Annotated in this window: 34 protein-coding genes; 19 read left to right on the forward strand and 15 right to left on the reverse strand. The window is 65.6% G+C overall.

The window, feature by feature from the left end; translation table 11 throughout:
• Positions 1-199: 199 nt before the first annotated feature.
• Positions 200-646: a CBS domain-containing protein gene (locus tag GCN74_RS24010; RefSeq protein ID WP_092709205.1), complete on the reverse strand. Its 447-nt coding sequence runs from the start codon at positions 644-646 to the stop codon at positions 200-202.
• 224 nt (positions 647-870) lie between these two features.
• Positions 871-1494 carry a 2OG-Fe(II) oxygenase gene (locus GCN74_RS24015; protein WP_152258998.1) on the reverse strand — a complete coding sequence of 208 codons (624 nt, stop codon included), beginning with the start codon at positions 1492-1494 and terminating at the stop codon, positions 871-873.
• A gap of 283 nt (positions 1495-1777) precedes the next feature.
• Between GCN74_RS24015 and GCN74_RS24020 the strand changes: the two genes are divergently transcribed.
• Genes GCN74_RS24020 through GCN74_RS24035 form a run of 4 tightly spaced genes read left to right on the forward strand, consistent with a single transcriptional unit; the run spans position 1778 to position 7346 of the window.
• A complete protein-coding gene (locus GCN74_RS24020) occupies positions 1778-3088 on the forward strand; it encodes an O-acetylhomoserine aminocarboxypropyltransferase (RefSeq protein WP_152258999.1) in 1311 nt (436 codons plus the stop codon).
• A 1-nt stretch (position 3089) separates the two neighbouring features.
• The gene (locus GCN74_RS24025) at positions 3090-3902 is read left to right on the forward strand and encodes an alpha/beta fold hydrolase (protein WP_152259000.1); all 813 of its coding nucleotides are present in this window, start codon (positions 3090-3092) and stop codon (positions 3900-3902) included.
• A 33-nt stretch (positions 3903-3935) separates the two neighbouring features.
• Positions 3936-5327 carry a PoNe immunity protein domain-containing protein gene (locus GCN74_RS24030; protein WP_152259001.1) on the forward strand — a complete coding sequence of 464 codons (1392 nt, stop codon included), beginning with the start codon at positions 3936-3938 and terminating at the stop codon, positions 5325-5327.
• 27 nt (positions 5328-5354) lie between these two features.
• Complete coding sequence (locus GCN74_RS24035) at positions 5355-7346, forward strand: WG repeat-containing protein (RefSeq protein WP_152259002.1); 1992 nt, start codon at positions 5355-5357, stop codon at positions 7344-7346.
• A 51-nt stretch (positions 7347-7397) separates the two neighbouring features.
• Here GCN74_RS24035 and GCN74_RS24040 read toward each other — a convergent pair whose 3' ends face one another.
• Positions 7398-8774 (reverse strand): YihY family inner membrane protein, encoded by a 1377-nt coding sequence (locus GCN74_RS24040; RefSeq protein WP_152259003.1) that lies wholly within the window; start codon positions 8772-8774, stop codon positions 7398-7400.
• 67 nt (positions 8775-8841) lie between these two features.
• Between GCN74_RS24040 and wrbA the strand changes: the two genes are divergently transcribed.
• The 9 genes from wrbA to GCN74_RS24085 are packed head-to-tail and all read left to right on the forward strand — an operon-like array spanning position 8842 to position 19066.
• Positions 8842-9450 (forward strand): NAD(P)H:quinone oxidoreductase, encoded by a 609-nt coding sequence (gene wrbA / locus GCN74_RS24045; protein ID WP_152259028.1) that lies wholly within the window; start codon positions 8842-8844, stop codon positions 9448-9450.
• Positions 9450-9860: a DUF2069 domain-containing protein gene (locus GCN74_RS24050; protein ID WP_152259004.1), complete on the forward strand. Its 411-nt coding sequence runs from the start codon at positions 9450-9452 to the stop codon at positions 9858-9860. Before wrbA ends, GCN74_RS24050 begins: the two co-directional genes overlap by 1 nt.
• A 12-nt stretch (positions 9861-9872) precedes the next feature.
• Entirely contained in the window at positions 9873-11288 is a 1416-nt protein-coding gene (locus tag GCN74_RS24055; protein ID WP_152259005.1) for an FAD-binding oxidoreductase, read from the forward strand.
• Positions 11285-11713: a DUF4124 domain-containing protein gene (locus GCN74_RS24060; RefSeq protein WP_152259006.1), complete on the forward strand. Its 429-nt coding sequence runs from the start codon at positions 11285-11287 to the stop codon at positions 11711-11713. Before GCN74_RS24055 ends, GCN74_RS24060 begins: the two co-directional genes overlap by 4 nt.
• A complete protein-coding gene (locus tag GCN74_RS24065) occupies positions 11701-14298 on the forward strand; it encodes an FtsX-like permease family protein (RefSeq protein ID WP_152259007.1) in 2598 nt (865 codons plus the stop codon). The genes GCN74_RS24060 and GCN74_RS24065 overlap by 13 nt, the downstream gene beginning before the upstream one ends.
• Positions 14298-15374 carry a lipocalin-like domain-containing protein gene (locus GCN74_RS24070; protein ID WP_152259008.1) on the forward strand — a complete coding sequence of 359 codons (1077 nt, stop codon included), beginning with the start codon at positions 14298-14300 and terminating at the stop codon, positions 15372-15374. Before GCN74_RS24065 ends, GCN74_RS24070 begins: the two co-directional genes overlap by 1 nt.
• Positions 15375-15410: 36 nt before the next feature.
• Positions 15411-17282, forward strand: a complete 1872-nt coding sequence (locus GCN74_RS24075) for an ABC transporter transmembrane domain-containing protein (protein ID WP_152259009.1) — start codon at positions 15411-15413, stop codon at positions 17280-17282.
• On the forward strand, positions 17279-17953 hold the full coding sequence (gene leuE, locus GCN74_RS24080) for a leucine efflux protein LeuE (RefSeq protein ID WP_152259010.1): 675 nt from the start codon (positions 17279-17281) through the stop codon (positions 17951-17953). Before GCN74_RS24075 ends, leuE begins: the two co-directional genes overlap by 4 nt.
• 12 nt (positions 17954-17965) lie before the next feature.
• Positions 17966-19066: a threonine aldolase family protein gene (locus tag GCN74_RS24085; protein WP_152259011.1), complete on the forward strand. Its 1101-nt coding sequence runs from the start codon at positions 17966-17968 to the stop codon at positions 19064-19066.
• 16 nt (positions 19067-19082) lie between these two features.
• Here the strand turns inward: GCN74_RS24085 and GCN74_RS24090 are convergent, their stop codons facing one another.
• The 4 genes from GCN74_RS24090 to GCN74_RS24105 form a co-directional block, all read right to left on the reverse strand.
• A complete protein-coding gene (locus tag GCN74_RS24090; RefSeq protein ID WP_152259012.1) occupies positions 19083-19703 on the reverse strand; it encodes a glycoside hydrolase family 25 protein in 621 nt (206 codons plus the stop codon).
• A gap of 40 nt (positions 19704-19743) precedes the next feature.
• On the reverse strand, positions 19744-20136 hold the full coding sequence (locus GCN74_RS24095) for a phage tail protein (protein WP_152259013.1): 393 nt from the start codon (positions 20134-20136) through the stop codon (positions 19744-19746).
• 285 nt (positions 20137-20421) lie between these two features.
• Positions 20422-21864 carry an OmpP1/FadL family transporter gene (locus tag GCN74_RS24100; protein WP_152259014.1) on the reverse strand — a complete coding sequence of 481 codons (1443 nt, stop codon included), beginning with the start codon at positions 21862-21864 and terminating at the stop codon, positions 20422-20424.
• Between the two features lie 158 nt (positions 21865-22022).
• Positions 22023-24812 carry an EAL domain-containing protein gene (locus GCN74_RS24105; protein ID WP_226939193.1) on the reverse strand — a complete coding sequence of 930 codons (2790 nt, stop codon included), beginning with the start codon at positions 24810-24812 and terminating at the stop codon, positions 22023-22025.
• A 157-nt stretch (positions 24813-24969) separates the two neighbouring features.
• On the opposite strand from GCN74_RS24105, the gene GCN74_RS24110 reads away from it, so the two are divergent.
• Together GCN74_RS24110 and GCN74_RS24115 are read left to right on the forward strand one after the other, a co-directional pair.
• Entirely contained in the window at positions 24970-25944 is a 975-nt protein-coding gene (locus GCN74_RS24110; RefSeq protein ID WP_152259015.1) for a thymidylate synthase, read from the forward strand.
• Positions 25944-26984, forward strand: a complete 1041-nt coding sequence (locus GCN74_RS24115; protein ID WP_152259016.1) for an SMI1/KNR4 family protein — start codon at positions 25944-25946, stop codon at positions 26982-26984. Before GCN74_RS24110 ends, GCN74_RS24115 begins: the two co-directional genes overlap by 1 nt.
• 15 nt (positions 26985-26999) lie before the next feature.
• Here the strand turns inward: GCN74_RS24115 and GCN74_RS24120 are convergent, their stop codons facing one another.
• The 4 genes from GCN74_RS24120 to GCN74_RS24135 form a co-directional block, all read right to left on the reverse strand.
• The gene (locus tag GCN74_RS24120; RefSeq protein ID WP_152259017.1) at positions 27000-29282 is read right to left on the reverse strand and encodes an outer membrane beta-barrel family protein; all 2283 of its coding nucleotides are present in this window, start codon (positions 29280-29282) and stop codon (positions 27000-27002) included.
• 185 nt (positions 29283-29467) lie between these two features.
• Positions 29468-30811 carry a VWA domain-containing protein gene (locus GCN74_RS24125; protein WP_152259018.1) on the reverse strand — a complete coding sequence of 448 codons (1344 nt, stop codon included), beginning with the start codon at positions 30809-30811 and terminating at the stop codon, positions 29468-29470.
• A 41-nt stretch (positions 30812-30852) separates the two neighbouring features.
• Complete coding sequence (locus GCN74_RS24130) at positions 30853-32100, reverse strand: TerD family protein (protein ID WP_152259019.1); 1248 nt, start codon at positions 32098-32100, stop codon at positions 30853-30855.
• 244 nt (positions 32101-32344) lie between these two features.
• Positions 32345-32920, reverse strand: a complete 576-nt coding sequence (locus GCN74_RS24135; protein ID WP_152259020.1) for a TerD family protein — start codon at positions 32918-32920, stop codon at positions 32345-32347.
• Positions 32921-33096: 176 nt separating this feature from the next.
• Between GCN74_RS24135 and GCN74_RS24140 the strand changes: the two genes are divergently transcribed.
• The 4 genes from GCN74_RS24140 to GCN74_RS24155 all read left to right on the forward strand — a co-directional run bounded on the left by GCN74_RS24140 (position 33097) and on the right by GCN74_RS24155 (position 38581).
• Complete coding sequence (locus GCN74_RS24140; protein ID WP_226939194.1) at positions 33097-33921, forward strand: alpha/beta fold hydrolase; 825 nt, start codon at positions 33097-33099, stop codon at positions 33919-33921.
• Positions 33918-34403 (forward strand): dihydrofolate reductase, encoded by a 486-nt coding sequence (locus GCN74_RS24145; protein ID WP_152259021.1) that lies wholly within the window; start codon positions 33918-33920, stop codon positions 34401-34403. Before GCN74_RS24140 ends, GCN74_RS24145 begins: the two co-directional genes overlap by 4 nt.
• 238 nt (positions 34404-34641) lie before the next feature.
• A complete protein-coding gene (locus GCN74_RS24150; RefSeq protein ID WP_152259022.1) occupies positions 34642-36894 on the forward strand; it encodes an arginine/lysine/ornithine decarboxylase in 2253 nt (750 codons plus the stop codon).
• Positions 36895-37165: 271 nt separating this feature from the next.
• Positions 37166-38581, forward strand: coding sequence for a sigma-54-dependent transcriptional regulator (locus GCN74_RS24155; RefSeq protein ID WP_226939195.1), 1416 nt, complete (start codon positions 37166-37168; stop codon positions 38579-38581).
• Positions 38582-38587: 6 nt separating this feature from the next.
• On the opposite strand, the gene GCN74_RS24160 is transcribed toward GCN74_RS24155, so the two are convergent.
• The 4 genes from GCN74_RS24160 to GCN74_RS24175 form a co-directional block, all read right to left on the reverse strand.
• Complete coding sequence (locus tag GCN74_RS24160) at positions 38588-39322, reverse strand: amidohydrolase family protein (RefSeq protein WP_152259024.1); 735 nt, start codon at positions 39320-39322, stop codon at positions 38588-38590.
• An 18-nt stretch (positions 39323-39340) separates the two neighbouring features.
• Positions 39341-39991, reverse strand: a complete 651-nt coding sequence (locus GCN74_RS24165) for a hypothetical protein (protein WP_152259025.1) — start codon at positions 39989-39991, stop codon at positions 39341-39343.
• Between the two features lie 46 nt (positions 39992-40037).
• Positions 40038-40910 carry a hypothetical protein gene (locus GCN74_RS24170; protein ID WP_152259026.1) on the reverse strand — a complete coding sequence of 291 codons (873 nt, stop codon included), beginning with the start codon at positions 40908-40910 and terminating at the stop codon, positions 40038-40040.
• A partial coding sequence (locus tag GCN74_RS24175) for a hypothetical protein (protein WP_226939196.1) occupies positions 40894-41113 on the reverse strand: 220 nt, incomplete at its 5' end. The genes GCN74_RS24170 and GCN74_RS24175, both read right to left, overlap by 17 nt.

A 41113-nucleotide genomic window follows, 5' to 3' on the forward strand; every position in this document is an offset into this window, starting at 1 on the left:
TGCCCACATGCTCAAGGAATGGAATCATCACTACAACTGGCACCGGCCGCATCAGGGCATTGCTGGCAAGGCCCCGATGTCACGGCTCGGATCTAGTCCGAATAACCTCTTGCAACTTCACACCTAGGCGGCACCGATTGCCCTGCGCCATGCAAAACGCCGGCATCTGCCGGCGTTGTTTTTACTGCATGATTGCAAATTAGTCCGCCGTTTCGGCCGGCCAGTCGCGGATGTAGGCCTTGAGCATCTGGTTTTCAAAGCTTTGCGCTTCGAGCACGGCGCGTGCCACGTCGTAGAAGGAAATCACGCCCAGCAAGGTCTTGGCATTCATGACGGGCAGGTAGCGCGCGTGCTTTTCCAGCATGATGCGGCGCACCTCATTGACTTCCGTATCGGGCGTGACGGTGATCGGATGGTCATCCATGTGCTTGCGCACGGTGCCGCCGCCGATCTGGCCCGCGTTCTCATGCAGCGCGTTCAGCACTTCGCGGAAGGTCAGCATGCCGACCAGGTCGCCAAATTCCATGACCACCAGCGAACCGATGTCTTTTTCAGCCATGGTATTGGCCGCGTCAAGCAGGGGCTGGTCAGGCGTGACCGTGTAGAGGATATTGCCCTTGACTTGGAGAATTTCAGATACTTTCATATTGGCCGTCCTGTCCGCGTGATTGGTATTTTAGTTATTCTAGCCCTTACAGCGACTGTAGCCTATGCCTGCGGAAAAATCCAGCCTTGCGCGCAATCAAATCGAGGGGGATTGTCGGGCCAGAAAAACGTAGCGAGCGGATGCGCGGCGCGGCCGAGAAGCGCAGCGGTACGCGAGTACCGTGAGCATCGCCGGCCGTGCCCCGCGACGCGCAGTCGTTTTTCTCAGGCGCGGCGGCGGAACCAGCCTGCTATCGACAGGCGCTCACGCGCCGTCGGCAGCACCTCGTGCAGCATCTCGCCCGACATGAACATGGCCATGCGGCCCGCTTGCGGCGCGACGTCCACGTGACCGCCGTCCTGCGGGTGCAGGCGCAGCGCGCCGCCGTGTTCGGGCAGCCAGTCCTCGTTCAGGTACAGCACGACGGAGACGGTGCGCTTGTCGTCGTCGCGGAAGCGGTCCAGATGGGCCCGGTAAAAGGCGCCCGGCGCGTACAGGGCGAAATGGCTTTCGTACTCGTCCAGTCCCAGGAACAGCTCGCGGTTGAGCATGCAGCGCAGCGCTTCCATGTGTTCCAGGTAGCGGTCGCAGGCGCTTGACCGGCCCGTTTCCAGCCATTCGATATGGTCGCCGCGGATGTCCGGCTGCAGCAGCGGTGCATGGCCGCTGCCCACGCCCGCGCCCTTCATCCTGCCGCTGAGCATGGATTGCACGCATTCGGCGGCCAGTTGGCGGCTGAGTTCAGGAGAAATAAACTGCTCCTGCGTGAGCCAGCCTGCGCGGCACAGGCCGTCGACGATGGAGGGTCCGGGAACGGCAAGGGCGCCGTCGAACGATATTGCGGGCATAAAATCTTTCCTGGTGGACATGCGATGAGAGTTCGCCTGAAGCCCAGGATTTCGCTGGCACGTGGCAGTCTTCCCTGCGGCGCGGCGCACGCGCACAGGTCAACAGCCCGAATATCGCTGATACGGTATCGTACCACCGCCGCGCCGCGCCGGTCACTTTTTTTACACTACAGGTTACACGCGGGGCCCGCCGGCACGGCGCCATGCGCCCTGCACACGAGCCCTTTTGCTCAGATGCAAATCAGGTTACGATCTTGCCACTATAAAACTTGGCGGAGACACCATGAGCGGCCCGAAATACCCCGGTTTCGATACTTTATCCCTGCATGCGGGCGCGGCGCCCGACCCGGCCACGGGCGCGCGCGCCACGCCCATCCATTTCACGTCCTCGTTTGCCTTCAAGAGTTCGGAACACGCGGCGTCGCTGTTCAACATGGAGCGGGCCGGCCACGTGTACTCGCGCATCTCGAATCCCACCAACGCCGTGCTGGAAGAGCGCATCGCCGCGCTGGAAGGCGGCGTGGCCGGCATCGCCACGGCCAGCGGCCAGGCCGCCATGCACCTGGGCCTGACCACCATCGCGGGCGCCGGTTCGCACATCGTCGCCTCGCGCGCCCTGTACGGCGGCTCGCACAACCTGCTGGCCTATACCCTGAAACGCTTCGGCATCGCCACCACCTTCGTCGACCCGCGCGACGCGGACGCCTGGCGCGCCGCCATCCGCCCCGAAACGAAGGTGCTGTTCGCGGAAACCCTGGGCAATCCCGGCCTCGACGTGCTGGACATCCCGACGATTGCCGCCCTCGCGCATGAACACCAGCTGCCGCTGATGCTCGATTCGACGTTTACCACGCCCTACCTGCTGCGCCCTTTCGAGCATGGCGCCGACCTGGTATTCCACTCGGCCACCAAGTTCCTGTGCGGGCACGGCACGGCCATCGGCGGCCTGCTCGTCGACGGCGGCACCTTCGACTGGCAAGCGGCGTACGACAGGACGGGGCGCTACGCCGAACTGTGCGAACCGTATGACGGCTTTCACGGCATGGTCTTCGCCGAGGAATCGACGGTGGCGCCGTTCGCCCTGCGCGCGCGGCGCGAAGGCTTGCGCGATTTCGGCGCCGTCATGAGTCCGCACAACGCCTTCGCCATCCTGCAAGGCGTCGAAACCCTGGGCCTGCGCATGGACCGCCACGTGGCCAATACGCGCCGCATCATCGACTTTTTGCTGGCCAATCCCGCCGTCGAATCCGTGTCCTATCCCGAGCTGCCATCGCATCCCGACTACGAACTGGCGAAAACCCTGCTGCCGAAAGGCGCGGGCGGCGTGTTCACCTTCCGGCTGCGCGGCGACCGCGCGGCCGGCCAGCGCTTCGTCGACAGCCTGAAGATCTTCTCGCACCTGGCCAACGTGGGCGACGCCAAGTCGCTCGTCATCCACCCCGCCTCCACCACGCATTTCCGCGTGCCCGACGATCAGCTGGAACAGGCGGGCATCACGCAGGGCACGATGCGCTTGTCGGTGGGCCTGGAAGACGCGGACGATTTGATCGAAGACCTGGCCCGTGGCCTGAAACTGTCGCAGAAAGGCGCCTGAGATGCTGCTCACCATCGAGAACTCCACGGCCTACTGCTACACGGGCGGCAAACCGTTCAACCCGGGCCTGCCCACGGCCGTCTTCATCCACGGCGCGCAGAACGACCATAGCGTGTGGGCGCTGCAGACGCGCTATTTCGCCCACCATGGCTGGAACGTGCTGGCCGTCGACCTGCCCGGCCACGGGCGCAGCGGCGGCGCGGCAAAAACCCAGGTCGAAGAGCTGGCGCGCTGGATACTGGCCGTGCTGGACGCTGCCGGCGCGCCCAAGGCCATGCTGATCGGCCACAGCATGGGCTCATTGATCGCGCTGGAAGCGGCATTCCTGGCGCCGGAGCGGGTCAGCCACCTGGCCATGCTGGGTTCCACCTATCCGATGAAGGTGTCGCCCGCCCTGCTGGAAACGTCGCTCAACGATGAACAGGCGGCCATCGACATGGTCAATATCTGGTCGCATTCGTCGATCGCGCAAAAGCCGTCGTTCCCCGGCCCCGGCTTCTATGCCATGGGCGGCGCGCGGCGCCTGAAGCAGCGCATCGCCGCCCGCAACCCCGATCACGTGTTTCATACGGATTTTTTCACCTGCAATGCCTATGCGAACGGCGAAATCGCCGCCGCTTCGGTACACTGCCCCACTTTATTCATTTTCGGCGCGCGCGACATGATGACGCCGCCCAAGTCGACCAGGCTGCTGACCGCGGCAATCGCCCATGGCACGGTGGTGCAGGTCGACAGCGGGCACGAATTGATGGCCGAGCAGCCCGATGCCGTGCTCGATGCGCTGTTTGCGTTTGCGCAAGGCACGCCGGCATGACGCCACGCCCGCTTTTTTTAGGATAGATGCACCATGTTGTTGAATACCCTGCTCGATGAATTGTCCGGCCGCGGCAGCGGCACGGAAGCGGCGCGGCAAGAACGCTATAACTGGCTGGAGCAGCTGCGCTGCACCAACCCGCAGGCGGCCGAGGGCGGCCCCATGGCCGGCATCCCCGGCCATCACTGGTACCGGCTGCCGCAGGCGCTGGGCGTGGCGGGCCAGCACACGGACCTCTTGGTCGGCACCCTGAACGCCCAGTACCTGGTGTTCGCCGGCCGCCACGCGGCCGCGTTTGCAGCGGAACTGGGATTGCAGTACGACGCCAACAACCGCATCGACCGCCCCGGCGGCCTCGACGAACTGCTCGACGCCTATGAAGAGCAGGCGCACGGCAGCTGGACCACCGTGCCGGCGGGCCAGGCGGCGCCGCCGCTGGCCGGCTGGGACGACGTGTACTTCCGCGTGCGCGACCTCAGCGACGGCAAGGCCATCCAGAGCGTGACCACCATCGCCTACGAGAGCAGCCGCTTCCCTGGCTACACCCTGCTGGGCACGACCCTGGTGGGCGCGGGCGCCATCGCGCACGACGACGAGACGGCGCAGTATCTGCAGCAGATCTTCGCCGACTGGGCCATCCAGCGCGACTGCGCCGCCACCTGCCCGGTTTCGTCCACGCCCTGGCCCCACGCGCCGCGCCAGGCGCCACCAGCCCCGTTCGACTTTGGCCGCAACCTCGTCTACCTCGACGCCCTGCTGGCCGCCTACGGGCGGGCACAGGCGCAAGCTGAACGCGACGGCGGCGATGACGCCTACTGGGCGTGCGCGGCCGCCAGCACGGCGTACCAGGTCTTTTCGCTGCGCTACACGGCGGGCTTGCCCTTGCCTGACGTGGAACCGGCGCTGGAAACGGCCATCGCCGCCTGCGAAACGGCGCGCGCGGCGCTGGCCGCGGCCTACGATGACGAGAGCTTGCCCGCCTTCGATTTCGAACAGTTGACGGACTATGCGCGCACCCTGCAGCTGCTGGGTGCAAGCCTGCTGTTCGGCCGCCACGACCTGGCGGCCCGCCTGGCCGCCCTGCAGACGGCCTTCGACGGTGAAGACGGCGTGTATGAAGCACTGTTGTCCGCCATCGCCCCCCAGCGTCCCGCCGTCGACGAATGGTATTTCGCCGAACCCTATACCGCCCTGTACGACTGCCTGGATGAAGGAGAGCCCGCGCAGCAGCTGGAACACCTGCAACGCTACCTGGCCGGCTGGCACACGGCGCTGGTGCGCGAAGACTGGTTCAACGGCCATTTGCGCGCGCAGGGCCTGGGCGGCTACTACGGCCTGTGGGCGTTCGAGGCGGCCGCCGTGGCCAAGCGCCTGGGCTTGAAAAGCGGCGACCTGGCCCACTGGGTCATGCCGCCCGCGCCCTGAACACCCGTACACTACAAATAGACATCAATGATCAATACCGCAGCCCTGTTCAGCACCGCCTTTTTACCCGGCCAGGCCGGTTTCGACACCGGGACGATCACGGGCCTGGCCGAATGGCGGTGCGCTATGCCCATGCTGTTCAAGCTGCTCATCGGCGCCGGCACGCAAGCCGCCGCCTGGCCCATCTACGGCGATGGCGAGGACTGCCCCTGCGTGCTGGCCGCGCCGATGGCGCAGGCGCAGGCCAGCTGGCACGCCTTGTCCGCGCTGATGGACAGGCCCCGCGATGCGGCGTCCCTCGCCGCGCGCAGCGCCATCAGCGCCCTGCTGGCGGGCGGCCAGTCGTGGCTGGTGTTTGACTGCGTGCAGCTGCTCCCGCACGATATCGGCACGCCGGACTACGCTGCCGCGCTCGACGCCGTGCGCGCCGAGGCGCAAGCACTCCACTCTGCCCTGCAGCGCGGCGACAAGGCAGCGCTGGCCCCCCTGCTGGCAGCAGGTGCCGCATCGCCCGCCACCGGCTACTGGTCCGAGTCAGCCGCCGCACAGCTGGCCGATGTCGGGGAACTCGCTGCCGAAGACCTGCCCTTCCTGCAAGGCCTGGAAGTGGTGGGCTGGGAGGAGGACGCGCTGTGCTATGAAGTGAGCACCGCCGGCGAACCGGACGTCACCGGCCTGGTCACGCCCTATGGCCGCTGGATCGTGCCGCTGTCGCAGCGCTATGCCGGCCTGGGCACGTGCTATGCGGACGATGGCTGGATCACCTTTGCCACGGCCGACGCCCCCGGTGCGCACGGCGTCATGGACCTCAACGGCACGGTGGTGCTGCCGCCCGCCCCCGGCGCCCTGTATGTGATCAGCCCCCATCTGCTGCAGCAGATCGATCCGGACGGCGCCAGCCGCCTGCTGCGCCTGCCCGATGGCGCGCTGCTCATCGACAGGGTGGACAATATATGCCTGCGCAACGATGGCTTGATCGATATCGAGCGCCAGACGGGTGATGCTGACGAGCGCAATGTCTGCGGCGTGATCGACAAGACGGGCAAGGTCGTGGTGCCGCCCGCCTACAGCTCCGTGCAGGATTTCGGCACGAAAAAGAAGATCGCCATCGTCAGCCAGCGCATGGCCGGGCGCTTCCTGTTTGGCCTGGTCAATAGCCAGGGCGAGCTGCTGGCGCCGTGCCAGTACGAAGCCATCGATTGCGCCACCACCTCGTCGCCGCCCAAGCTGCGCAGGAACCTGATCTTCGCCATCGATGCGCAGGGCCTGGCCTGCATGCTGACCCTGGATGGCAGGCAGGCGTTTGCTCCTGCCTACCCGCCCGCCCACCATCTGCGCGGCGTGGCCGTGCAAAGCGACTTTTTATATGTCGTCAACGATGGCATGGCCTGGAGCATGGATTTCACGGGCCAGCTGCTGGAACAGTTCGACACCGTGGACAACTTCAAGGCGGCCATCACGGCCCAGCTGAGCGAATCCCTCGGCTTGACGAAGAAGAAAGCGGCGCCCCGCCGCAGCTTCACGCCAGCACAGATCCTGGCGAAGGCCGACCGCGCGCAGCTGCACGCCATGGCCGCCCTGCTCTTGCTGGGCGACGCGGACCTGGCCGCGCGCTGCGTGGACATCACATTAGAAGAATTGGCAGAAGACGATCCGGAAGAGGAATACGAAGGCGATACGCCCGCAGCGGCGTGTTTCTTCCTGCTGTGGTCCACGGCCGCCCACACGCAGGGCCATGGCACCACGCTGGACTGGAAAGCCGTCGATGAAGTGCCGCGCATAGGCCGGCATATCGGCCTGCCCGCGCTGCGCGATTTTGCCTGGGCGCAGCGCGGGGATGGCGACGCCATGGCCGAAGGCCTGGCCGCCATCGCTGCCCACCTGGCGCCCCATCAGCTGCGCCTCGTCAACCTGCACGGCGGCGAAGACACGTATTACCTGGGCGTGGTGCGCGCGCACGACACGGCGGCGTTCAGCAAGGTGGCGCTGCAGGCAGCCCTGCGGCCCGTGGTGTACTGACACCGGTCAAGGCCTGCTGCGCGTCGGTTTTGTCAGGTGTTGCAAGACCGCTCAGCCACATTTGACGGCGCCGAAATGCTGCGCCAGCGTCAGGCCCAGTCCCTGCTCCACGGCGTTTTCCACCTGCGCCGCCAGCGCGGCCGCGTCCTCGGCCGCCTTGATGTCGCGCTCATTGGTGGAACCGGCCGGGTAGCCGGAATTGACGCGCATGCCGCCGAAGACGAACAGGCGGTAGACGTCGGCCAGGCTGATGCGGTTGACATTGCCCAGCAAGACCCAGTGGTCGGAACTGTCGGCCACGCGCTTGCCCCACTGCACGCGCACGGCGCCCTCCACGTTCACCCGTCCCACCCAGCCCTGCTGCACCATCTTGTCGAGCAGGGTTTCCATCTCTTCGAAGCCCAGGCGCGTGCTGCGGCGGATCTCGGCCGCGCCCACCAGGGCCGAATCGGCGCCGTGGCAAGCCTGGTGCAGCACTTTCAGGATGGCGACGGCGTCGACGAATTCGCTGCCCGGCGCCGCCTCGTACCACCAGCGCTCGTATTTCACGACGGGCAAGGCCGCCACCAGCAAGGCGCCCACCAGGGTGATCATCCAGCTCAGGTATATCCACACGAGGAACAGCGGCAAGGCGGCCAGCGCGCCGTAGATGCGCGAATACGTGGGGAACTCCTGGATGAATTCACCGAAGCCCCGCTTGGCCACCTCGAATGCCAGCGCCGCCAGCAAGCCGCCCCAGGCCGCGTCGCGCCAGTCCACGTCGCGGTTCGGCACGGCGATGTACAGCAGGGTGAACGCCAGCATGGTCAGGCCGATCGACACCAGGGTATAAAACACGGTGCCCAGGAAGGGCACGGCGCCCACCACGCCGCTGGTGGCCATGAAGAGGCGCGACGTCACCGTCAGCGACACGCCCACCAGCAGCGGGCCCAGGGTGACAATGGCCCAGTAGACGAGCAGCCGCTTGGTCCAGCGGCGCTCCTGGCGCACGCGCCAGATGCGGTTGAAGACGCGTTCGATCAAGCCCATCATGCCCACCGAGGTGACGATCAGGGCGCCGGCGCCGATGGCCGACAGGCGCGTGGCCTTCGAGGCAAACGTGGTCAGGTAGTCGAGGATGGTGTTCGATATCCCCTTGGGCATCACGCTTTGCACGAAATAGTCTTCCAGCGCGTGGCGGAAGGTATTAAACAGGGGGAAGGTGGTGAAGATGGCCAGGGCCAGGGTGAGCAGCGGCACCAGCGCGAACACGGTGGCGAACGTCAGGCTGCCCGCCACCTGCGGCAGGCTTTCCTCGCGCACGCGGCGGCGCGCAAACTGCAGCAGGTCGCGCGTTTCGGACCACGTCAGGCCGCGCACGACGGCCAGCCCGATGCGCAGGGCGCGCCACAGGTATTGAAAGAAGGGGAATATATATTTTGAAAACATGTGCAAAATCAGAACGGCGCCATGACAGCAGTCGTATCAGGCTGTAAAGCGCCCTATAATACCAATGATGAAGCCAACCAATCTGATTATTCTCGTATTGTTTTATTCACGCCATGGCGCCACGCGCCAGTTGGCCGAGCTGATAGCCCAGGGAGTGGAAAGCGTGCCTGGCTGCGACGCCCGCCTGCGCACCGTGCCCGCCGTCTCCACCGTCGCCGAAGCGACGGCGCCCGAAGTGCCGCCTGACGGCGCTCCTTATGTGGAACTGGAAGACTTGCAGGAATGCGCGGGCCTGGCCCTGGGTTCGCCCACGCGCTTCGGCAACATGGCCGCCGCCATGAAGTACTTCTGGGATGGCACGGCCAGCGACTGGCTGGCCGGCAGCCTGTCCGGCAAGCCCGCCTGCGTGTTCACGTCCACGGGCAGCCTGCACGGCGGCCAGGAATCGACCCTGCTGTCGATGATGATCCCCCTCTTCCACCACGGCATGCTGGTCATGGGCCTGCCCTACACGCACCCGGAACTGATGACGACGTCCACGGGCGGCTCGCCGTATGGCGCCACGCACTGGTCGGGCATAGACGGCGACAAGGCATTGAGCGACGATGAAAAGTGCCTGGCCATCGCCCTGGGCCGGCGCCTGGCGGAAAACGCCGCGAAACTGGCAGGCGCGTGATGCACGGCGCGCTGCACAAGTATTTTCACTGGGGCGCCATCGCCAGCCTCGCCACCCTGATCGTCTGGTGCGTGCTGTGGGAAACCGTCGTCGCGCCGCTGCAGCCGGGCGGTTCCTGGGTCGTCCTGAAGGCGGCGCCCCTGCTCATTCCCCTGTATGGCGTCATCAAGCGCGACGTGTACACCCTGCAATGGTCGTCGATGGTGATCCTGCTGTACTTCACCGAGGGCGTGGTGCGCGGCTACAGCGACACGAACCGCGCCTCGGCCCTGATGGCCTGGGGCGAGGCGGCCATCGTCTGCATCTATTTTGTCTGCGCCGTGCTGTACCTGCGCCCGTATAAAAAGGCTGCCAAGCGCATGGCCAAAGAGCTGCTGGAAAAAGTGAACAAAGTAAGCATCAAGAAATGAGCGACCAAGACCATGAGTGACCAAGCCGATTTCCTCGCCGCCTGCCGCGACCTGCTGGGCGACGCCTGCGTACTCACCGAGGACGCCGACACGGCGCCCTTCCTCACCGACTGGCGCGACCGGTTTACCGGCAAGGCGCTGGCCGTGCTGCGCCCCGCCACGGTGGAACAGGTGGCGGCAATCCTGCGCGCCTGCGCGCAATGGCAAGTTCCCGTCGTGCCGCAAGGCGGCAATACGGGCCTGGTCCTGGGCAGCATCCCCGACGCCGCCGGCACGGCCGTCGTGCTGTCGCTGGCGCGCCTGAACAGCATCCGCGCGCTCGACCCCGTCAACCGCACCATCACGGTGGACGCGGGCTGCATCCTGCAAACCATCCAGGAGGCGGCCAGCGCCGCCGGCTGCCTGTTCCCCCTGTCCCTGGCGGCCGAGGGCAGCTGCACCATCGGCGGCAACCTGGCCACGAATGCGGGCGGCACGGCCGTGCTGCGCTACGGCAATACGCGCGAACTGTGCCTGGGCCTGGAAGTGGTCACGCCGCAGGGCGAAATCTGGAGCGGCTTGCGCGGCCTGCGCAAGGACAATACGGGCTACGACTTGCGCGACCTGTACATCGGCGCCGAAGGCACCCTGGGAATTATCACCGGCGCCGTCATGAAACTGTATCCGCAGCCGAAAGCCTGCATCACGGCGCTGGCCGCCATGCCCTCGCCCGTCCATGCCCTGCGCCTGCTCTCGCTGATGCAGGACCATTGCGGCGCCAGCCTGACGGGGTTCGAGCTGATGTCGCAATATTGTCTGCAGCTGGTGGCGGAACAGTTCCCGCAGCTGCCGCGGCCTTTCGCCGAAGCGCACGGCCAGTACGTGCTGCTTGAATTATCCAGCAGCCAGTCCGAGGCGCATGCCGTGGAATTGCTGGAAGCGAGCATCGGCGCGGCGCTGGAAGAGGCGTTGATCGAAGACGCCGTCGTCGCCAGTTCCGTGGCGCAGTCCGAGGGCCTGTGGCAGCTGCGCGAGCACATCCCGCTGGCGCAGGCGCAGGCGGGCAAGAACATCAAGCACGATATCTCGCTGCCCATCTCCTGCATCGCCGACTTCATCGCCGTCACGGATGCGGCCCTGGAGTCGGCCTTCCCCGGCTGCCAGCTCGTGTGCTTCGGCCACCTGGGCGACGGCAACCTGCACTACAACGTGGCGCCGCCGCCCGGCATGACGGACCGCGACTTCCTCGCCAACCAGGATGCCATCAACCGCATCGTGCACGACCAGGTACACGGCTTCGGCGGCTCCATTTCGGCCGAACACGGCATCGGCGCGCTGAAGAAGGACGACCTGGCGCGCTACAAGTCGCCGCTGGAACTGCAGCTGATGCGCGCCGTGAAGCAGGCGCTGGACCCGCAGAACATCATGAATCCGGGGAAGATCCTGTGAGAGCGCCATCCATCCTGCTGTGCGCGATGGCCTTGCTGGCCGGTTCCGCCAGCGCGCAGGACGTCTACAAATGCGTAAAGGATGGCCAGACCAGCTACAGCGCCACGCCATGTTCGGCCGGCCAGCTGCAGATCCTGGAAATCCCCCCGCCGCCGCCCGCCGTCGACAAGGGCGCGGCCACGCGCCAGGAACGGGTGGCCAGCCAGATGGAAGCGGCGCGCAAGCAGCGCGAACGCCTGGAAGACCAGGCGCGCGCACGGGCCGCCAAGCAGCTCGAGGCGCGCGACAAGCATTGCGCCCAGCTGCGCCTGGAACAGAAATGGGCGGCGCAGGACGCCGTCGGCGCCGGCGACAAGAACCGCGACGCGGCGCAACTGAAGGCGCGGCGCGCGGGCGAGCGCCTGGCCGTCGAATGTCTGCATTGAGTGCGCCGCTGGCCGGCCCGGCGGCGACGCGCCTGCTGTCGCGCTGGCTGCTGCTGGGCGAATGGCGCGCCCATCCCGTGCGCGCCTGCGTCGCCGTCCTCGCCATCGCCATCGGCGTGTCGCTGGGCTTTGCCATCCATCTGATCAACGCGGCCGCCTTCAATGAATTTTCCACGGCCGTCAAAAGCCTGTCCGGCCAGGCCGACGTGCAGGTGGCCGGGCGCGAAGCGCTGTTCGACGAAGCCATCTACCCATGGCTGGCGCAGCGCGACGGCGTGGCCGTGGCCTCGCCCGTGCTGGAACTGCAGGCCGCCGTGGCCGGCCGTGCCGGCAAGGACGGCGGCCCGCTGCACATCCTGGCGCTGGACGTCTTCCGCGCCGGCTTCATCTCGCCCGACCTGATCGGCGCGCCCGCCGAGGGCCAGCCTTTCGACACCCTGGCCGACGACGCCCTGTTCCTGTCGCCGGCCGCCCTGCGCTGGCTCGACGTGGCCGAAGGCGGCAAGCTCGCGCTGCAATCGGGCACGGGCACGGTGCCGCTGCGCGTGGCCGGCTCGCTGCAGCGCGCGCGCGCCGGCCAGCGCATCGCCGTGATGGATATCGGCGCGGCGCAGTGGCGCTTCAACAAGCTGGGCAAGCTGTCGCGCGTCGACCTGAAACTGCGCCAGGGCGTCAACCGCGACGCCTTCCAGGCCGACCTCGCGCGCGCACTGGAAGCGCAGTATCCGGGACGCTTCCAGGTGGGCCAGCCCAACGACGAAAACCAGAATAGCCGCAACAATAACCTCAGCCGCGCCTACCGGGTCAACCTGACGGTACTGGCGCTGGTCGCCCTGTTTACGGGCGCCTTCCTCGTCTTTTCCACGCAGGCGCTGTCCGTCATCCGCCGCCGCGGCCAGTTTGCGCTGCTGCGCGTGCTGGGCATGGAACGGGGACAGCTGCTGCGCCAGGTGCTGCTCGAGGGCGCCAGCCTGGGCGTCGTCGGCGCAGCGCTGGGCATCGCCGGCGGCTATGCCATGGCGGCCGTGGCCCTGCGCTTTTTCGGCGGCGACCTGGGCGCCGGCTATTTCGCGGGCGTGCAGCCGCAGGTGCAGTTCACGCCCGTCGCCGCCTTCGTCTACTTTGTCCTGGGCCTCGGCGTGGCCCTGCTGGGCTGCGCGGCGCCCGCGCTGGAAGCGGCGCGCGCGGCCCCCGCCATCGCCCTGAAATCGGGCAGCGAAGAAGTGGTGACGACGCGCCTGGCGAAAACCTGGCCCGCGCTGGCCTGCCTGCTGCTGGCCGGCGCCCTGACGTTCCTGCCGCCCGTGTTCGAGCTGCCCCTGTTCGGCTACCTGTCCATCGCGCTGCTGCTGATCGGCGCCATCGCCCTGATGCCGCAGCTGGCCGCCGTCGTCTTCCGTTTTCTGCAGCGCATCTGGCTGCGCACGCAAACCAGCCTGCACGCGCCCGTGCGCAGCCTGACCGTGGCGCGCCTGGCGAATGCCTCGGGCCAGGCCGGCATCGCGCTCGGTGGCGTGCTGTCGAGCTTTAGCCTGATGGTGGCGATGGCCATCATGGTGTCGAGCTTCCGCGTCTCCGTCGACGACTGGCTGCTGCAGATCCTGCCGGCCGACCTGTATGCGCGCACGGCCGCCGGCGGCGGGACGGCGGGCCTGAACCCGCGCGAACAGGCCAGCATCACCGCCCTGCCCGGTGTGGCCAGGGTGGATTTCCAGCGCCTGCGCTCGCTGTCGCTGTCGCCCGACCGCCCGAATGTGGTGCTGCTGGCCCGTCCCATCAATTTGCAGGACCCGGGCAAGAGCATGGTGCTGGTGGGCGACACCCTGCCCGTGCCGGCCGGGGGCAAACCCGTGTGGCTGTCCGAGGCGGCCGCCGACCTGTACAACGTCAAGCCTGGCCAGCAGCTGGCCCTGCCCCTGGCGGGCGGCCTGCACCCGTTCTTCATCGCCGGCATCTGGCGCGACTATGCGCGCTCTTCCGGCGCCATCCAGATGCCGCTGGACGATTACCGCGCGCTGACGGCCGACATGGACGTCAGCGATGCGGCCCTGTGGCTGGCCAAGGATGTCACGGGCGACGAACTGCAGCAGCGCCTGAAGGCCCTGCCGTTCGGCGCCAGCCTGGAAGTGTCGAACCCGTCGGCCATCCGCGCCCTGAGCCTGCAGATCTTCGACCGCAGCTTCGCCGTCACCTATTTATTGGAAGCCATCGCCATCGTCATCGGCCTGTTCGGCGTGGCCGCCACGTTTTCCGCCCAGACCCTGGCGCGCGCGCGCGAATTCGGCATGCTGCGCCACGTGGGCGTGACGCGGGGGCAGATCCTTGCCATCCTGGCGCTGGAAGGCGGCGCGCTGACGGCGCTGGGCATCGCCACCGGTTTTGTCCTGGGCCTCTTGATCAGCTTTGTGCTGGTCTTCATCGTCAATCCCCAATCGTTCCACTGGACCATGCAGCTGCACCTGCCGTGGCCATTGATCGCCACCGTGGCCGGCGCCCTGCTGACGGCGGCCGCCGCCACGGCCCTGATTGCGGGCCGCCAGGCGCTGTCCGCTGGCCCCATCCGCGCCGTCAGGGAGGACTGGTAATGCGCCGTATTTTCATGCTGTCATTGGCACTGGCGCTGCCGGCGCTGGCCGCGCCCCCCGCCTTCGCCCCCGTCACTGCGCTGCCGGCCGGCCAGACCCTGCGCCTGCCGCACGACTTCGGCGCCCATCCCGCCTATAAAACGGAATGGTGGTATGCCACGGGCTGGGTCAAGACCGCCGGCGGCGAACAACTGGGCTACCAGGTGACCTTCTTCCGCAGCGCCACGGCCGCCGACGCGGACAATCCCAGCGCCTTCGCGCCGAAACAGCTGATCATCGGCCATGCGGCCCTGTCCGACCCGAAGCTGGGCAAGCTGCTGCACGACGAGAAAAGCGCGCGCGAGGGCTTCGGCCTGGCCTATGCCAAGGTGGGCGACACGGACGTCAAGCTCGACGGCTGGCGCATGCGGCGCCAGGCCGACGGCAGCTACCAGGTCAGCCTGGCCGCGCGCGAATTCGACTTGCAGCTGACCCTCGCCCCCACGCAGCCCGTGCTGCTGCAGGGCGTTGGCGGCTACTCGCGCAAGGGCGCGCGGCCCGCGCAATCGAGCTACTACTACAGCGAACCGCAGCTTGCCACCCGTGGCACGATCGCGCGCGCGGGCGGCAAGGCCGAGGCGGTAACGGGCACCACCTGGCTCGATCACGAGTGGTCCAGCCAGGTGCTCGATGCCGATGCCAGCGGCTGGAACTGGATAGGCGCCAACCTCGCTGACGGCGGCGCCCTGATGGCCTTCCAGATCCGCAGCAAGACAGGTGCTAAACTATGGGCGCACGCGACATGGCGCGATGCGTCCGGTAAGATGACGCAGTTCGCCCCCGGCGACGTCGATTTCACGCCCACGCAGCTGTGGCGTTCGCCCCGCACGCAGGCCGAATACCCGGTCGCCACCAGTATCCGCACGGGCGCCGCGCGCTGGCAGGTCAAGCCCCTGCAGCCGGACCAGGAACTCGATTCGCGCAGATCCACCGGCGCCGTGTACTGGGAAGGCGCCGTGACCGTGGAGCGCGATGGCCAGCCCGCGGGCCGCGGCTACCTGGAAATGACGGGCTACGTGCAGCCGATGAAGTTATAAGCAGTACAAAATACAGTAAATATTAAGCGAAAAACAATGACAACCAGCACAGAAACAGGCAGCACGAGTACAGCAACCGCCGCAAGCGCCGCACCCACACCCGACACCAGCCGCGAACTGAAAAAAGGCAGCCTGGCCGCCTTCAAGGGCTTGATGCCCTTCCTGACGCCGTACCGCAAGCAGTTCTTCCTGGCCGGCATCGCGCTGGTGGTGGCCGCCGCCTCCACCCTGGCCATCCCCGCCGCCTTCAAGCAGATGATCGACCTGGGTTTCGGCGGCGCGGCCGGTTCGAAAAGCATCCAGCATGTGGACCTGGTCTTCCTCGCGCTGTTCGGCGTGGCGTCCATCCTGGCGCTGGCCACGGCCGCGCGCTTCTACACGGTGTCGTGGCTGGGCGAAAGAGTCACGGCCGACATCCGCAGCGCCGTCTACCGCCACGTGGTCACGCAAAGCCCCGAATTCTTTGAAACCACGCAGACGGGCGAAGTCCTGTCGCGCATCACCACCGACACGACCCTGATACAGGCCGTGGTCGGCACCAGCATCTCGATGGCGCTGCGCAATGTGCTGCTGTTCCTGGGCGGCCTGGTGATGCTGTTCGTCACCAGCGCCAAGCTGGCCGGCATCATCATCGGCTTGCTGATCCTCGTCGTCGTGCCCATCATCGTGTTTGGCCGCAAGGTGCGCAAGCTGTCGCGCGACTCGCAGGACCGCATCGCCGACGCCTCGGCCATGGCCGGCGAAATCCTCAACGCCATGCCCACCGTGCAAGCGTTCACGCACGAGAAAATCGAATCGAAACGCTTTGGCGACTCCGTCGAAGGCGCCTTCATGACGGCCATGCGGCGCATCCGCGCGCGCGCCCTGCTGACCATGATCGCGATCCTGCTGGTGTTCGGCACCATCGTGTTTGTCTTGTGGCTGGGCGCGCGCGCCGTGCTGGAAGGCTCGATGACGGGCGGAGATTTAGGCCAGTTCATCCTGTACGCGTCCATCGTGGCCGGCGCCATCGGCGCCCTGTCCGAAGTGATGGGTGAAGCGCAGCGCGCCGCCGGCGCCACCGAACGCCTGCTGGAACTGATGGCCGTCAAGTCGGAAATCGAATCGCCCGCCACGCCGCTGCCGCTGCCCGCGCGCGCCGCGAATGGCGCCGCCCTGTCGCTGAACGACGTCGTGTTCTCGTATCCGTCGCGCCCCGATACGGCCGCGCTGGACCACGTCAGCCTCGACATCCGCGCCGGTGAAACGGTGGCCGTGGTGGGCCCGTCCGGCGCCGGCAAGACTACGCTGTTCCAGCTGTTCCTGCGCTTCTATGACCCGCAAAGCGGCAGCATCCGCCTCGACGGCGTGGACATCAAGCAGCTGGACCTGCATACGCTGCGCGACGCCATCGGCATCGTGCCGCAGGATACCGTGATCTTCTCGGCCGACGCCATGGAAAACATCCGCTACGGCCGCGCCGGCGCCAGCGACGCGGAAGTCATCGCCGCCGCGAAAATGGCGGCCGCCCACGAATTCATCGAGCGCCTGCCGAACGGCTACAAATCCTTCCTCGGCGAGCGGGGCGTGCGCCTGTCCGGCGGTCAGCGTCAGCGCATCGCCATCGCCCGCGCCCTGCTGAAAAACCCGCCGCTGCTGCTGCTCGACGAAGCGACCAGCGCGCTGGACGCGGAGTCGGAACGCCTCGTGCAAAAGGCGCTGGAAGCGGCCATGGTGGGCCGCACCACGGTCATCATCGCGCACCGCCTGGCCACCGTGCAGCGGGCCGACCGCATCATCGTCATGGAAGACGGCAGGATCGTCGAGACGGGCACGCATGCATCGCTGGTGGCCCTGGGCGGCATCTATGCCAACCTTGCCGCATTGCAATTTCATCACGTACAAATCAATCAAGCAGAACCATCATGAACGCACTCTTCCACGCCAACCTGGGCATCACCGATTTCTGGACCTTCTTACTGGGGACCATCTTCATCGTCATCCTGCCCGGCCCCAATTCCATGTACGTGCTGTCGGTGGCCGCCCAGCGCGGCGTGCGGCCCGCCTACCAGGGCGCCTTCGGCATCTTCGCGGGCGACCTGATCCTCATGGTGCTGTCGGCCTGCGGCGTGGCCTCGCTGCTGAAAGCCAGCCCGGCCCTGTTCTATGTGGTGAAATACATCGGCGCGGCCTACCTGGGCTGGATCGGCCTGCAGATGCTGATCGGCTGCTGGCGCAAGCTGCGCGCGCCAAGCTCCGCCGACGGCGAAGCGGCAACCGCAGCTGCCCCCGCCAAGGAAAGCGCCCCCTTCCGCAAGGCCCTGGTCATCAGCCTGATGAACCCGAAGGCCATCCTGTTCTTCATCTCGTTTTTCATCCAGTTCGTCGATCCGGCCTTCCCGAACCCCGTGCTGTCCTTCATCGGCCTGGGCCTGATCTGCCAGGTGATCAGCTTTACCTACCTGACGGCCATCATCTTTGTGGGCGCCCGCCTGGCCGAGACCTTCCGCCGCCGTCGCCGCCTGTCGGCCGGCATGGGCGGCGGCGTGGGCGCCATGTTCATCGGCTTCGGCGCGAAACTGGCCACCGCCACCCTTTAAGGAAGAACCGCCTTGACCGACCTCGAACTGCGCCAGCGCTGCCACACCGTCCTGCCGGGCCACCGCCAGCCCACGCCGGCAGTCGCCTTCTCCGCCATGGCCGCCTGGTGCGAAGCCAACGACATTGCGCACGACACCTATGGCGAGGGCGCGCTGATCGAGCAGTTCGAAAACAGGGTCGCCAGCCTGCTGGGTTTCGAGGCGGCCGTGTTCTGCATCACGGGCACCATGACGCAAGTGACGGCCCTGCGCCTGGCCTGCCAGGACCGGGGTTCCGCCCTGGTGGCGCTGCATCCCACCTCGCACATCCTGCGCCACGAGCGGGGCAACCATGAATTGCTCGAGCATTTCAAGGGTTTGATGATCGGCGACCCGCACCGCCCGTGGACGGTGGACGACTTGCGCGCCGTGCCCGATGCGCTGGGCGCCGCGCAGCTCGAACTGCCGATGCGCGAAATCGGCGGCCAGTGCCCGTCGTGGGAAGACTTGAACGCGATCAAGCGGCACTGCCGCGAGCGCAACATCCACCTGCACATGGACGGCGCGCGCCTGTGGGAAGCGCAGGCGGGTTTTGGCCAGCCCCTGACCGCCATCTGCGGCGGTTTCGATTCCGTGTATGTGTCGCTGTACAAGGGCATCGGCGGCCTGGGCGGCGCCATGCTGGCGGGCAGCCGGCCGTTCGTCGAACGGGCGCGCGAGTGGTTCCGCCGCCAGGGCGGCAATATCGTGCACCGCACGCCCTACGTGGTGGCCGCCGCCATGCAGTTCGATGCGCGCCTGGCCGCCATGCCCCGCTATTTCGAACGCACGCAGTGGCTGTACGCGCTGCTGGGCGACTATCCGGCCATAGCCGTCAATCCCGCGCAGCCGCAGGCGAACATGCTGCATCTGCACCTGCCCGTCTCGCGTGAACGGGCCATCGCCATCCGCAACCAGGTGGCCGAAGAACACGGCATCTGGCTGTTCGGCCGCGCCAGCCACGCGGCGCTCCCCGGGCACAGCGTGGTCGAGTGGTACGTGGGAGATCAGTTGCTGGAAATGGCGGACGCCACCGTGCGGCAGGCATTGAGCCTGCTGGACCATGCCATGCGCAAGGCGCCCGACGCCCGCTGAACGGGCCGCAGGCGCGCTAGCTGCACAGCAGCGCCTGCAATTGGCTGGCCTGGCCGGGAAAGCGGCTCATGTCGACGGGTCCGCCGATGCCGCGCACGGCGCCCGTATTCGCGTACTGCCAGAAGGTATAGCTGCGGCTGCCGGCCGGCAGGGCGGGACAGGGCCCGGCCGTGTAATGGGCGATCCACAGCGGATGGGCGAGCAACGGCGCAAACGAACCCACGCAGCTGTTCCAGAAACTGGCGACGGTATAGATGCCGGGCGTGCAGCCCAGCCTGTCGCCGACCTGCTGCAGCCACTGTGCGACGGCCGCCGCATAGGCGGGCTGGTCCAGTCCCCGCTGTTCCACGTCCAGCATGGGCGGCAATTCGCCCTTGACGCTGCCCACCGCGTTGCAGAAGTTGGCAACCTGGCTCGCCACCGGCTCGGTGGGCGAAAAAAAGTGATACGCGCCGCACAACAGCCCCTGCGCCTTGGCGCCCGCCCGGTTACGCCGGTATTCGCTATCGACCACCGCGCCCCCCTGCGTGGCTTTCAGGTAGACAAAGGCCGGCACGACGGCGCCGGCAGCCACTGCGGCCCAGTCGATGGCGCCGTTGTAGTGCGATACATCGATGCCTTGCAAAAAGTCTGTCATGCCGTGCTCCTGCCAGTGAAAATGAATGACCTTGCCGTGGCTACGCCGGGAATGGGAACCGCGCGCCCATGCCGTAGGTGAATTTGATCACATAGCTGACATCAGCGCTTTTCGGCTGCGCATCGGGCGGCAAGGCGCCCGCGCCCTGGCCCGGCTCCACGCTGGCGCCGCCATCGTGGCCGCGCAGGAAACAGCCCCGGTAGTCGGGCAGCTGGAATTGCCCGCCAGAACCGCCATACAGATACCCGAGCGCCGCATACAGCTCCGGATACGACGCGCTCTCGAGCATGCGCCCGTCGCACAGCATCCAGCCCCAGGCTTCGATGGCAGCGCCGGCGGTAGCGCCCGCAAAGGCGATCACTGCGCCGACGGGCGTATCGCCAACGCCGGGCCGCAGGGGGAACTGCGGCAGCGCGTGAAATGGGGCGCTCATGACGCCAGCATCCGGCCGCGCGGGGCGCAGGGCCGCGGCAATGGACTGGCGGTATCTGCGGGGACGGCCAGGAGTTCCGCGTCCGTTTCCTTGCTATAACTTTGATCGGTATCAATTCGCATGGCTTGCCCTTGTGGTTTTCGTGCCAATAAAGCCGTAATCAAGCTTTATTATAATGATAAATTAATATTTCCGAAAAGCATGTTTAGTTCCGCATGGCACAAAAAAAGGCGCCCGAAGGCGCCTTTTCCTTGCATGGCGGCCGGATTGGCCGCCACTACCTGCTTAGAACTTGTAGTTATAAGCGAGACCGATCAACTGCATGCGGGTCTTGAACAGGCCCTTGGTGGTTTCACCGTTGCCCGTGCAGCCAGCCATCACCGGCGAGCAGTCGTTCTTGTAGTTGACTTCAGCATCCTTGAAGTCGATATAGCTGTAGGCCAGGTCGATCGACGAATTGGCGTTCAGCTTCCAGTTCGCGCCGATCGAGTACTGCATGCGGTCGCTGTCCGGCAAGGCCGGGTGGCGCAGTTCGGCGCTGCGTACGGGCGCCTGGTCGTGGGCGATACCGGCGCGCAGCATCAGGCTTTCGCTGTACTTGTAGTTGGTGCCCAGCGACACGCGGTAGGTGTCTTTCCACTGCTGGCGGATGCGCTCGGCGCCTTCGGCCGTCGGCGGGAACTGGATGTCCAGGTTCTGCAGGCGCGACGTGCGGGTCCAGGTCACGTCGCCCATCAGGGCCCATTTATCATCCATCTGATGGAAGGCGTTGACCGACAGGGTTTCCGGCGTGCGCAGTTCCACCAGCGCTTGCGAATTGACCTTGTTCGAGGCCTTGGCGATGAAGGCGTTCACGGCAGGATTGGACGTCACTTGCGAGAAGTCCCAGATGGTGCTGCCCTTGAGCTTGTGCGAGATCGACGAACGGTAGGCGATGCCGAAACGCGTGCCTTCGTTCAGCTGGTACAGATAGCCGAGGTTGAAGCCGAAGCCCCAGTCGTGGCCGTCCATCGACGCGTGGCCATCCTTGATCGGGCCTTGCAGCGCGGCGCCTGCAGCTTGCGCGGCAGCCAGGCCCTGCGTCTTGGCGATATTGGCCAGGAAGGCCTGCGATGCGCTAGGCGCATATTTGCCCAGGTAGGCGACCGAGCCCGGCACGTCCACACCCTGGCCCAGTTCCGCCTTCATGTATTCGGCCGTGATGCCGAAACCGAACGAGTGGTGCTGGTCCAGCTTGAACGACACGGAAGGGTTCAGGGCGATGGCTTCGAGCTTGATATTGGTGATCGCATAGCGGCCATACCAGTCGTTGCCATAGTCGAGCTTGGCGCCATACGGCACGAACAAGCCCGCGCCGACGGTCCATTGATCATTGATCTTCTTGCTGGCGTACAAGGCCGGCGCGAATACGGCGTCCGGCGCATAGTCCTTGGTTTCCGAGTAAGGCGCGCGATTGCCGGGGAAGAAAGGCTTCGAGCCCGAGTCCGCGTAGGTCGAATGCGGTACCACCAGGGTGCCGCCGCCGACGAACTGCGTGCCTTCCAGGCGCGACAGGCCGGCCGGGTTGTAGAAAATGGTCGACGCGTCGCCCGCTTCGGCGCCGCTGGCATCGGCCGTGCCCTGGGCGGACACGCTTTGCGAGCCGAAACGGTAGCCCGATGCTTGTGCTGTGGAAGAGATGCCGGCGAACGCGGCAACGATCAGGAGGGGCAGATATTTATGTTTCAAGTTAGTCTCTCTTTATTATATGAAATTGTCTTCGGCATACTATCGCGGGCATCTCAACCTGACCCGTCTTGCACTTTTCTTGCCGCCGTGAACTCCCTCACTGACGGCATGAGCGAAGCATATAATATTTTTTAGAAAAAAGCGAACGTTCGCTCTTTTTATGAAACAGCGTTGTTTTCCTCGCCAATCACAGGGCTGTAGGGGGGCAGCACGGGGGCTGGAAGCGGTATCAGAAAGCGCTGGTGCATCAGCGCCAGCATCTGTTCGGCCGGCACGGGACGGGAGATGAAATAGCCCTGCACTTCGTTGCATTGCAGCGCGCGCAGGATGTCGAGCTGCTCGCGCGTCTCCACCCCTTCGGCCACCACGCTCATGCCCAGCGCATGCGCCATCGACAGGATGGCGCGCACGAACACTTCGCCCTGCTCCGACCGCCCCAGCTCCATGGTGAAGGCGCGGTCGATCTTCAAGCCGTCCATGGCGAACTTCTGCAGCTGCGACAGCGAGGAATAGCCGGTGCCGAAATCGTCGACCAGCAGGCGCACGCCCAGCGCGCGGATGGCCGACAGCTGCTCCACGGCGCGGTTCTGCTCATCCATCATGGCCGATTCCGTGATTTCCACCTCGATCAGCCGCGCATCGATGCGGTGGCGCGCCAGCGCGGACGCCAGCACCTGGTGCACGTCGCCGCGGCCGAACTGGCGCGCCGAGACGTTGATGGAGACGGGCACCAGTTCCAGCCCGCTGGCTTGCCAGCGCGCCATCTGCAGGCACACCTTCTCGATGACCACTTCGCCCAGCTGCGAAATCAAACCGCTGCTTTCGGCCACGGGGATGAATTCCAGCGGCGGCACCATGCCGTGCTGCGGATGCTGCCAGCGCACCAGCGCCTCCATGCTGCACAGCTGCCCGCTCATGGCGTCGACCCTGGGCTGGTAGACGACGAGAAACTGGTCCTGCTCCAGCGCCGCCACCAGGCTTTGCTCCAGTTCGCGGCGGTTGCGGATGGTTTCGAACAATTCGGGCTGGAAGAAGCGGTGATGGCCCTTGCCGGCCACTTTCACGGCGTACATGGCGATATCGGCGTTCTTCAGCAGCACCTCCGTTTCGGCCCCATCGCGCGGATACAGGCTGATGCCGATCGAGGCGCCCATCTTGTGGCGTTCGCTGCCCAGGTAAAACGGTTCGTCGAAGGCGATGGCGATGCGCTGCGCCACCTGTTCGGCGCGGCTGTCGTCTTCCACGGGGTCGAGCACGACGACGAATTCATCGCCGCCCAGGCGCACCACGTGGTCGCCCGGCCGCAGCACGGCCTTCAGGCGCAGCGACGCGGCGCGCAGCACCTTGTCGCCTTCGGCATGGCCCTGCGTGTCGTTGATGTCCTTGAAACCGTCGAGGTCGATGAACAGCAGCGCCAGCATCTGCCGCGCGATGGCGGCGCGCCCCAGGGCGCCAGGCAGGAATTGCTGCAGCCAGTAGCGGTTGGGCAAGCCCGTCAAGCCATCTTCATTGGCCAGGCGGCGCAAGTCGCGCTCGTGCTCCTTGGCCGTGCTGATGTCCTGCAGGGTGACGGCCAGGCGGTCGCCGCTGCGCACCAGGCGCCGGCGTATCCAGCGCAGCTTGAACGGATTACCTTCCGGCAGCTCGATCTCTTCCTCGGAAAAGCCGGACTGCATGGCGGCCCGGTAATTATGGATGAGGTCGCGGAAATACGGCTCGTGGGCGCGCGATTGCAGCCGCATGCCCAGCAACTGTTCGCGGCGCACGCCGAAATAGCCGGCGCCCGGCTCGTTGCAGTCGACGATCTCGAAGTCGAGGATGCTGCCATCTTCGCCGCGCAGGGCGGCAATGATGTAAAAGCCGTCGCTCGTGCCTTCCGTGGCCATGCGGTAGGCGTTGCGCACGCCTTCGGACTGGTGGTGGCGCCACGCCAGGCGCAGCGACAGCACGGTGGCGACGGCGGCAAAGGCCAGCAGCAGCACGGTGACGGCCAGGGCGATGCCGATATAGATGGTGCGCGTTTCCTCGTAGGGATGCAGCATTTCGCCGTCCGACAGTCCGACCACGGCCGTAAACGGATAGGCTTTCAGCGCCTGCCAGCCCACATAGCGGCTTTGCTTGTCGGAAAAAGCGATCCTGCCGCCCGAATGCAGGGCGCCGCTCTCCGTTTCCAGGAAGCTGGTATCGAGAAACGGCGTGCCCTGGCTCCCATGCGTGGGCAGCACGCGCGAACCAAGGCGCGTGCTGAACAGCTCGCCCTCCTCGCCCACCATGGCGGACATGCCGAACTTGCCGAAATTAACACTGTTATAGAATTCGGAAAAATAGCTGGAGTGGATGGAAATCAGCAGCACGCCGTCGAAATTGCCATCCTCGTCTTCCAGCCGGCGCGTGAAATGCACGAGGCTTTCGCCCGCGCCAGGCGCTGACGGGGCCGCCTGGCTGGCCCGCCCCAGCGCGATGCGCAGCGCACTGGAATTGCTGCGCCAGTGGCGCAGCAGGAAATCGCTGCGCTCGTTGACCCGCAGGCGCTGCAGGGGCGCCGTGGCCGTCACGGGGTGGCCCTTGCGGTCGAGGATGGCGACGATGGCAAATTGCGGCAAGGCATACATGCCCTGCGTCTTCAATTGATCGAGGCGCAGCTGGCCGCGCGAATTTTCCCACTCATACTTGAGCTGCAAGGTCAGCTGGTCCATCTGCTCCAGGGTACGCAGCAGATACTGGCCATACGCCTTCGACAGCGACGACACGCTGTCGAGCGCCTGCTGCTGCGCCACCTTCTTTTCCGCCTCCAGCTGCAGCAAGGTGGCCGTCCACAGCACCGCGCACAGGACCAGCCCCAGCAAGGGCCAGGCCAGGATCAGGCGCAGGTTGGCCTTGAAAAAGTCGGCCCTGCTCATCTCCACCACGGCGGCGTTGTTATTATTTACAAATTGTCGCAAGAACATGGTGCAGCATCTGCCGTTTCTGTGTATTTCCTCAAGGACACACAAATTACCACAGAGTCATGTTTGCAGGTGAGCCCGCAGCGTAATTATGTGTGCGGCCCGCAGCCCGCCTGTCGCGCCTGCGTTACAATCACCATCCTTACCGTTGGAGAAATACATGCAGCAATATCAAGATTTGATCAAGACCGTGCTCGAAACGGGCAGCTGGCAAGACAACCGCACGGGCATCCGCACCCTGAGCGTGCCGGGCGCCATGATGCGTTTCGACTTGGCCAACGGCAATTTCCCCGCCGTGACGACCAAGAAACTGGCTTTCAAATCCGTGATCGGCGAATTGTGCGCCTTCCTGCGCGCGTCGCGCAACGCGGCCGAGTTCCGCGCGCTGGGCTGCAAGGTATGGGACCAGAACGCCAATGAAAACGCGCAATGGCTGGCCAACCCCTACCGCGAAGGCGAGGACGACCTGGGCCCCGTCTACGGCGTGCAATGGAGACAGTGGCCCGCGTATAAATTGCTGGATGCCGACAAGCCCGCGCAAATTGCCGATGCGCAAGCGAACGGTTTTACCCTGATCGCCCCCATCGCCGAAGACGGCGTGCAGAAGGTCTTGCTGTACAAGGCCGTCGACCAGCTGCGCGAGTGCCTCGACACCATCATGACGAATCCGGGCAGCCGCCGCATCCTGTTCCACGGCTGGAACCCGGCCGTGCTGGACGCCGTCGCCCTGCCCGCCTGCCATTTGCTGTACCAGTTCATCCCGAACGCCAGCACGCGCGAAATCTCGCTGTGCTTATATGTGCGCAGCAACGATATCGGCCTGGGCACGCCGTTCAACATCGCCGAAGGCGCGGCCCTGCTGCACCTGGTGGCGCGCCTGACGGGCTATACGCCGCGCTGGTTCACGTATTTCATCGGCGACGCGCACATCTATGAAAACCACCTCGACATGGTGGAAGAGCAATTGAAGCGCACGCCGTTCCCCGCGCCCCGCTTCGTCATTTCCGACCGCGTGCCCGAGTATGCGAAGACGGGCAAGTACGAGCCGGAATGGCTGGAAAAAATCGAACCGTCGGATTTCTCGCTGGAAGGCTATGAACACCATGCGCCCATCAAGGCGGCGATGGCCGTCTGATGGCGGTCGCTCCCCTTGCCGCCCTGCACCGCAAGCTGTTTGACGAAACCGATGGCAACAAGTTCGCGCGGCTGAAAGACCGCCTGATCAAAAAGCATGGAATGGACGAGCGGCGCGCCGTACTCGACATCCTCATCGGCTACGCCAGGGATGGCCAGCTGCTGCATTGGCGCAACTTCCTCATGACGGACATCCTCGCGCTGGCCCAGCCTGGCGAGTGCGGCGACTTCTTTACCGCCTGCCTGGCAGTGCCCGAGCTCAGCTACTGGGCCGTCGATGGCATGCTCAAGAGCATGGGCAAGGCCGCCTATGGCCCGCTGGTGGCGCTCGCCGCCGCCGACGATGCCAAGTCCGGCACGCGCGCCAAGGCCATCAAGAGCCTGGCCGTCTTCAGCGGCCAACCCTTCGACCGGGGCTTGATGACCGATCCCGGCCACTGGAAACCGGAGCAGCTGCGCGTGGCCGAGGTGCTGGCCTGGCAAGCGGACGGCTACCCGGATGGCCACGGCTTTGCGGCGCCGGCCACGCATGCCTCGCTGGACGATCCACGCACGGCACTGGAGAAGGCGGCCGCGAAACTGGACAGGAAACTGGCGGCCGAGCGCACGAAGGAGCAGGACCTGGCGCGTCCGTCGAACTGGCTGGTCATTGCGGAGAATGCCGACCTGGCCGCCATCGAGCAGCGTTGGACTTTGCCGGAACAATACCGGCGCTTCCTGGCCCGCTATTCGCCGCTGCGCGTGTATATCGACAGCAAGCGCTACTTCCAGGGCCTGAACCTGTACGGCGCGGCCGAACTGCTCAAGGCACAGCATGGCTATGCGTGGAATCCTGTCACGCAGGAAAGCATCAGCGGCTGGCCGGCACACTATCTGGTGATCGCCGACGCGGGCGCCGATCCGTATTGCCTGGTTTTGTCAGCCATCGTTGACGGCGACGCGCCCGTCTACACGGCCGAGCACGGCGCAGGCGCCTGGCGTTTTGAACGCCATGCGGACAGCTTTGTCGACTTCCTCAAGGAAATCGCCGCGGCTGCCTAGGCTGCCTGGCCGGGCTTAGCCCGGTCCCTCGCCGCCGGGGCCAGGACCGCCAGGACCGCCGGGACCGCCTGGGCCCCGTCCGCCCGGCGGACCGAGGCGCGGTTCGCGCGCGCCCTCCTTCGCCGCCGTCGTGGCGCCGCCAAGGCGGTACGACAAGCCCACATAAATCATGCGCCCGTCGAAGCGGCGCGTGCTCGTCTCGCGCAAGGACGCGCTGTTGATGACGGTTTCCATCTTGTTGGTGCTGAACACATCGGTCACGTTCATGACCAGGCTCAATTGCGGCGTCACCGTGTGGCGCCAGCTCATATTCAAGGTATTGTTCGGCGAGCGGTAACCCTGTCCCGACAGCATCTTGCCTTGCATTTGCAGGGCCAGTTGCAGCTGGTTATCCGCATTGACCTGGTAATTGAAGCGCGCGCGGCCGCTCAGGGCGTTTGCCGTGCGCGTGCTGAGCTTGCCCAGGTCGTCGGAACTGGTCTGCTGGCTGCGCGCCAGGTTGCCGCTCGTGTTCAGGGTCAGCGATGGCGTCAGCTTGCCGCTGACGCTGAACTCCAGGCCGCTCGAATGGCTGCCTTCGCCGTTTTGGCGCGTGGTCAGCAGCACGTTGTCGCTGATGAAGTAGCGGTAATCGACGATGGCGTCCGTATCGCGGCGGTGGTAGGCGCGCAAGCTGCTTTCCAGGCCCGCGATCTTCGTTTCATAGCCGATCTCGAACGAATCCGTCTGCGTGGGCTTGAGCTTGGGATTGCCGGCCGACACATTGAATTCGTCGCGGTACACCACGTAGGGGTTCAGGTCGCCCGCGTTCGGGCGGCGGATGCGGTGCGCATAGCTGAAGCGCAGATTGCTCTCGTCATTGACCTTGTAGGTGGCGAACAGGCTGGGGATGTAGTTGATGTAATTATTGCCGGCCTCGACGCCGCCCGTGATCTGGCGCACGTTCAAGTCCGTGTATTCGGCGCGCAAACCGGCCAGCGCGCCCCAGCGTTCATTCAGGCGCATCTGGTAGGAACCGTACAGGGCGATGGTGCGCTCGTCCATCTCGAAACGGTTGCTGCGCATGGGATTGACGGTTTCCGCCAGGCTGGCCGGATGGATGTCCGTGTACAGGGTGTCGAAACTGCTCTTGTTGTCCGCCACCTTGTAGCCCAGCTTGGCGGTGCCGCCCGCCAGCGGACGTTCGTAGTCGCCGCTGAAGTCGACGATGCGGTTGCCCGTCTCGCTGTGCTGGCGCGCGCGGCTGTCGAAGGCGTTGACGGGCGCGATCGCATAGGCATTCGCGTAATCGCTGTCGCTCTCGTTGCTCGACGACGACACGCGCAAGTCGATCTTCAGGGTTTCGCCCGGCAATTCGCCCTTGTGGTCGTAGCGCCCGCCCCAGCTGTAATTGCGGCTGTCGCCGTTGCGCACGGTGCTGCGCACATAGTCGCCGATGGTGCTGCCCGTGCTGTCGCCATTGATGTAGCGGTCGAGCGAGCGCTGGTCGTTGCTGCGCCCGTTGTACGACACGCTGGCGGCCAGGGTGTCATTCGCGTTCAGGTTGTAATTGACGGTGCCGTGCAAGCCCAGCGAGTCGTTCAAGCCATTGCTGGTGGAGCTCTGGCTGCTGGGAGCGAAGGCGCCCGTGCCGCGGTCCAGGCGTTCGCGGCTGACTTCGCCCACGGAATTGCGGCCGTCATGGCGCACATTGATGCCGCCCTGGTAACCCCACGGCCCTTCGTTGTACGTGCCGGACACGGAACTGTTGTAGCGTCCCGCAATGCCCGCATTCGCATTCACGGTGGCAAAGCCGCCCGGCTTGCGGTTGCGCCGCATCACCAGGTTCAAGATCGGGCCGCCGCCGGCTTCGTTGCCGAACTGGGCGCCGGGATTGTTGATCACTTCCACCGACTCGATATCGTCGGCCGCCATGGCGTTCAGGGTGGCACCCCGCGAATCGCCCTGCAGCATGGCCGACGGCTTGCCGTCGATCAATATCTGCACATTGCTGCTGCCCCGCAAGGACACGCTGCCGTCGGGGTCGACGGCCACGGACGGCACATTGTTCAAGGCGTCGGCCGCCGTGCCATTGGTGCTGCCCACGTCGGACTTGACGTCGTAGACTTGCCGGTCGATGCGGCCCGTGGGGCGTTCCGCCGTCACGCTGACGGTCGCGGGAGCGTCGACGGCGGGCGCCTTGGCCGGTGCTGGTGCGGGCTTGACGGCGGCGTCGCCCGTGACGGTTTGCGCCTGGACGGCGGCGCCGGAGACCAGCAGGCTGCCGCCCGCCAGACAGTGGAAAAGAAGTTTATGCATTTGGCTAAAAAATAATGGAGACGCTACGGATGAGGCGCTACGCCGCGGCGTGAGAGCACGTTCAAAGCATGCCATGAGTCGCGGCAGCAAAGCAAATGCGAACCATTGTTATTTACTTCAATTTACAAATCTCTTCCACTTGTGGTCGTACAGCCTCATCCGATGAACTTTGCGCCAACTTTGCGCTAGCGCAGCAAGCCATGGCCGCGCGCCAGTTTCAGCCAGCCCGGATATTCCGTCATCAGCAAATCATACAGTTCCGCATCGCTGTGCTCGTCCGGCGAGCCGACGGAAAAGTAGTTGGCGTTGTCGACCAGACGCCCCTGCAACTCGTCGAGCTTTTCCAGGAAGGGGAAGTCGGAATCGGCAAACGCGGCGAGGAACTTGCTTTTCGATTTGCGGCCCTTGCCGATGCCCATGAATTGCCAGAAGATGGGTTCATTGCTGGCCCAGCGCAATTGCTTCTCCGTCGTCGCCTGGTCGCTGGTGCCGCCGTCCGTGACGAACATCACGTACACGGGCAATTCCGCCGCGACGGGCCGCGTGCGTTCGCCACCGGCTGCATCGGGGAAATAAAACGCGCGGATCGCTTGCATGGCGGCGCCATAGCGCGTGTCGCCTTCCAGCGGGTGGCGCTGTATGGCCTGGCCCACGTAGGTATTGCAGTTGCTCAAGGCCATGGGCGCCGGATGGTGGACGTTCTTGCCGAACAGGAAAACGTCGATCTCGCCATCGTCGTCGAACTTGCAGCCCAGGGCCAGGATGCGCTCGGCAAAGCGCTGCACCAGGCCCTCCTTGTACAGCCGTCCCATGGAGCCGGAGATATCGAGGCACAGGCAGACCTTGGCACGGTGCTCCGACAGGCCCACTTTTTGCAGGGACACGCCGGCCTGCTTGACCAGGCTGACCAGTTGCGGCGCCTCGCGTTCCACCCGCTTTTCCAGGTTGAGCTTGGCTTGCACGACGGCAGACGCGGCCGCCGGGGCCGCCGCAGCGGCGGGCGCGGCCTGGTCGACTTCGCCGCCGAAGTGGCGCACCAGCGCGTCCAGGCCCCCATTGAAACCCTGGCCCACGGCCATGCAGCGCCAGCCGCCATCCTTGCGGTAGAGCTCAAGCAGCATCACGGCTTTTTCCTGCGCGAAATCTGCGCCCGCAAAGACGAAGCGGGCCAGTTCGCGCCCGCCCGCCTGCAGGCGCACGTGGCCGGACCGCAGCTGCGACATCACGCCGCCGCCATCGATGGATGCCGTCACGACGAGGCGGTCTATGCCGGCCGGCAAGCGCGCCAGCTGCAAGGCAAACTCGGCCATGTCGCCGCCGCTGCCGGCGCGCGCTTCCACGCCGCCGCACGGCGTGCGCGGCTGGTTGAAAAAGGTCATGTAGCGCTCGTCGGACAGTTTGCCGCCGGCATCGAGGCCGAAGCAGGCCACGTCCAGCGCCAGCCCCTGTGCGGCGACGCCGATCTGCAGCACGCCATCGGGTACGAGATTGGCCAGCGGCAAGCGCTGGCCCTTGGCCAAGGTTTCCATCAATGTCTCCAGATATTAAGCAAGGTAGCTAAGCAAGGTAGCTAAGCAAGGTAGCGGCGCGGATTGTCCGCGTTGAAATCGTCCTCATCGTCCTTGTCCTCGCCCTTGAAGACGACGGGGCCGTTGAAGGCCAGCTGCAGGTTCTCGCCCTGCCAGCTGAGCCACGGCGTCGCCTCGCTGCCCGGCTCCGACGTCTTGCCGGACGGCTCGAGGATGATGCTGTCCCCCGTGATGCGCGCCATGCCGATCACATAGGTGTAGACCGTGTCGTCCTCGGCCGCCTTGGACAGGCGGAAATCGAACGCGCACTCGACGGTCTGCTCGCCGTATTGCATGACCATCTTCGGCCGCATGGACGCCACGGACACGGCGCCGTTGGCCAGCGCCGAGTACACGCTGAAGACCAGGCCCACGGTGCCGCCGTAATGTTGCGCCAGCGCGGGATTGACTTCCACCGTTTCCGTGGCCGGCTCCTTGCCGGATGCGCCGGCCACGTCGCCCAGGTGGCGCACATACGGCATGGCGTCGAAACTGCCTGCCGTGTCCGGCGCCTGGATGAAACGCATCTGGCCATTCGGCAAGAGGATGCCGACCCGCAAATCGAGATCGTCGTTATCGTCGTCGCCATCGCCGTTATCGACCCAGCTGGCCTTGACGATGAGTTTTTTCGGCGCGCCCGCGCCCTTTTCCAGCGACACCTTGTGCGTCTGCCCCGCCTTGGTCAGCGAGATTTTCGACAGGGAAATCTTCGCCGCCGGTTCCGGCGCGGCCTGCGCCACTTCGCCGCCGAAATGCGCGACCAGCGCTTCCAGGCCGCCATTGAAACCCTGGCCCACGGCCATGAAGCGCCAGCCCCCGTCCTTGCGGTAGAACTCGCCCAGCATGACGGCTTTTTCCTGCGCAAAATCGGCGCCCCCATACGCGTAGCGGGCCAGCTCGCGGCCGCCGTCGAGCAGGCGCAGATAGCCGCTGTCCAGCTGCGCCATGGTGGCGGCGCCATCGATGGCGGCCGTGACGACCAGGCGTTCGATGGAGGCAGGCAAGCGCTCCAGCTGGTAGCTGAAACCGGCAAGGTCGCCCGCCGGCGCCGCCGCCTCCACGCCGCCGCACGGCGTGCGCGGCTGGTTAAAGAAGGTCATATAGCGCTCGTCGGACAGCTTGCCGGCGGCATCGAGGCCGAAACAGGCAAAGTCCAGCGCCACGCCCGCGCCGGCAAGGCCCAGCTGCACGATATTGCCCGTGACGAGGCCGGACAGCGCCAGGCGCTGCCCCTTGATCAGGTTTTCCATGGGACTATGTATTCAGGTGTGAAAGCTTGGGACTACGGCTCAGGGCAAGGTCCGTCGTCCGAAGGCAGTACGAATGTACAGCCAGTCCCTGGCGGAGCAAAGCCGCCATGGACTGCCGTTCTGTATTCTTGAACAAGGCTAACAGAGCTTCGGACTACGGTCCAGGGCAAGGCGCGTCACCGACGACAGTACGCATCGTACGGCGAGGTGACGCAACGCCGCCATGGGCCGTTTTCCGGAGCGCTTAGGCGTTGATGCCGAACGAACGCGCGAGAGGCCCCAGGCCGCCCTTGAAACCCTGGCCGATGGCCTTGAATTTCCATTCGCTGCCGGCGCGGTAGATTTCGCCGAAGATCATGGCCGCTTCCGTCGAGCCGTCTTCCGACAGGTCGTAGCGGGCGATTTCCGCGCCATTGTCGCCGTTCAGGCAGCGGATGTAGGCCTTGCCCACCATGCCGAAGTTCTGCTTGCGGTTTTCCGCATCGTGAATCGTGACGGCCACGGCGATCTTGTCGATGTCGGCAGGCACGCTGGCCAGGTCGACGGCGATTTTCTCGTCGTCGCCATCGCCGCCGCCCGTCGTGTTGTCGCCCGCGTGGACGATGGAGCCATCGGCCGACTTCAGGTTGTTATAAAAAATGAAATCAGCGTCGGAACGGGCCTTGCCATCCGTTTTCAGCAGGAAGGCGCTGCCGTCCAGGTCGAAAGCGGCGCCATCGGTGGCGCGCGGGTCCCAGCCCAGGCCGATCACGATTTTCTTCAAGCCAGGAGCTTCCTTGCTCAGGTTGACATTGCCGCCTTTTTGCAAACTGATCGCCATGGTAATTCCTCTTCAATTAGTGGGTTGCATTCGGTGTTTCGGGTCACTGGGCCGGCTCCCCGGCCTGATGAGCCATGAGCCTACCATAAAGTCCATGCTTGCCAGCCGCACACTATTGAAAATAATGCTATGCAGAAAAAATTGCGCCGCTGCCCTGCTGGCCGAAATGACGGATAATGCCGCTCGACAGAACTTCCACCATCATGAGCGATGCGATCCCTGGCTTGAACTTGCCTGAAAATACCACGCGACTCGTTTGCATTCCCGGCACCTTGTGCGATGCGCGCCTGTGGTCGCGCCTGGCGCCGGCCCTGGGCGATGCCATGCAAGTGCACCACGTGCCCCTGCACGAGGCGCGCACGCGCGCGCAGATGCAGCAGATGATTGCCAGCCACAGCGACGGGCAGGCGCACCTGGCGGGCTTTTCGCTGGGCGCCTACCTGGCGCTCGAACATGCGCTGGCCCACCCGCAGCGTGTCAAGTCCCTCACCTTGATCGCCAATTCGGCCAAAGGTTTGCTGCCGGCGGAAGTCGAAGCGCGCCGGCGCATCGTCACCATGCTCGAGCGCAATGCCTATGCGGGCATCACGCGCCAGCGCCTGCGCGAACTGCTGCACCCGTCGCATTTGCAGGACGCCGGCATCACGGGCCTGATCCAGCAGATGGGGCTGGACCTGGGCAAGGAGGTGCTGCTGGCACAATTTCTCACCACCATCGACCGCCCCGACCTGATGGCGCGCTTGCCGGAACTCGATATTCCCGTGCTGATCGTGGGCGCCGAAGATGACAAGCTCGTCGACCCCGACGACCTGCGCGCCATGGCGGCCCGCCTGCCGCAAGCCAGCTTGCACTTACTAAAAGACAACACCGGCCACATGATTCCGCTGGAAGCGCCCCTTCCGCTGGCCGACGCCATGCGTGCGCATCTGGAGGCGGCAGGCAATTTCAACGATAATGACGGGCATCGGGCCATGCCCCCACCACTTTCACGGAACCAATGAGCACACTGACCATCATCGTCGCCACCGACCAGCAAGGCGGCATCGGCATAGCCAACACCCTGCCGTGGAAGCTGCCGGAAGACCTCGCGCACTTCAAGCGTCTGACGACGGGCCACCCCATCCTCATGGGGCGCAAGACCTTCGACTCCATCGGCCGGCCGCTGCCGAACCGCCGCAACATCGTCATCACGCGCAATCCGGACTGGCGCCACGAGGGCGTGGAAGCGGTGTCGTCGCTGGAAGCGGCCATCGCGCTGCTCGACGGCGCCGAAGGCTATGTCATCGGCGGCGCCGATATCTACAGGCAGTCGCTGGCCCTGGCGCAGCGCCTGATCGTCACGGAAATCGGCCGGACGTTTGACTGCGACGCATTTTTCCCTGCCGTGGATCATGCTGTATGGCAAGAAACCGCGCGCGAGGCGCATGTTTCGGAGAAATCCGGCCTGCCTTACGCCTTTGTCACCCTGCAACGCAAAGCCTGATAAGGTTGCTATTCATTGGACAGAATGTTGCTGTAATACCCCTGTCACACCTTTGCGTCACGCTAGCGCTTGCTTGTGGCGCCTGGGGGCGATATTTTTTTCCCGCAGACGCTGCATTTCTGCGAGAATCCCGTTCTTATTTTTTTTCTGCGTCTGCCGGGTTGCCTTGCCGCCTGAAGTCGCGCCCTAGTCCGCCCCTCCATTACGTCAGGGGCGGCTTGCTTTTTTGGAGACATGCATGAAATTTCGTTTCCCTATCGTCATCATTGACGAGGATTTCCGTTCTGAAAATACGTCCGGCCTGGGCATTCGCGCCCTTGCCGCCGCAATGGAAAAAGAAGGCATGGAAGTGCTGGGCGTGACCAGCTACGGCGATTTGTCGCAATTTGCCCAGCAGCAATCGCGGGCGTCCGCCTTCGTGCTGTCGATCGACGACGAGGAATTCGGTGCCGGTTCCATCGAGGAAACGGACCACGCGCTCAAGTCCCTGCGCGCCTTCGTCGAGGAAATCCGCTACAAGAACGCGGACATCCCCATCTATCTGTACGGCGAAACGCGCACTTCGCGCCATATTCCCAACGATATCCTGCGCGAACTGCATGGTTTCATCCACATGTTCGAAGATACGCCGGAATTCGTCGCGCGCCACATCATCCGCGAAGCGAAGTCCTACCTGGACGGCCTGTCGCCGCCGTTCTTCCGCGCGCTGGTGCACTACGCCAACGACGGTTCCTACTCGTGGCATTGCCCCGGCCACTCGGGCGGCGTGGCCTTCCTGAAGTCGCCGATCGGCCAGATGTTCCACCAGTTCTTTGGTGAAAACATGCTGCGCGCCGACGTCTGCAACGCCGTCGAGGAACTGGGCCAGCTGCTCGACCATACGGGTCCTGTCGCCGCGTCCGAACGCAATGCGGCGCGCATCTTCAATGCCGATCATTGCTATTTCGTCACCAACGGTACCTCGACCTCGAACAAGATGGTGTGGCACTCGACCGTGGCGCCGGGCGACATCGTCGTCGTCGACCGCAACTGCCACAAGTCGATCTTGCATTCGATCATCATGTGCGGCGCGATTCCCGTGTTCCTGATGCCGACGCGCAATCACCTGGGCATCATCGGCCCCATCCCCCTGCACGAATTCACGCCGGAAAGCATTGCCCGCAAGATCGAGGCAAATCCGTTCGCGCGCGAAGCGAAGAACAAGAAGCCGCGCATCCTCACCATCACGCAATCGACCTACGACGGCGTGATCTACAACGTGGAAACCCTGCGCGAAATGCTGGACGGCAAGATCGACACCCTGCACTTCGATGAAGCATGGCTGCCGCACGCCACCTTCCACGATTTCTACAAGAATATGCACGCCATCGGCAAGGACCGTCCGCGCGCCAAGGAATCGATGATCTTCTCGACCCAGTCCACGCACAAATTGCTGGCCGGCCTGTCGCAGGCCTCGCAAATCCTCGTGCGCGAATCGGACACGGTCAAGCTGGACCAGGACGCCTTCAACGAGGCTTACCTGATGCACACTTCCACCTCGCCGCAGTATTCCATCATCGCTTCGTGCGACGTGGCCGCGGCCATGATGGAAGCACCGGGCGGCACGGCCCTGGTGGAAGAATCGATCATGGAAGCGCTCGATTTCCGCCGCGCCATGAAGAAGATCGATCAGGAATGGGGCCAGGACTGGTGGTTCCAGGTGTGGGGTCCGTCCAGCTTCAATGACGAAGGCATGGGCCAGCAGGAAGACTGGATGATACGCGCCGAGGATGACTGGCACGGCTTCGGCGACCTGGCTCCCGGTTTCAACATGCTCGACCCGATCAAGGCGACCATCGTCAATCCGGGCCTGTCGCTGGACGGCCAGTTCGGCGACACGGGCATCCCCGCGTCCATCGTCACCAAGTACCTGGCCGAGCACGGCGTCATCATTGAAAAATGCGGCCTGTACTCGTTCTTCATCATGTTTACCATCGGCATCACCAAGGGCCGCTGGAATACCCTGCTGACGGCCTTGCAGCAATTCAAGGACGACTACGACAAGAATCAGCCGATGTGGCGCATCCTGCCGGAATTTGCGGCAGCCAACCCGCGCTACGAGAAAATGGGCTTGCGCGACCTGTGCCAGCAAATCCACGATTTCTACAAGGCTTACGACGTGGCGCGCTTGACGACGGAAATGTACCTGTCGGACATGATCCCGGCCATGAAGCCGTCGGACGCGTTCGCCAAGATGGCGCACCGCGAAATCGAGCGCGTGGCCATCGACGAGCTGGAAGGCCGCATCACGTCCATCCTGCTGACGCCGTATCCACCGGGCATTCCGCTGCTGATCCCGGGCGAGCGCTTCAACAAGACCATCGTCGACTACCTGCGCTTCGCGCGCGACTTCAACGAGCGCTTCCCCGGCTTCGAGACGGATGTGCATGGTCTCGTGAAACGGGAAGTCGATGGCAAGCGCGGTTACTTCGTCGACTGCGTCCGTCAGTAACGATTCATCCAATCTACTGCGCGTCGCGACTTGCGGCCTGCGATGCTCACCGTACTGGAGTACGGTTGCGCTTCTCGGCCACAATTCGCTTCCGCTCGCTACGATTGAATGAACCGTCGTGACGTTGCTGGAACGGCCGTCACTAGCGCCGCCTGATGCAGATCAGGCGGCGTTTTTCATTTCAGGCTACCGCGCACGCTTGTGCCAGATCAAACGGCCGGGGTGGCGGGCTTCTAAGATGGGCGACTCGTGGCCTCGTGATGGCTGGCATATGGCGCTCAAGGTGTGGCTGGAAATCGTGCAGCAGGCGGCGGCTGGCAGTGGCGCCCTGCTGCTGGCGGCCTTGCAGCAGGCTCAGGTAACTGTAGCCCGGCGGCGCGATGGCGATGGCGATGGCGACGGAGATGGGGATGGGGATGGGGACGGAGCGGGCATCGTGCTGTTTGCCGAGGCCGATGCGGCGCTGCTGCAAGCGCTGCCGGCCCTGTGCCGGCACGCCTCCGTACTGGCCATTGCCGCCTGCGGCCAGGCCCTGAGCTGCGCGCAGCAGCGGGCCGTGCTGGCGGCAGGCGCCCTCGATGTCCTGCTGTGGCCCGCGGGTAGCGCCGATGCGGGCCAGGTGCTGTCACGGCTGCAGCGCTGGCAGGCCGTGGCGCAACTGCTGGCGTCGAACGCCGTGCGCGGGGCCCTGGTGGGCGGCAGCGCGGTGTGGACCGCCTTGCTGCATCAAGTGGTGGAGATGGCCGCCTTCAGCCAGGCCTCGATACTGATCACGGGCGAGACGGGCACGGGCAAGGATTTATTGGCGCAACTGGTCCACCGCCTGGGCAACTGCCGCGGCGACTTCACCATCCTCGACTGCACCACCCTGTCGCCGGAACTGGCGGGCAGCGAACTGTTCGGCCACGAACGGGGCGCCTTTACGGGTGCGGCGGGCGCGCGCGACGGCGCTTTTGCCCTGGCCGACGGCGGCGTGCTGTTTCTCGACGAAGTGGGCGAACTGCCCCTGCCCCTGCAGGCGCAGCTGCTGCGCGCCATCCAGGAGCGCAAGTACAAGCGCGTGGGCGGCAACACGTGGCAGCCGACGCAGTTCCGGCTCGTGTGCGCCACTAACCGCGAACTGGAGCGCGAAGTGGCGCGCGGCGCCTTTCGCGCCGACCTGTATTACCGCATCGCCGGCTGGCGTTGCCGGACGCCGCCCCTGCGCGAGCGCCAGGACGATATCCTGCCCCTGGCCCGGCATTTCCTGGCCGAACTGGCGCAGCAGGCGCCGCCCCCGCTGGAGGCGGCCGTGCGCGAATACCTGCTGCTGCGCGACTATCCGGGCAATGTGCGCGAGCTGCGCCAGACCGTCACGCGCATCTGGCACCGCCATTGCGGCCCCGGCCCCATCACCATCGGCGCCCTGCCCCCCGAAGAACGGCTGCAGGCACCGCCCTGGCCCGACCGGCACTTCGAAGCGGCCGTGCGGCGGGCCCTGGCCCAGGGATGCAAGCTGTCGCACATCGCGCGCTGCGCCACCGACATGGCCATCCGCCTGGTGCTGGCCGAGGAACACGGCAACAACCAGCGCGCCGCCGCCCGCCTGGGCGTGACGGACCGCGCCCTGCAGATACGCCGCAAGACGGCCGCCTGCGCGGCGCAAGCGGCCGCAGCCCCGGTGCCGCCCGCGCCGGGGCCTCGGTGATCCGCCTCACGCCAGCCCCGCCAGCCGCAAAAAATTGCCGCCCGTGATCAGCGCCGCGTCCGGCGGCGGCAAGCCCAGCAAATGTATCTTGTGCAATTCCAGTCCCGGATGCAGCCAGGGGCCATCCGAGCCGAACAAGACCTTGTGCGGCCCCGCGCGGCGCACTGCCTGCTGCAGCAGGTCAAAGCGGCGCACGCCGGAACTGTCCGTATGGATGTTGCGGTGGCGGACCAGATGATCGATCAGCGCCAGCTGGGCCGCCCAGTCGTCGCCGAAGCTGCCCAGATGGGGCAGGATGAAATTGACGTCGGGATACTGCTGCGCCAGCAACTGGGCCACGGCCACCTCGCCGGCCGGATCGTACAGCACGGGCAAGCCGAAAAAGCGCGCCGCGTCGCACACTTCGCCGCTGATGCGCGCGTCCAGGCGGTGCGCCTTGATGCCGACAAAGCCGTAGCGCTCGACGGCCGTGCGCACCAGGTCCATGACGCGGCCCCGGTCGCGCCGCGCATGCACGAAGGCAAAGCCGTAAAAACGCTGCGGATCGGATGCGACCAGGCGCGCCACGCCGTGGTTGGCGATCGCGTAATCGGAGTGGAAGGTGGCGAACAGCACGCTGCGGCCTATGCCGGCCGCCCGTGCGCGGCGCAGGTAGGCGTGCAGCGGCGCATCGCTGTCCCACGGCCCGCTCAAGCCGTCGCCCGGTCCCGCATGGCAATGGCAATCGATGACGGGTTCCATGCCTGTCGCCTGCACCGTTCAGTTCCAGTCGCCCAGCACGACGATGCGGTTGCCGCGCCGGCGCCAGCGCCCGCTCTCTTCCTCGCTCTGCGGCGCGGGCGGGCGGAAGTGCGGCAACTGCTGGTGCAGCGCCCGCGTCAGCGCGCTTTCCACGGCGCGCGCGCTGCCGTCGCTGTCGGCCGCCAGGCGCGCCGCCTGCCCCGCGATGCGCACGAAGCGGCGCGCCAGTTCCAGTTCGCGGTCGGCCGGCGCTTCGGCAGCCATTTCCAGCTCCAGCGCACTGCTGGCGGCGCGCCCCAGGGCCGAGCCCAGCGCCGTGCCCACGCCCGGTATGGGGATCATCGACCCGAGGGCCCCGCCGACAAAGGGCAAGGCCGTCTTGGCCACGGCCTTCAAGGCGCCGCCCAGGGGCTTGGCCACCTTGGCGATGGCCGAGCCCACCTTTTTGACGCCCTTCCACACGCTCTTGAAGACATTGCCGAGAAACTGGTCGAGCTCCTCCTCGCTGGCCACTTCCAGCAATTCCATGGCCAACTGCAGTTCTTCCTCTTCGCCAAACACGGCCCGCGCACTGCCCTTGCCGGGCCAGTCCTGGCCGAATTCCAGCACTTCAAACGCGGCGCCGGCCCGCTGCCGGCATTGCGCGCATGCGCATTCCAGTGGGTGCATGATGCTCTCCTTCGCAATGTTCAAGGCCTGGCTGCCAGGCCCCCATTCAGGTCCACATTTCACCCAGCACGGCCAGTTCCAGTTCGCGCCGCTGATTGGTCAGCACGCCGCGCTGATGGGCAAACATGTCGTCATGGATGCGCTGCTCGATACGGCGCCGCTGCGCCGCCGAGGCCAGGGGCGCCACATACACCTGGTGCGTACTCAGGTCGACGGCCAGCATCTGGCCGCACAGCCGGTGCTGCAGCAGGCGCCGGTGCAAATCGTCCGTCTGGCCGCTGTAGGCGCGGCGCCGCCCGCCCGCGTCGAATTCGATCACATACAGGCCAGGCCCCCGGCCATTCGGATCGCGCAAGGCGTTGGCCAGCGGCCCCAGCGCCAGGTAAGTCAGGGCCGCCGCTTCCGGCACCCGGCCCATGGTGCCGGCCAGGGTCGGCGGGATCTCGCCCTGCATCTGGCCATCGTCCTGCCCCTGGTCCTGTCCGAAATCCTGCCCCTGATCCTGGCCCTGATCCTGGCCCCCGTCCGGTTCCGGTTGCTGCTGGCCGCCAAAAACGGGTTCGGCCACGGGATACAACGCTGGATAGATGGTCGGATAGATGGGCGCATAACCGCCCCAGCCCCGGTAGCGCGGCGGCAGATATGGCAGGGGATGACCGGCATGGCGGGGCGGCCGGCGGCCCGGCCCCTGGTAGCGGGGCGGGACGGGACGGCGCTGTCCGCGCAAGGGCGGCCGCGCGCGCAGCCCGCCGCCGCGCATGCCGCCGCGACCGTCGCCGGGACGCCAGCGCTCGCCCTCCCATTCGGCTTCGGCCTCGTCCTCGCCTTGCCACTCCTGCGACCACTCTTGCGACCATTCCTGCTCCCCGGCCGCTGCTGGCTGCCCCGCAAAGGGCAGCATTTCAAACGCGTCGTTCATATCGCCTCCTGATGTGATGTTCAAGCAAATCCATAGCCTGTTGCAGTTGCCCCGGTGTCTGGTCGGCCCGCAGCAGGAAAGTCAGTGCGCCGGCGCCGCCGCCCGCCTGCGCCAGCGCCAGCACGCCCGCTGCGCGCAAGGCCGGCTGCAAATGGGCGCGGCCGGGCAGGCGCTGCACGGGGAAGCTGCCGCCACGGCAGGCG

The sequence above is a fragment of the Janthinobacterium sp. FT14W genome, assembly GCF_009208755.1.
Taxonomy (GTDB): domain Bacteria; phylum Pseudomonadota; class Gammaproteobacteria; order Burkholderiales; family Burkholderiaceae_D; genus Janthinobacterium; species Janthinobacterium violaceinigrum.

Bases quoted from the DNA above. Each gene is read 5' to 3' on its own strand.
- GCN74_RS24165 (WP_152259025.1), bottom strand. From the start codon at position 39,991: ATGCACCCACTGGAATGCGCATGCGCGCAATGCCGGCAGCGGGCCGGC.
- GCN74_RS24120 (WP_152259017.1), bottom strand. From the start codon at position 29,282: ATGCATAAACTTCTTTTCCACTGTCTGGCGGGCGGCAGCCTGCTGGTC.
- GCN74_RS24035 (WP_152259002.1), top strand. From the start codon at position 5,355: ATGATCAATACCGCAGCCCTGTTCAGCACCGCCTTTTTACCCGGCCAG.
- GCN74_RS24040 (WP_152259003.1), bottom strand. From the start codon at position 8,774: ATGTTTTCAAAATATATATTCCCCTTCTTTCAATACCTGTGGCGCGCC.
- GCN74_RS24170 (WP_152259026.1), bottom strand. From the start codon at position 40,910: ATGAACGACGCGTTTGAAATGCTGCCCTTTGCGGGGCAGCCAGCAGCG.
- GCN74_RS24130 (WP_152259019.1), bottom strand. From the start codon at position 32,100: ATGGAAAACCTGATCAAGGGGCAGCGCCTGGCGCTGTCCGGCCTCGTC.
- GCN74_RS24055 (WP_152259005.1), top strand. From the start codon at position 9,873: ATGAGTGACCAAGCCGATTTCCTCGCCGCCTGCCGCGACCTGCTGGGC.
- GCN74_RS24070 (WP_152259008.1), top strand. From the start codon at position 14,298: ATGCGCCGTATTTTCATGCTGTCATTGGCACTGGCGCTGCCGGCGCTG.
- GCN74_RS24050 (WP_152259004.1), top strand. From the start codon at position 9,450: ATGCACGGCGCGCTGCACAAGTATTTTCACTGGGGCGCCATCGCCAGC.
- GCN74_RS24115 (WP_152259016.1), top strand. From the start codon at position 25,944: ATGGCGGTCGCTCCCCTTGCCGCCCTGCACCGCAAGCTGTTTGACGAA.
- leuE (WP_152259010.1), top strand. From the start codon at position 17,279: ATGAACGCACTCTTCCACGCCAACCTGGGCATCACCGATTTCTGGACC.
- GCN74_RS24155 (WP_226939195.1), top strand. From the start codon at position 37,166: ATGGCGCTCAAGGTGTGGCTGGAAATCGTGCAGCAGGCGGCGGCTGGC.
- GCN74_RS24150 (WP_152259022.1), top strand. From the start codon at position 34,642: ATGAAATTTCGTTTCCCTATCGTCATCATTGACGAGGATTTCCGTTCT.
- GCN74_RS24105 (WP_226939193.1), bottom strand. From the start codon at position 24,812: ATGTTCTTGCGACAATTTGTAAATAATAACAACGCCGCCGTGGTGGAG.
- GCN74_RS24020 (WP_152258999.1), top strand. From the start codon at position 1,778: ATGAGCGGCCCGAAATACCCCGGTTTCGATACTTTATCCCTGCATGCG.
- GCN74_RS24095 (WP_152259013.1), bottom strand. From the start codon at position 20,136: ATGAGCGCCCCATTTCACGCGCTGCCGCAGTTCCCCCTGCGGCCCGGC.
- GCN74_RS24030 (WP_152259001.1), top strand. From the start codon at position 3,936: ATGTTGTTGAATACCCTGCTCGATGAATTGTCCGGCCGCGGCAGCGGC.
- GCN74_RS24110 (WP_152259015.1), top strand. From the start codon at position 24,970: ATGCAGCAATATCAAGATTTGATCAAGACCGTGCTCGAAACGGGCAGC.
- GCN74_RS24140 (WP_226939194.1), top strand. From the start codon at position 33,097: ATGCCGCTCGACAGAACTTCCACCATCATGAGCGATGCGATCCCTGGC.
- GCN74_RS24075 (WP_152259009.1), top strand. From the start codon at position 15,411: ATGACAACCAGCACAGAAACAGGCAGCACGAGTACAGCAACCGCCGCA.
- GCN74_RS24090 (WP_152259012.1), bottom strand. From the start codon at position 19,703: ATGACAGACTTTTTGCAAGGCATCGATGTATCGCACTACAACGGCGCC.
- GCN74_RS24065 (WP_152259007.1), top strand. From the start codon at position 11,701: ATGTCTGCATTGAGTGCGCCGCTGGCCGGCCCGGCGGCGACGCGCCTG.
- GCN74_RS24160 (WP_152259024.1), bottom strand. From the start codon at position 39,322: ATGGAACCCGTCATCGATTGCCATTGCCATGCGGGACCGGGCGACGGC.
- wrbA (WP_152259028.1), top strand. From the start codon at position 8,842: ATGAAGCCAACCAATCTGATTATTCTCGTATTGTTTTATTCACGCCAT.
- GCN74_RS24025 (WP_152259000.1), top strand. From the start codon at position 3,090: ATGCTGCTCACCATCGAGAACTCCACGGCCTACTGCTACACGGGCGGC.
- GCN74_RS24015 (WP_152258998.1), bottom strand. From the start codon at position 1,494: ATGCCCGCAATATCGTTCGACGGCGCCCTTGCCGTTCCCGGACCCTCC.
- GCN74_RS24135 (WP_152259020.1), bottom strand. From the start codon at position 32,920: ATGGCGATCAGTTTGCAAAAAGGCGGCAATGTCAACCTGAGCAAGGAA.
- GCN74_RS24145 (WP_152259021.1), top strand. From the start codon at position 33,918: ATGAGCACACTGACCATCATCGTCGCCACCGACCAGCAAGGCGGCATC.
- GCN74_RS24010 (WP_092709205.1), bottom strand. From the start codon at position 646: ATGAAAGTATCTGAAATTCTCCAAGTCAAGGGCAATATCCTCTACACG.
- GCN74_RS24125 (WP_152259018.1), bottom strand. From the start codon at position 30,811: ATGGAAACCTTGGCCAAGGGCCAGCGCTTGCCGCTGGCCAATCTCGTA.